A 57,055-nucleotide genomic window follows, 5' to 3' on the forward strand; every position below is an offset into this window, starting at 1 on the left:
GGCAGTCCGCTGCTCGCCAGTTCGTCGTGCACGCGCGCCACGAAGCCAGGCGTGAGGAACTGGCGCACCGACACGTTGACGCTCACGTAGGGCGCGACGCCGGGCACCAGCCGGGCCCACGAGGCCGCCTCGTGCACGGCAGTGTGCAGCACCCACGCGCCCAGCTCGACGATCAGCCCGGATTCCTCGGCCAGCGGCACGAACACCGCCGGTGACACCATGCCGCGGGTCGGGTGCGGCCAGCGGAGCAGGGCCTCGAAGCCGACCGTACGGCCCGAGTCCATCTCGACGATCGGCTGGTAGTTCAGCCGGAACGCGTCGTCGGCCAGCGCCCGCGACAACTCCGTGCGCAGCTGCATCTCGTCGATGACCTGCGCGTGCAGGGCCGCGTCGTAGCGGCGCCACCGCGGTTCCCCGGCGCTGCGCGCGCTGTCCAGGGCGACGTCGGCCTGCCCGGCCAGTTCGTTGGCACTGGCGGCGTCGAGCGTCGTGGCCACCCCGGCCCGCAGCCGCGCGGTCACCAGGCTTTCCCCGACGGCAAAACCTTCCCCGGGTACGGCGATGATCCGCTCGGCCAGCGCATCGACTACGCCCACGTCACGGGCGTCGGGCAGCACGATCCCGAACTCGTCGGCGCCCAGCCGCGACACCTGGCCGCGGTCGCCGACCAGCTCGGTCAGGCGCGCGCCGAGCGCGATCAGCAGGCCGTCGCCGACGTCGTGGCCCATCGTGTCGTTGATCGCCCGGAAGTCGTCGACGTTGACCACAAGAACCGCTCCGAGCCGGTCCGGTCCGGCCTGGCCGGCCACCCGGGCCGCGTCGTCGGTGAACCGGGTCCGGTTGCCGAGGCCGGTCAGCGGGTCGAGATAGGCCCGGGCGAGCAGCTCGCTCTCCACGTAGAGCTGGCTCTCCTGCCGGTTGAGCTCGCGGTTGAGGCGGATCCGGTCGATCATCGTGGCCGCCTGCCCGGCCAGCACCGGCAGCGACTGCTGAAGTTCGACCAGGCTCGCCTCGTCCCCGGCGACCAGCAGCTCGCCGATCCGGGTGCTGCCCACCCCGAGCGGGCAGTGCAGGGCCAGGTCGAAGTCGTCCCCGCTGTCGGGAGCGACCCGCATCGGCGCGGGGAAGGGGCCGTCCTCGCTCAGCGTGAGCTCGACCCGGTGCCGGGTGCCGTCGGGCAGCAGCCGGCCCACCGCGTGCCGCAGCACCGAGGTCACGGCCTCGGCGTCGGCGCACAGCAGCAGCGACTCGCAGGCCTGCCGCAGCTCGCGCTCGCGGGCCAGGGTCTGGCGCAGGCTGGCCGCGACCGCGGCGGTGCGGGACAGCGCGAGCAGGATCATCACGGCCGACACCGAGGCGATCACGGCGCCGTCGAGGACCGGCCCGCGCAGCGCCTGGATCATCAGCGCGGCCGGGGCGAGCAGCGAGGCGACGGTGAGCACGCCCCGGCGCAGCGACACCTGGGTGCGCGAGAGCAGGTGCGGCTCGGTCAGCTTGGCCATCGACGGGTGCAGCACGGCCAGGCCACCGGCCAGATAGAACACCAGCCAGCCCAGGTCGGTCGGGCCGCCCAGCGAGAAGCCGCTGTTGAGCCGGTCCAGGCCGTACATCGTGTCCGAGGTCAGCATGGCGATGACCGAGACGACCAGCAGCCAGCCGCTGACCGTGCGGGCCGCGCCCAGGCCGAGCCGGGCCAGCACGGCCAGGATGAGCACGTCGGTGATCGGGTAGGCGACCGACACCAGCTTGGTCATCGCGGGCAGGTCGGGATGGCGCAGGAACGGCTGGATCAGGAACGTCCAGGCCAGGAACCCGGCCCCGATGGTCAGGATGATCGCGTCGAGGGTGCTGGCCCGGTCCAGGATCGGCGCGCCCGAGCGGGTCAGCGCGATGAACCCGCCGAGCAGCAGGGGCAGGTAGAGGCCGAGGAAGACCGCGTCGGCGGCGGAGGGGAACTTGCCGCCGTTGGCGAAGGCCATCATCGAGGCGGTCGCGAAGGCCACGTACGCGCCGGTGAACAGCACCCACGGCAGCCGGCGGCGGGGACGGTTGCGCACCGTGCCGACGATCATGACGGTGATCGTCGAGACGATGACCGGGCCGTAGACGATCAGGCCGAGTTGCGGAGCCAGCGCGTACGCGACGAACAGCAGAACCGCCCAGGCGGCGTAGAGACGTACCGTCCGCGGCCGTACGCCTGGCCGGGGCCGGCCACCCAGGAGCCGCGAGGCCTGCTCGACCGCCTCGAACCCGGCAAGGTCGGGCCCGGGCAGCGTGTCGTGCACGGTGTGGTGCCTGTTTACCGTCAACTCGCGCGCCCCCTGTTCCCCCTTCGGCGCGCCGGACCGGTGGCTTAGGCCTCGCCCATCACCAGGCCCTCGATCGTGTGCTTCTGGGTGATCGGGGTGAGCTCGTCGACGACCGGGCAGTGCAGGTGATCGCGAACCGCCTGGGGGAGGGCCGCCCAGTACGGGCGGGTCACGGCCATCGCGTGCTTGTCGCCGTTGGTGGCGTCGGGGGCGTCGACTCCCAGCACGAGCACCGGGCGGGACTTCTCGGAGTGGTTGGCCGTGCCGCGGTGGATGGTCAGGGCCGAGCGGGCCGAGATGTCGCCGCGCTGCGGATATTTGCGGACGGCCAGCTCGTCGTAGCGGGCGTAGTGGGACTTGGGCGGGAACATGTCGTGGCCGAAGTCGGGGTGGTCGTCGAACTGGGTGCCCGGGGCGATCTCGAACGGGCCCATGTCGTCGGTGGTGTCGACACCGGTCAGGTTGAAGGCCAGCGAGTTGAGGCGGCGCTCGGCGCGGGTCGCCGCGGGCATCGGGAAGTCGCGGTGCCACGGCTGGTTGACCGCGCCGGCGAACGGGATGTCGAAGCCGAGCTCGACGATCTCGTAGTCCGGCCCGAGCACCTCGGTGCAGACGGCGGTGACCCACGGGTGGGTCACCAGATCGACGAACCCGCGCAGCTGCGACGGGTGGATCTCGACGTACCAGCGTTTGGGGCCGCGCCCGACGGCGCCGCCGGGACGGGCGATGGCCTCGGCGAACGCGGTCTCGATGTCCTCGCGCATGGCGTCGGCCCAGGCGGTGCTGAACGCCCCGCGCCGGGCGATGATGCCGTCGGTATAGATCGCGTCGCGCATCGATGTCGTCATGCCGTTCATATTGCAACGTGGCATGCCACGTTGCAAGTGGTCGTTAGGATGGCTCCCGTGGCTGCGAATCTGAGGCAGGTCGCCGCGCGGGCCGGGGTGTCGGTGCGCACGGTGTCCAACGTCGTGTCCGGCTTCCCGCTGGTCGCGCCGGCGACCCGCGAACGGGTGCAGCGGGTGATCGACGAGCTGCAGTACAAGCCGAACGCGGCCGCCCGGCACCTGCGCGGCGGGCGGTCCGGGCTGGTCGCGCTGGTGCTGCCGGAGATCGCGTCGCCCTACTTCGGCGAGCTGGCCGGGCATCTGGCCGACGGTGCCGAGGCGTACACGTGGACGTTGCTCGTGCAGCAGACCGGCGGGGACGCCACGCGGGAGCGGGAACTGCTTGATGGCGTACGCGGGCAGGCCGTCGACGGTCTCATCGTGAGCCCGTGGGCGCTCTCGCCGGCCGAGCTGACCCGCCGCCCCGACAGCGCCCCGCTGGTGCTGCTGGGCGAGCAGGACGCGGACGGCCTCCTCGATCACGTCGCGATCGACAACGTGGCCGCGGCCGCCGCCATGACCCGGCACCTGATCACGAGCGGGCGCACCCGGATCGCCGCGATCGGGCTCCAGCCGCATCTCGCGAACGGCACCGCGGCGCGGCGTGCGGAGGGGTACCGGCAGGCGTTGCGGGCGGGCGGGATCGCGTACGGGAAAGAACTCGAAGTTGACGTGGAAAGCTTGCACCGCGCGGACGGGGCGGCCGCGATGCGCCGGCTGCTCGACGCCGGAACCGAGGTCGACGCGGTGTTCTGCTTCAGTGATCAGCTCGCGCTGGGGGCGATGCACGTCGCGCTCGAGCGGGGGCTGAGCGTGCCCGGCGACCTGGCCGTGGCCGGATTCGACGACATCGAGGACGGGCGCTACGCGAATCCGGCCCTGACCACTGTCTCACCCGACAAGGCCGCCCTGGCCGAGGCTGCCCTGGCCTGCCTGGCCTCCCATAGTCGCGAGCCCCGCCCGGGCCGGCGGATCGTCGTACCGCACCACCTGGAGATCCGGCGCAGCGCATAGGCCCGGACGGCCGGTTCCCGGACGTGCATAGATGCATCTAGTTTGATGGATATCACGATCCACTCCACATCAGAGGAGAGCACAACGTGGTGTCTCGTATATCCAGAGCTTTATCCGTCATCGGGGTAACTGTCCTGTTAGGAACGCTGGCGGCCGCACCGGCGCAAGCCTCCGGCAACTCCGTCAAGGACCTGCCCCGGGCGGTCACCCTGGCCGGGGTGATGCGACACCTGGTCGCCTTCCAGGCGATCGCCAAGCTGAACGGCGACACCCGCGCCTCGGGCACGCCCGGCTTCACCCGCAGCGCCGACTACGTGTCGGCCCTCATGCGGGCGGCCGGCTACCAGGTGAAGCGGCAGCCGTTCCCGTTCAACTTCTGTGAGGACACCGCCTCGGCGTTCACCCAGAACACCCCGACCCCGACCACGTACGCCGATCAGGTCGACTACGACGTGCTCGACTGCTCGGGCAACGGCACCGCCACCGGCACCGTGGTCCCGGTCGACCTGCAGCTCACCACGCCGAACACCAGCACCTCGGGCTGCGAGGCGGCCGACTTCACCGGCGTCGCCGGCAACATCGCCCTGATCCAGCGCGGCACCTGCCCGTTCGGCCAGAAGGCCGCGAACGCCGAGGCCGCGGGGGCGATCGGCGCCATCATCATGAACCAGGGCAACACCACCGGCGCCGACCGGCAGGACCTCTACTTCGGCACGCTCGGCGACCCGGTCGGGATCCCGGTCATCGGCATCTCGTATCCGCAGGGCGTCGCCTTCGCCGGCACCGCGGGCCTGACCGTCACCGTCTCGGCCACGACGGTGGCCGAGGTGCGCCAGACCGAGAACGTCATCGCCGAATCCAAGTGGGGCAACCCGAACAACATCGTCATGTCGGGCGCCCACCTCGACTCGGTGCCGGCCGGTCCGGGCATCAACGACAACGGCACCGGCAGCGCCGGCATCCTCGAGACCGCGCTGCAGGCCCGCAACCTCAAGTCCAAGAACAAGCTGCGGTTCGCGTGGTGGGGCGCCGAGGAGGCCAGCCTGGTCGGCTCGACCTTCTATGTGAACAACCTGCCCGCGGCCGAGCAGGCGAAGATCGCGCTGTACCTGAACTTCGACATGATCGGCTCGCCCAACTACACGTTCGGCGTGTACGACGGCGACGACTCGGACGCCACCGGCGCCGGTCCCGGCCCGGCCGGCTCGGCGCAGATCGAGGCGGTGTTCCAGAACTTCTTCGCCGCCCGCAAGCAGGCCACGGCGGCGGCCGACTTCACCGGCCGTTCCGACTACGGGCCGTTCATCGCGACCGGCATCCCGGCTGGTGGCCTGTTCACCGGGGCCGAGGTCGAGAAGACCGAGGCCGACGTGGCCAAGTGGGGCGGCGTGGCCGGTGCCGCCTACGACCCGTGCTACCACGAGGCGTGCGACAGCTTCACACCCGAGCGGGACGGCGCCGACGCCGCGCTCTACGCCCAGCTGCGCAAGAAGTACAAGCTGGTCGGCAACATCAACACGTTCGCGCTGGACACCAACGCCGACGCGGTCGCGACCGCGGTGGCCACGTTCGCCCGGGACACCTCGTCGCTCCCGCCGCGCACCACGACGGCGGCGGTTGCCCGTACGGCCGACGGCGGTGACCACCTGACCCGATAGCGCGTCAGGGGCCGGTCGGCGGATCCTTGTGATGCCGGCCGACCGGCTTCGCGCTCGCGCGCAACGCCACGTACAGACCGAAGAGCCCGCCGAGGCCGCTCATGATGCCGCCGAGCGCCTCGGCCCGGGCCGGGCTCCCGATGATCAGCGCCGTCAGCAGCACGCCGAACACGAAGACGACCATGCCGATCACCATGCGGCCCTTGTGCTCGATGCCGCGCGAGGCGGGCCGCGGGGCCAGCTCGGGCAGGGCGATCGAGGCCCAGCCGCGCGGCGCCACGTCCTTGCGGATCACGTGCCCGGGCAGCCACATCACCACGCCGGTGAGGAACCACCCGACCACGTAACCGGCCAGCACGACAAGCCACCAGATGCCGAAGTGCGGACGAAGAAGCGTTTCCAGTACGCCGAGCAGCGCCGCCACGATCAGCAGCAACGCGACACCGGCCCCGACCAGGTGCGGCCGCGAGCCGAACCAGCGCAGCCAGAACCTACTGATAGCCACGGATGCTCCAGAAGATGCTGTAGAGAGGCGTGTCCCGGGTCGGCACGAACAGCTGCCCGTCGCTCTGCTCGGCGATCGCGCGCAGCTCCCGCTCCCACTGCGAGCCGCCACCCGCGCCCTCCGGACCGGCATCGGCCTGGTAACCGGCGCAGGTGGTGGTGTTCTGCTCGCCCGAGTCGAAGGCGATCGTGTAGATGCGTACGGCACGCTCGGCTGCCGACAGCTTGGCCCGGAACTTCTGGTAGTCGCCGTAGTTGGCCCCGCAGTTGTTCTGCCCGTCCGAGAACAGCACGATCGACGTGCTCTCCGGCTTCAACCCGGCCCGGACCAGCTGGTGCGCGCGTTCGAGGGCGTCGTACATGGCCGTGTTGCCCTGGGCCCGCAGTTCCGTACGGGCGTACGCCTGAATGGCCTTCAGCGCCGGTGCGGTGCTCTCGTCGGCCGGCAGCACGAACTGGCGGGGCGGCTCGGCCCGGCTGTTGAACGGCACGAAGTCGACCCGCTCGCCCGGCAGGAAGCTGAAGTACGTCGTCGGGTCGTCCGGATTGCTGCCGGTCAGCCCGATCAGCGCCTGCCGCAGCAACGGCATGTTGGTGTCCATCGAGCCCGACACGTCGAGCACGAACACCATCCGGGACGGCGGCCGCACCTGCTCGCGGTAGCGGTCGACCAGCTTGCGCAGCACCTCGGGATCGGTCGGATAGCGCAGCTGAGGCACCGGCACCGCGGCCGGATCCGGGGCCACGGCCGGGTTGCCGGGCCGGCGGGCGGTCGCGTCGCGGATCTTCTCCTGGGTGGCCGGGGCGAACAGCCAGCGCCACAGCCGGTCGAACGTGTCCTGCTCGCGGGCGGTGGCGCCGCGCAGCAGGGTGAGCCGATATTCGGCGACGATCGTGCCCTCGCCCGGGTAGATCGCGGTGAGCCGGCACGCCTCGGGCAGCGTGGCCGACATCCGCCGCACCTCGGACTCGTAGATGACCAGCCCGTCCACGCCCTCGGGGCTGGCCTTGCGCCCGCACTCGGCGCGGCCCGTGCCGACCTGGCGCACGTACGCGTCGGAGAGCACCCGCGAGGTGTCGGCGGCCAGGTGGTGGCCGGTGAAGAAGCGGCTCAGGTACGGCTGCATGCGCGGGATGTCGTCCGCGGTCACTGGCAAGCCGGTGCCGGCGGCCGCGGTCGCCACCGCGGTCAGCCCGGCCAGGCCCGAGTTGGAGTGGTCGGGACGGGTCATCCCGTAGCGGAAACGGCCCTGGGCGATCGCCCCGACGATCGCGTTCCAGCTCGCCGAACGGCCGCTGCTCCAGCCGAGCTGATCGGCCAGCGCCGCCCGCACGCCGAACACGACGGGGGAGCGCATCAGCGGTGGAGACTGCCGCAGCAGCGCCTTCCGGCTGTCCGGCCACATGCCGAAGAACTGGTCGGCGCCGAACCAGACGGCGTCGTACCGCTGGGCCGCTTCCGGGTCGGCCAGCTCCTGGGCACCCTCTACTGAGCCCGTACGGGAAAGCTCGATCTTGATCTTCAAAGCCTGCTCGGCCTCGCGCAGGATGCCGCTCATGTCCTCGAGCTCGCTGCCGGCCAGGATGCGCAGCACCGGCGGGTCCTCGCTCGGACCCGATTCGCAGGCGGCCACCGGCACGACGATCATGGCGGCCAGCAGCAGGCTCAGGGCCCTACGCGCACGTCGCACCGGCCCGGTCCTTTCCGTAGACGCCCGCGACGACGGTGTCGAGGAACGAGTTCCACAGTGCCTGTGGTGGCACGGGTACCGGTGGCCCGGGCAGGTCGACGGCGGCGCCCCGGTCGGCGTTCTCGTCGGCGAACACCGCGGCGTCACCGGCCGGCCGGAACCCGTGCCGGGCGGCCAGCCGGCGCAGCTCCGGATCGCCGGTCAGTACCGTCGCCACCTCGGTGCCCCGGGGTTTCAGGGCGGCGATCGCGTGGGTGCTCGAGACGCTGCGCAGCGGATAGAGCATGATCCGCTCGAGCGTCACCTTGGTGCCGTCGACGGCGGTGACGCGGCTGACCAGGCCGGCCGGATCCTGGCGGACGGCGTCGAGGAACTGGGCCTCGTAGACCACCTGCAGCGGCAACTGGTAGCCCTCGGCCGAGAAGTACTGGTCGAACGGTTCCTCGCTGGTCAGGCCGGTGCTGCCCTGGGCGCGGAACAGGCTCTCCATCCGATCGGTGACCGCGCCCGGGTCGGGCGACGCGATCGGCCGGTCGCCGTTGGCCGCATAGCTGGTCAGGGCGAGCAGCAGTTCGGCCGAGTTGGACGTGTCGAGCCGGGTGCTGAGCAGCACGGCCCGCTGGAAGGTGGGGTAGGGCGGGGCGAGCCGGAGATCGCCCCACCGCTTGCCCGCCGTGAACACGTCGTCGAGGTAGCGCTCGACGTCGAACGTGCGCAGGTCGGGCGACACCACCCCGGCCGGCAGCGCGCGGGCCACGTCGCGGTAGGTCGCGACGACCAGCGGCGACGAGAAGACCGGGATCGGAGCGGCCACGACTCCCTGCTTGGCCAGCACGCCCGCGGCCGCCGGTTCGCTTCCGGGGAACGCGAAGTCGTAGGCCGCCAGGTCGCTGTCGCAGGCCATGGTGCGCGACCCGGCCGACTCCACGGTGACGTCGAGGCCGTGCCGGGCGAACGCGGCCCGGACGTCGGGGTCGGCGAAGAAGGAGAGTTTCTCGGAGCCGACCAGTCCGTGAACTTTGAACAGATCACAGGTCAACAGATAGGGAATCTGGATGGCGCAGGCCCTCGCGCGGTGACCGGAGGAGGCCGACCATCCACCGAGGACTATCAGAAGCGCTAGGAAACTGCCGAGGATCGCCCTGCTGAGCTGGGATTTCATACCCACCCGACCATTGACGGACGTCTGCCCGTCCAGGGTAGAACCTCAGCGCACGTGCACCCGCGCGTCCTCCTCGAGGTGGTAGCGCCACCGCATCAGCTCGGCCTCCGGATGCCCGGCCAGCTCGAGCACATCCTCGGCCGGCAACCGGCCCAGCAAGGCGTGCTCGGGGTCCTGGAACGGCCGGCTCGCCTCGTCGAGCCGGCGCCACACCGCCTGGTTCGCCTTCGGCGCGCACAGCAGCACCCGTGTCGCCGTATAGTCGCCGCTGTCGCGCAGGGCGTCGGCCAGGGCGAGCAGGCGCATCTGCTCGTTGTCGACCCGGAATGGGCAGCCGCCGTCCGGGTGGGCGACCGTCGCCGGGGCCAGCACCTCGAAGTAGCGCGGCGCGGGCTGGGCCGGGTCGTGGCGGCGGGTCTGGAAGCAGGCCGCCGGGTCGCCGCCGAACGGGGCCGCCGTCCGGCACGCCGAACGCCGCGGGTTGGCCGCGGACTGGTGGTACTGGCACTCGTCGAAACCCTCCTCGACGAGCTTGACGCAGACCAGCAGGGCGACCGGCTCCAGATCGTCGGCGAACCCCCGCAGCAGCACGTCGACCCCGGTCAGGCCGTCACGCAGCCGGTTCTCGGGATCGCGCCAGAACAGCTGCGGCGCCTCGGCCCGCAGCACCGGCATCCCCTGCGCCTCGAAGATCGCCGCCACCCCGTCCGGCGTGAGCGGGCCGAACAGGTTGATCGCGAACGCCGGCATCGAGGTCACGCGGCGGGTGGCGGGCTGGAACCCGCGCGCCTTGAGGTCCTCGTGGGCCCGCCGGGCCGATTCGATGATCGGGGCCTCCGGCGTCGGCCACGACGGGCCGCCGGCCGCGCTGGTCAGCGCGGCCTGCATCCGGGCGGCCCAGCGCGGTGACGGGCGCTCGCCGACCACCGGCGACGTCGACCACGGCATCGTCTGCTCGACGTCGATCGCGGGATCCGGGCTGTCGTACCGGTCGACCCGGATCATCTCGGACCGCAGCGGCCAGCCGGCCAGCATCTCCAGCTGCACGTCGGTCCACGGGTTGACGGTGGCCTGGCCGCGCGGGTCACCGACCACGAAGGACAGCATCACCGGCTCCTCGACCGGCAGATCCTCGACCACCGAGCGCAGCTCGTCGAGGCTCGCCTGGGCCCAGATCCAGTGATCGATCGCGTGCGGCACGGTCATCACGTCCGGCTCGGTGGCGTCCACGACCACCCGCAGCATCGGTCCCACGGCCAGATCGACCGGCTCGCCGCCGTGCGAGAACTGCCCGAGCCAGCGCCACCGCGCGGCCCGATCACCCAGCACCCGGCCGAGCCGGCGGTGATGGATGGTGTGGCGGGCGTCCCGGTCGAGGCGCCACGAGTCGGCGCGGGCGGCGGCGAAGACCTCGGCCCGGGCCGGGATCGGGGCCGGCGTGACCCGGAACCCGTCGTGGATCCAGACCCGGATCCGCGGCGCCAGGAACGCGACCCGGCGGCAGGTGACCGCCTCCATCCCGGCCGGCAGGATCAGGTGCAGATCGCGCTCCTCGACCTGCACCAGCCCGATGCCGAGGGCCGCGTCGACCAGCTCCCGCGAGGCCCCCCAGGGCACCGCCAGCGCGATCGTCGCGTCGTCCTGGAAGGCCTGGAGCCAGGGCGGGATCCCGTACTCGGCGCCGATCGGGGGCGCACCCATCCCGGCCCGCCAGGCGATCGCCGCCATCGGCTGCACCGGCGCCTCGGCCAGCTGGTCCTCGATCGCCGCGGCCAGTTCGCCCGGGGTCGAGCCGTGCCGGGCCATCCCGGCCAGATCGATGTAGCCGTCGTCGAAGTAGGCGCCACCGGTCGGGCTGAGCGCGCACGTCTCGGTGGAATGGACCAGGAACCACGTGCCCTCGCGGTCGAAGGCGTCGGCCATCGCCACCGGCCCGCCGATCTGCTTCACGACCTTGGCGTAGGGCACGGCTCGCACGTACGGGCCTGGCCGCACCCCGCGGGCGGTGCGCAGCATCAGCGCCACCTGCCACATCAGCGGCACCTGGGCCTGGGCCTGCGCATGCCGGCAGCGCTCGTGGCCCACCCCACCGGCGGGCAGGTCGGCCAGCCGGTGCTCCACGACCTGGGCCCACGAGGCGACATCGGCCTCCGGCGGTTCGATCCTTCCCCCGTACGGGTTCTCGACCGCACAGTCCACCGACTGGAACTCGAACGACGTGAGCAGGTCGTCGCCCCGCGGCACCGGGGAGAGCCCGATCCGGTGGTAGAGCTGCGCGGTGAGATCCACGCTGAGCCGCATCGCCCGCCACGCCGCGACGTCCTCGAGGCTCGATCCGGCCATGATCCGGCCGTTGCCGTCCTCGGTGCGGGCCCGCCAGAACGGGTCGTCGGTCACCAGGGGTTGCCGCAACATCGCGCCATCCTTCAGTTCAGGAATTCGCTGAAACACGTGTGCAGCACGGCGTGCACCTTGCGGTCGTGCTCGGCGTAGATCTCGGGCATCGAGTACGCCTGGTCCTTGCCGTACGCGTAGCCGTCGGTGTCGAGCAGCGCGACCGTCTCGCCGTCGCGCACCACGTGCCAGAACCGCTGGACCCAGGCCAACGGATCGTCCTCGTCCGCCATCGTCGCGATCCGTTCGGCGGCGGGCGCGAAGTCCAGCACGCCGCCGCGTACCTGGGCCACGCCGTCGGTGAGGTCGGACAGCTCGGCGCGCACCTGCAGACGTGCGCGGTCGTTGGCGGTCAACGCGACCAGGGCCGCCGCGACCCGGTACATGAGCGTGCCCGGCGTGGCGGCCGGGGTCTTCCGGGGCGACGTCAGCCCGGCCGCCTTCTCGACGAACGTGACCATGTGCATCGGGTCCGGGGCGTCGAAGGCGGGCGTGATCGGCAGCCCGGCCCAGCCGCCGGTGTGCAGGTGCCCGCTCATCTCGAGCGAGGCCACCACGTCGGAGCCGCGCAGCAGCGTCAGGCAGTCGCCCGCGCCGGGTGGGCGGACCGCCTCCACGACGGTCAGGCCCGGGTGTCGCCGGGCCAGGGTCGCGGCGATCCACCAGAGCTGCGCCTCGCCGATACGCGGCGCCGGTTCGACCAGGAGCATCGCGTCACGGTAAGTCCGCCTAACGGGCCGGTGCGACGGAAATGCGAATTTTGGTCGCCTTGCAACCGAGATCGTCAACCCTGGTTCCCGTCATGTTGCTTCTGCACCGCGCCGAGCGGACCGACCGGCTGGCCGACGCGCTGGCCGAGGTCGTGCGCGTGCCGCTGGACGACCCGTTCGCGGCCGAGATCGTCAGCGTGCCGTCCCAGGGCGTCGAGCGCTGGCTGGCGCAGCGCCTGTCGCACCGGCTCGGCGTGGGCCGTTCCCCGTCCGGGGACGGGGTCTGCGCCAACGTGCTCTTCCCGTCGCTGCCCGGGCTGCTGGAACAGGCCGGGCTGCCGGGCGCCGATTCCTGGCGCCCCGACCGGCTGGTGTGGCCGCTGCTCGACGTCATCGACGCGAGCCTGGGGGAGTCGTGGTGCCGGCCTCTGGCGGCTTATCTGGGCGCTGTCGAGGGCGACCCGATCCGGCTCGGGCGGCGCTATGCGGTGGCCCGGCACCTCGCCGAGCTGTTCGACTCGTACGGGCGGCATCGGCCCTACATGGTCTCCGCCGGCTTTCCCGAGGATCTTCGCTGGCAGGCCGAGTTGTGGGACCGGCTCGTGGCGGTCATGCCGGTGCCGAGCCCGGCCGCGCGACTGGCCGAGGTGTGTGCGGCTCTCCGCGACAACCCGGGCATCTCGTCGCTGCCCGCACGATTGTCCGTCTTCGGCCTCACCCGGTTGCCCGCCGCGCATGCCGCTCTGCTCGACGCGCTGGCGGCCGGGCGCGAGGTCCATCTGTGGCTGCCGCATCCGTCGCCGGTGCTCTGGGAAAATCTGCTCCCGTACGCCTCCAGGCCGGGCTCGCTTTCCTCTCGCCCGCCCCGTTCGGCCGTCCCGTTGTCTCGCTCGGCCGATCCGACTCGCGAGCTGACGGCGAACCCGCTGCTGGCCTCGCTCGGCCGGGATGCGCGCGAGTTGCAGCTGATCCTGCCCGCCGCGCGCGATCACTATCACGGCGGCACCGTATGGCCGGACACGCTGCTGGGCCGGCTGCAGCGTTCGCTGGCCGCCGATGCTCCGCTGGAGTCGCCCGGACCGGCCGACTCCAGCGTGCAGGTGCATTCCTGTCACGGCCCGGACCGGCAGGTCGAGGTGCTCCGCGAGGTGATCCTGGGGCTGCTCCGCGACGACCCGGCCCTGGAACCGCGCGACATCCTGGTCATGTGCCCCGACATCGAGACGTTCGCGCCGCTCATCTCGGCCTCGTTCGGGCTCGGGGCCGACGCCGCCCACCCGGCCCACAAGCTCCGCGTACGGCTCGCCGACCGGGCCCTGCGGCAGCTCAACCCGCTGTTCGGGGTGGTCGCCCACCTGCTCGACCTGGCCGACGCGCGGGTCACCGCGGCCCAGGTGCTCGACCTGGCGGCGACCGCGCCGGTGCGGCGGCGGTTCCGGTTCGACGACGACGATCTCGACCGGCTGCGCGAACTGGTCGTCGAGTCGGGCGTGCGCTGGGGCTTCGATCCCGAGCACAGGGCCCGGTTCCAGGTGACCGCCCGCTCGAACACGTGGGCCGCCGGGCTCGACCGGATCCTGCTCGGGGCGGCGATGAGCGAGGAGGAGCCGCACTGGCTCGGCACCGCGCTGCCGCTGGACGACATGGACTCCGGCGACGTCGACCTGGCCGGGCGGCTGGCCGAGCTGGTAGACCGGCTCGACGCAGTGCTGTCGGGCTTCTCCTCTCGTGACGGGCACTCTCTGCCCGCTTGGCTGGACGCCATCGGGGAAGCGGTCGACGGCCTCACCGCCGTACCGGAATCCGAGGCCTGGCAACGCACCCAGCTCGACTCGGAGCTCGCCGAACTGGCCGCGGCCGGCTCCACGGCCGTGCTCCGGCTGGCCGACATGCGGTCGCTGCTGGCCGGGCGGTTGCAGGGCCGGCCGACCCGGGCCAACTTCCGCACCGGCGACCTGACGATGTGCACGATGGTGCCGATGCGCTCGGTGCCGCACCGGGTGATCTGCGTGCTCGGCCTCGACGACGGCGTGTTCCCGCGCGGTGCCGGACTCGACGGGGACGACGTGCTCGGCCGCGATCCGTGTGTGGGCGAACGGGATCCGCGCGGCGAGGACCGGCAACTGCTGCTGGACGCGGTGATGGCCGCGACCGGCACGCTGGTGCTGTTGTATTCGGGCGCGGACGAGCGGACGAACGCGCCTCGGCCGCCGGCCGTGCCGCTGGACGAGTTGCTCGACGCGCTCGGGCGGCCGGTCCGCGATCAGGTGCTCGTCCGGCATCCGTTGCAGCCGTTCGACGCGCGCAACTTCACCGGCGAACCGTTCAGTTTCGACCCGACCTCGCTGGCCGGGGCGGTGGCCGCGGCCGGGGAACGGTTGCCCGAGCCGCCGTTCCTGACCGACCCGTTGCCGCCGCTGCCCGGCGACATCGTGGAACTGGCCGACCTGCAGGCGTTCCTGGCCCATCCGGTCAAGGCTTTCCTGCGCCGCCGCCTCGGGGTCGGGCTGTTCGGCGACGACGGCGACCCGGCCGACGGGCTGCCGGTGGAGCTCGACCACCTGGAGAAGTGGTCGGTGGGGGACCGGCTGCTGCGCGCGTTGCTCGAGGGCACCGACCTCAACCGGTGCGTCCAGGCCGAATGGCGGCGGGGCACGGTGCCGCCGGGACCGCTCGGGTCGCGGCTGCTGGACGCGATCGCGGGCGAGGTGCAGCCGGTGGCGGTGGCGGCCCGCACCCACGTGGACGGGACACCGGAGGCGGTGGACGTGACAGTGGAACTGCCGGGCGGGCGCCTGCTGGTCGGCACGGTGGGCGATGTCTACGGGGACACGATCGCGGCGGTCTCCTATTCGAAGGTGGCGCCCAAGCACCGGTTGCGGGCGTGGCTGAACCTGCTCGCTCTGAGCGCGGGCCGGCCGGAGGCCGAGTGGCGGTCGGTGGCGATCGGGCGGGGCTTCAAGGGGCGGCCGTCGAAGTCGACGTTCGGGCCGATCCCGGCGCCGGCCGCGCTATCGCTTCTGCGGGAGCTGGTCGAGCTGGCCGACGAAGGGCTGCGCGAGCCGTTGCCGATGGCGGCCCGGACCTCGCACGCCTACGCGAAGTGCCGGCTGAACGGCGGTGCGCCCGAGGCGGCGTACGGGAAAGCTCGCAATGAATGGGCCCGATACCCGAGCGGTGGTGAGCACGACGAGGCCGAGCACCGGCTGGTGTGGGGTGCGGACGCGCCGTTCGAGCGTTTGCTGAGCGATCCCGCGCGTTTCGACACGCTGGCGATGCGGGTGTGGGAGCCGTTGTGCCGGGCCGAGAGCACGGAGCAGCTGTGATCGCCTTCGACGTCCGGGGGCCGCTGCCGACCGGCACGACGGTGCTGGAAGCCAGTGCGGGCACCGGGAAGACGTTCACCATCGCGGCGCTGGCGGCCCGGTATGTGGCCGAGGGGCGTGCCACGTTGCGCGATCTGCTGCTCGTGACGTTCGGGCGGGCGGCCACGGCGGAGCTACGGCAGCGCGTACGGGAAAGGCTGGTCAGCGCGGAACTAGGACTGGCCGGTGCTGGTTCCCGGGATTCCGTGGTGGAACTGCTGGCCGGTGCTGGTTCCCGGGACTCCGTGGTGGAACTGCTGGCCGGTGCTGGTTCCCGGGACTCCGTGGTGGAACTGCTGGCCGACGCGCCGCCGGAGGAAGTGGAGCGGCGTCGCCGGCGGTTGGCCGTCGCGGTGGCCGACTTCGATGCCGCCACCATCGCGACCACACACCAGTTCTGCCACCAGGCCCTGGCGAGCCTGGGCATCGCGGCCGACACCGACCCCGACGGGGTGTTCGTCGACGACCTCGAAGACCTGATCACCGAGGTGGTCGACGACCTGTACGTGCGCAAGTACGCCAGCCCGGACGCACCCGCGCCCGACTTCACCCGCGAGGTGGCGCTGGACATCGCCCGGCAGGCGGTGACCGACAGCCAGGCCCGGCTGGAACCCGCCGACAGCACCCGGTACCGCTTCGCCACGGCCGTCCGGCACGAGGTCGACCGGCGCAAGCGTGAGCGACGGTTGTTCGGTTTCGACGACATGCTCACCGGGCTCGACCGTGCGCTGAACGATCCGGTGCGCGGTCCGGCCGCCTGTCGCCGGCTGCGTGAGCGCTACTCGGTGGTGCTGGTCGACGAGTTCCAGGACACCGACCCGGTGCAGTGGAACATCGTGCGCACGGCCTTTCACGGGCACACCACGCTGGTGCTGATCGGCGACCCGAAACAGGCCATCTACGCGTTCCGCGGCGCCGACGTGATCAGTTACCTGTCCGCGTCGGGTTCGGCGGTCTTCCAGTCCACGTTGGGCACCAACTGGCGCAGCGACCAGGGCGTGCTCTCCGCGTTCGAGACGGTGTTCGGCACGTCCGCGTTGGGCGACGGGCGGATCACCGTACGGCCGGTGGCCGCGGCCCACACCGGTGCGCGGCTGGCCGGTCCGCCGTTCCGGTTGCGGGTGCTGCCGCGGACCGGGTTCTCACTCAACAAGTGGGGCCTGGTGTCGGCGGCCGACGCGCGCGCCGCGATAACCGCCGATCTGGCGTCCTCGGTCACGGCTCTGCTGGCCGGCGGCAGCGTTGCTCCCGGAGACGTGGCGGTGCTCGTGCGTACGCACCGGCAGAGTGCGCAGGTGCAGCAGGCGTTGTCGGCAGCCGGGGTGCCCGCCGTGCAGACCGGCACCAGCAGTGTGTTCGGCACCGAGGCCGCGCTCGACTGGCTGGCCCTGCTCGAAGGCCTCGAACAGCCGCACCGCGGCACCCGGGTCGCCGCGGCCGCGCTGACCGGCATCGTCGGCTGGCCCGCGGACCGGCTGGCCACCGCGACCGAGGCTGAACTGGACGAGCTGGGCACGACCCTGCGGCACTGGGCCCGCCTGGTGGTGAACCGGGGCGTGGCGGCGCTGCTCGAAGCGGTCACCGCGACCGGGATGCCGGCCCGGCTGCTGGCCCGCCGCTCGGGCGAACGGCACCTGACCGACCTGCGGCACGTGGGGATGGCGTTGCACGCGGCGGCCGTCGAGGGCGGGCTCGGCCTGACCGCGACGACCGAATGGCTGCGCCGGCGCATCGACGACGCCCCGCACGACGCCGGCGTGGAACGCAGCCGCCGCCTCGAATCCGACGCCGACGCGGTGCAGATCGTCACCGTGCACGCCAGCAAGGGCCTGGAGTATCCGGTGGTGTTCCTGCCGTTCGGGTGGGACCGGCACGTTGCGACCCCCGACCTGCTGCGCCTGCACGACGACACCGGGGCGCGGGTGCTGGACGTGGGCGGGCCGGGTGCGCCGGGGTTCAACGCGGCGGCCCAGCGGCATCGGGCCGAGGAGGACGGCGAGGATCTGCGGCTGATGTATGTGGCGCTGACCCGGGCGGCCAGCCAGGTGGTCGCGTGGTGGGCGCCGACGGCCAACACCCGGGCGTCGGCGCTGCACCGGTTCCTGTTCGGGCGGCCCGCCGAGGCCGAGAACCCGTCGGCCGAGTACGACGTACCGTCGGACGCTGTTGCCCTTTCCCAGTTGCAGGCGCTGCCGTCATTCGCCGTCGAGGTCGTGTCGCCGGCGCCGGCGGTGGCCTGGTCGCCGCCGCTGGGGGAGCGGCCCGTGCTGAGCGCGGCGTCCTTCACACGGTGGCTCGATCTGGGATGGCGGCGGACGTCGTACTCGCGGCTGACCGCCGGCCTGCACGACGAACCGGGGGTGGCGAGCGAGACGCCACTTTTTGACGAGTCCCCCACGGCTGCCTTCTCCTCGGCCGAGGGTGGCCTGCCGTCGCCGATGGCCGGACTGCCGACCGGGGCCGCGTTCGGCACGCTGGTCCACTCGGTGCTGGAGGCCTGTGACTTCGCCGCTCCGGACCTGGCGGCCGAGCTCGCGGCGTGCATCCCCGCCTCGGCGCCGGCCGAGCTGGCGTCCGCGTTGGTGCCCGCTCTGCAGACGTCGCTGGGCCCGCTGGCCGACGGTCGCCGACTGGCCGATTTCGTCCGGGCGGATCGGCTCGACGAACTCGATTTCGAACTCCCCCTGCACGGCGGCGACCGGGCCGCGCCCACCTCGGAATCCGCGCCCGCTTCGGGTTCCCCGTTCGGTTCGGGTTCCGCGTTCGCTTCGGATTCCGCGACCTTGAGTGCTGTCGGTGACTGTCTGGCGCGGCATCTGGATCCGGCCGATCCGATGACCCCGTACGCCGATCAGTTGCGCTCACCCGGGCTCGGCGCGCAGCCGTTGCGCGGCTACCTCACCGGCAGCATCGACCTCGTGCTGCGGCTGCCCGGCCCGCGCTACGTGGTCGCCGACTACAAGTCCAACTGGCTGGGCGACTTCGACGGCCCGCTCACCTCGCACCACTACCGGCCCGAGGCGCTGAACCAGGCCATGATCGCCGCCAACTATCCGCTGCAGGCACTGCTCTACAGCGTGGCTCTGCACCGCTACCTGCGCTGGCGCCAGCCCGGATACGACCCCGCACAGCACCTGGGCGGCGTCCTCTACCTGTTCCTGCGCGGCATGTGCGGCCCGTCCACCCCGTCCACCGGGGTCTTCAGCTGGAGCCCGCCCGCCGCCCTGATCGAGGACCTGTCCGACCTGCTCGACGGATCCCTCCGATGACCGCTTCCCGACCGTCCATGTCGCTCACCATCGCTCACCATCGCTCACCTCGCTCACCTCGCTCGCCTGACGGAGGCCGCCCGTGACCGTTCTGATCGAACGCGCACTGCACGCCACCGGACTGCTCGCCGACTTCAACGACGCCGGCGTGCTGACCCTGGCCGACGTGCACATCGCGCGCCGGGTGGCGTTGCTCGGCGGCGAGCCGGACGAAACTGTCCACCTGGCCGTCGCGCTGACCGTTCGCGCACTTCGGCTGGGCTCGGTGTGCATCGACCTGTCCGGCGCCCGGCACAGCACCGCCGCCGACGAGGGCGTCGATGTCACCACCCTGCCCTGGCCCGCGGTCGAGGCGTGGCGGGAGGCCTGCACCCGCAGTCCGGTGGTCGCCGCCGCTGGGGAGTCCGGGCGGCCGCTGCGGCTGGTCAACGGTCTGCTCTACCTCGACCGCTACTGGCGGGAGGAGGACCAGGTCCGCCGGCAGTTGCAGGACCGCGCGTCCGGAGTGTTCCCGGTCGATCCGGCGGCGTTGCGCGAACAGCTCGACCGCCTCTTCGAACCCGGCTCCGAGAAGCAGCGCCTGGCCGCCGCGGTGTGCGCGTTTCGCCGGGTCACCGTGCTCGCCGGCGGTCCGGGTACCGGCAAAACGACCACTATCGCGCGCATGTTGGCTGTCCTCTGCGCGCAATCCGGCCCGCCGCCGCGGATCGCGCTCGCCGCCCCCACCGGCAAAGCAGCCGCGCGACTGGAAGAGGCGGTCCGTTCGGTCACCGGGCTCGGCCTGCCCGACCTGCACGCCTCGACTCTGCACCGTCTGCTCGGCCGTCGCCCCGGCACGCGCACCCGGTTCAAACATCACAAGGCACACCGTCTCCCGTACGACGTCGTGGTCGTCGACGAGACGTCGATGGTGTCGCTGACCATGATGGCCCGCCTGATCGAGGCCGTACGCCCGGACGCGCGCCTGGTCCTGGTCGGCGATCCCGACCAGCTCGCCTCGGTCGAGGCGGGCGCCGTCCTGGGTGACATCGTGGCCGCCGCCGGATGTCCCGAACCCGCCCTCGCGTCGGCATTGCAGGCGGTCGGCGAGCCGGAGACCGTCGTCAACGGTGTGGTCACGCTGGACCGGATCTGGCGGTTCGGCGGGGACATCGCCCGTCTGGCCGCCGCCATCCGGGCCGGTGACGACGAAACGGTGGTCGCCATCCTGCGTACGGGAAGCAAAGATGTTCAGTTCGTCGAATCGGCTGCCGGCGACTGTCCCGACCTGCGCGCCGACGTGTTGAATGCGCTCGAACACGTGGCTTCGCTGGCCGCGTCCGGTGAGGCCGAGGCCGCACTGCGCGCGCTGGACGCGCACCGGCTGCTCTGCGCGCACCGCCACGGGCCGTACGGGGTGACCCGTTGGACGACCGAGATCGAACGCTGGCTACCGGCCGACCGGCTGACCGACCAGTCCGTCGGGCGGCCGCTGCTGATCACCGCCAACGACTACGACAACAACCTGTACAACGGCGACACCGGCGTGGTCGTGCAGACCGCCGACGGGCCGCGGGCGGCCTTCGCGCGCGGCGGTGACACCGTGCTGATCCCGCCGTCGCGCCTGTCCGAGGCCCAGGCTCTGTACGCGATGACCGTCCACCGGAGCCAGGGCAGCCAGTTCGACCGGGTGTCGCTGGTGCTGCCGCCGGCCACCTCGCCGCTGCTGACGCGGGAGTTGCTCTACACGGCCGTGACACGGGCCCGGTCCGCGCTGCGCATCGTCGGCTCGGAGGAGGCGGTGCGTGCCGCTGTCACCCGGCCGATCGCCCGGGCCAGTGGTCTGCGGGAGTCGCTGGCCACCCGCTCCTCCTAGCCCGATCCGCTTCGCTCGGGCGTTCGGGAGTGCGCGCCGGGGTTTGTCGGCGCGCTTGCGTTCGGGAGTGCCCGCCGGGGTTCGTCAGCGTTCGTCAGCGCGCGCTCAGCCGGGTCAGCAGGCGCAGGAACGCGTCCCGGTCCTCCGGTGCGAATCCGCTCAGCAACTCGTTCTCACCCGCGCGGATCTCGTCCTGGATCGCCCGCTGCTTGCGCCGCCCGGCGTCGGTGAGCCCGAGCAGTCGCACCCGGCGGTCGGCCGGGTCGGGTTCGCGTTCGATGAGGCCGCGCCGCTGCAACTCGTCGAGCACCGGGATCAGGCGCGTCTTGTCCGCCCCGATCCCGGCCGCCAGCGCCGCCTGCGTGCGCATCGGCCCCTCACAGAGCGCGGTCAGCACCGCATAGGCCCACATGGCCACGTCGTGGCGCTCGAGGATCGGCTGTTCCAGGGCGAGCAGCCGTCGCCCGAGCCGAAACACCATCGCCCCGAGATCCTCGCGCCCGTCCGCAGCCTCATCCACGACGTCTACTCCTACCACCTCCGTCCGCCCGGCCCGGTCTTGGCGCCGCCGTCAGACGCTTGACTATTGGTAAGCGCATGTAGATGATAAGCGCATGCCTACTAATGACACCGATCTGCGGGACCTCGACCGGGCCGCCGTGCTCGAGACCGTGAAACTGGTCAGCGGCATCACCGAGGCCGACCTGCTCCGGCCGACCCCGTGCGCCGGCTGGGATCTGGCCGCCCTGCTCGACCACATGACCGACCAGCACCACTCGTTCGCCGCCGCCGCGCGGGGGAGCGGCCCAGGCCTTGACTCCGACCCGGCCGCACTCGTGCCGGCCGTCTCGTCCGTTGTGCCGGCCGCGGAGATCGTCCGGCGTTACGCGGCGGCGGCCGACGAGGTGCTCGCCGCCTTCGCTGCCGTCGAGTCGTTGGACCGTCCGTTCCGGCTGGCCGAGTTCAACCGGGCCGTCCCCGGCCGGGTCGCCGTCGGATTCCACCTGGTCGACTACGTCGTCCACGGTTGGGACGTCGCCCACTCGCTCGGCCTCCCCTTCGAACCGGACGCCGAGACCCTGGCCCGGACACTGCCGATCGCCCGAGCCGTGCCCGACGGCCCCGAACGCCTCGACGCCAACGCCGCCTTCGCCCCTGCCCTTCCGATTCCCGCCGGCGCCGACGCGTGGCACGAGATCCTCCGGCTGCTGGGCCGCGACCCCGCCCGCCCGGCGGCGGCGTGACATCGCCGTACGGACGTCCGGTGCGCCGCTCGCATGACCGCGACAGGACTCGTCGGCGTCACACTCGCGGTCCTTAGGCCGTCGACTGAGTAGCGGGTGCCTGTCAACGGGGGTGGGCACCCACACTCATCCTGGAAGCGACGTCCGTTTGTCCATCCCGGGCCGGCCGGTCTCCGGGTCGCGGCCCATAAGCGCGAACGGACTGCTCGTGGCGTCGGCGGTTCCGGTGTCCGGGGCGCGGCATGCTCGCCGTCAGGGCCACCATCAGCACGGTGATGAGCGACCCGGTCAGCCAGGCGACACCCTCCCGCGGCGCGTCGTCCGTCCGCGGCAACCCGGTCGAAGTCAGCCGCAGCTGCCACTCGCGCTGACCGGCGTTCACGTTCGCCACCCCGATCGGGGAATCGCCCTCGGCGTGAGCCGGATACCCCTCGCCCATGGGAGTTCGTGCGCTGCCCCGCGTGCTGCCCGGGGAAACGACGGTGATGTCGCCCAGATCCACGCTCACGGTGCCGTCGCTGACCGAGGCGGCGGTATCCACCAGGTCGCTCATCCGCAGCTCGGTCACCACCCAGCCGCGGAAGCTGTCGCCGTCCGAAGGCGGGGCCCAGACGGGCGCGGAAAGAACCACCGACATCTCTTCGGGGAGGCTCCGGTCCCATCGAGGCAGGTAAGGGGCGCTGGCGGCGACCTCATCAGTCGTCCGGGACAACTCGAACGACTCGGCTACGCCCGGTTCGGCGGCGAAGTCGAGGAAGCCCCCGGTCGCAGCGCCCCACATGGGCTCGCCCGCCACCGGCAACAGGTGCGAACTGAGCCCGTCGGCCGGACGCAGGGTTGTGCCCCATTGCTTCTGCACCTGCGGTATCTGCGCCGAGTCGGCCGCGACCACGAACGAGATCGCACTCCCCGCGGGCAGCCGATCCTCGTTGATCGTCATCGTGAACGTCCCGAAGTTCGAGGCGGTCAGCCGATCCTGGGCGCCGGCCGTGACGGCGACATCGGTGAGGGTGTCGTCATATCGGGTGAGTTCCGCGTTGAGCGCCTGCTTCGTCAGCTGGGTCTGTTGGTCCAGCGACTGAGCCACCCGCACCTCGTTGCCGCGCCGCTGTTCGGCCACGGCCAGGCCGGTACCGGCGAATCCCAGCATCATGACCGCGACGAGCACCAGCGCCCGCCGCCGGGCCACGACCCGGTCGGCCCGCTCGTCCGACTGCTGCTCGAGGGGCCGTCGCGCCCGCGTCAACCAGCTCCGCGGCGCCAGGCTGCTCTCGGTTCCGGCAGCGGGGGCGGTCCGGCAGTTGTGCACGATGTCCTCGGCCTGTTCGCAGGCCAGGGCCACGGCTGCGCGGCTCGAGTTCGGATCGTCGGCGACGACATGGCCCGGCCGCACACCGGTCGCGGCCGCCCGGCTCAGGTTCAGATCGTCATCGTGCCCGCGTCCGAACGGCACAGCGAGCGGAGGAGGCGGGGCGAAGCCTGAGCCGGACGCCGGCGGCCAGTCCGACAGGGCGCCGAGGTCGATGCGGGCCGTCGGCGGCGCGCTCTTCCGGCGGGCGGCCTGCTTGAGGTGCTCGCGGCGCCGCTCGAGCTCGCCCCCGGCCAGCCGGGCGTCGACGATGGTCCCGGCGAGTTCGAGATTGCGGCACAGCATGGCGGCGGGGCCGGCGTCCCCGCCCGTTTCGCGGTCATCGAACTGGCTCACGGTGTCTCCTCCCCGGGCATCGGTGTGGTGTCGCACGTGGGACGCGGCGCGTCGCCCGCTTCGGGCCCGGGCCGGTCGAGCGCCCGTTGTCGCTCGAGTTCGCGTTGCAGCCGCAAACGAGCGAGCTGCAGGTTCTTCCGTACGGCGGCCTCGGTCTTCCCGACCGCAGCGGCGATGTCCGCGATCGGCACCTGGTCGAAGTAACCGGCCATCACGGCTCGTTGCGCCGGCGGCAACGTCTGCAGGATCTCGGTTATCCATTGGCGTTGCACGCATTCGGTGACCGCCGCACCGTCGTTGCGGTCGGCGAACGGATCGGCCGGTCCCGCCTGGTTCAGCTGATCGGCGTGCCGGGCCGCGGTCTTGCGCCGGCGGCCGATCGCGCGGACAACCATGGTCTTCGCGTACGCCTCCCGCCGGTCGATGCTGTACCAGTGGCGGTACAGGTAGTCCATCGAGTCGGCGGCCGCCTCCTCGGCGTCGGAGACGTTGCCCCAGACGAACGCGCCGTACTTGACCAGCTCGGGATAGACCCGGTCGAAGAACGGATCGAACTCTGCATCGGACGGCAGCCGCTCAGCCGGATCGGCGAGCGTGACCACGGGCGAACCACCGGAATTCCCGGGCTCCGCCGAGGGGTGTTCCATGGGTACCTGCTTCCGCTGGTCATCGTCGACTCCGGTCGTCACTCAGTAGAGGTCCGCAAATCGTCGGCGCGTGAGGTATTCGCCGGAATTATCGATACACCTGGCGTTATGTGTCGGATGCCCGACGGTTGTAGGGCGCAGTAAGCCGGCCGTCAGCGGTAGGCCAGGACGATCACGATGGCCAGAAGTGCCGCGGCCCCCGCGGCGATAGCCGTGACCGGCACAGATGTGGTGAGGACGAAGACACCACCGACGCCCGCTAGGGTCGCATTGATCACGGTGGCCACGCTGCCGGCGGACCATGACGAGCGGTCGTGCCGAGGTCGGGTCAGGGATCGTCGTGGTTGACCGGGCCGGCTGCCGCTCATGGTTCGCCTCTCGCAGTAGGGGCGCACCTGTGTGGCCGCCTCACCCAGAAGAGGCTGTGGCCGGCCCGGTTCGTGAACTCGCCGCCCCACTCATATCGCCGGAAACCTCAAGCGATGGGGCGGCCCAGCGAGCGACTGCGCCCGCGGAACTCGGCCAGCACGACATCGTCCTGCCGGGTCACGGTGACGTCGTAGAGCCCGGATCGACCACGCCGGGCCCGCTCGACGGCGTGCGCGCGCAGGACATCCCCGGCACGCCCCGATTCCAGAAACGTGATGTCGAATCCGGCCGCGACAGTCACTTCCCCGTACGTGTTGCACGCGACCGCAAACGCAGAATCGGCGAGCGAGGCGAGCAACCCGCCGTGCAACAGCGCATAGCCGTTGACCATGTCCTCCCGCACCGTCATGGTCAGCACCGCCCACCCCGGCCCGACATCCATCAGCGCGATGCCGAGGCCCCGGCTGGCCGCATCCCGCCCGAGCATGATCTCGGCGGAACGGCGCGCGACATCGTCGGAAGACATCCAGGGAACCTAACATCGGGCGACGTCAGCCACCGACAGCGGCCTTGAGCCCGTCGACGAACTGGGCCGCGGCCTGCTCGCCGGCCCCGGCCTGCACCTGAATGATCAGACCGATCACCGCGAGCACAAGTGGCCCGACATAGGCGACCTGCTGCCGCAGGCTACGGATCCGATAAAGCTCGTTGATGCGCCGCCAGCTTCCGCCCGCGCTCCGCACGGTGTCGAGGTCGGTGAACACTCCGACGACGACCAGGAAGAGGAAGATCTGCAGCGTCGTGAACAGCCAGAGTCGATCGGAGCCGCCGCCGAGCCAGCGGTCGAGGAGTTCCCCGGCCAGCGCGGCGACCGACCAGACCCCGGCCAGGAACGCCGCCTTGGTGGCGCCGGTGCGGGTCGGCAGATATCGGTAGACGGCGCCGAACACGGCGGCGAGCCCGACCCAGTGCGCGAACTGGAGCACCACGCCGACGACGAAGTACAGCATGCCGCTGGCGTAGAGCCGGTCGGAGATCGACTGTGCGATGGTCCAGGTGGAGTAGGCCAGGAGCGGCAGAGCGACGAGGCTGCCGAGGACGGCGGACGTACGAGCCTTGGTGAACCACCCGTCGGCCGGTTCCTGTTCCAGGAACGTCCGTCCGAGGTCGGTCTGGTCCGGTTCGCGTGGCTCGGGACGTTGCTCGCCCTCGCTCACCTTCGCGTCCAGCGTCGACCATCGCCATCGTCGGTGTTCCTGCGCGATCGAACGGCGCAGCAGGAGCGCCGGATCGGCATAGGTCAGAGGCTTCACGCCCGCGCCCGCGTCCGCACCCTCGCCTGATCGTCGCCGGCCGCGAAGATGCCGGTCGTGCAGATCCAGGAAGACGAAGCGGGCGGCGATGAACGCGAGAATCCAGGCCGAGAGCGGCAGGCCGATCCACGAGACGTCCGGGAGATCGGCGACCGCTGCGAACAGCAGAGCGAGCATGATCAGATCACTCCGGCCGGGTGGCACCAATACCGTTCCCGGCTCGGCCGTCTTCTGCTTTCCCCGCCGGGCCAGCTCCTGCACGAGGCAGATCGCGACCAGCACCGGTACGGCGCTGAGGAGTACCCACCCGACGCTGAAGCCGACCGACCCGGTCTCCAGGTGGGGCTGCTGCGGCTGGAGGGAGTGGCCGATCAGGACGCCGATCGCGACCGCGAACGCCACCTCGAAGACCGCGAGCACGTTGGCGCCGGGCCTCTGCTCGGCGAGCCGGCCGGTGTTCCCGGTGGGTGGTGCGGTCGGCACGAGGAGAGCGTGGACTCCGTCCCGGAGCAGTCCGCCGGCTGCCCAGACACCGACCGTCAGGGCGACCAGCAGAAGGCCCTCGACCGGGCCGAGCCGCAGAACCAGAGTGGCCACGGTCAGCAGAGCCAGCGCCAGCAGAGCGCCGGCCACATCGCGCCGGATCGACTCACGCGGAGCCGGAGGCCGGGCCCGGACAACGATGAGTGCGCCGGCGATCACGCACCAGGCCAGTGCCATCCGGACTTCGGGGGCGCCCAGGAGCTGCTGGTTCGCCCAGTCGGTGTACGGACGGACCGAGAGGCTGACCGCCGCCGCGGCCGCCGCGAGGCCGAGAGCAGTGGCGCGTCGGCTCCACATCAGGGTGAAGGCGAGTGTGATCACCAGAAGCAGATCCCACCCGGCCATGATGACCGCGGGCCAGTTCACCTCCAGAGCGCCGGCGGCGACCGGGATGGCGTCGTTGGAGGCTGGTCGTGACGGGAAGAGGGTCGCGGCGGCGACCGTCCGAGTCAGCGGCAGCCGTGCGGTGATCGGCGGCGGCACGTCCTCGTAGTGCCAGACGAAGGTCATGGTCCCGTTCGCGTCGTCATGGCCGATGGTGGTGGGCTGCGGCTCGGCTTCGAGAACGGTGCCTCGCGGTCGCACGTTGTCGGCGACGGTCAGCCGGATCTCGCCCTTGGTCCCCGCCGCGCATCCCCACCTCGGCGTGGGATGCCGGCAGAGGTCGATGTCGAGAGTCAGGGAGCGCCAGTCCATCGTCGCCGCGAAGGCCGAGGAGTTCGCGAAGGAGTCACGCTCGGTTCGGGCGACCAGGTCGGACTTCGCCGGCCGGGCATGCCCGAGATCAGCTTCCGAGATCTCCACCGGCGTAGCGGCCCATCGGCTCGACAGCTTCGCCGTGGCCGGGTCGGCCGTGTAGGTGAAGAGTGGCAACTGTGGTGGGGGATTGCCCGCCTTGTCGGCGTCGAGGCTCGGGCGGATTCCTCCGTTGGCGAAGACGCATCGTTCGATCGCCGGGGGCGCGACGTTCTTGATGCCGGTCATGGAGGCGTCGGCCTGAGCCGAGATGGTGGCGAGGCCCCGCTCCTCGCCGACGGTGACGGTCGCGTTCACCGTCGTTTCCGGAGTTCCCGAGCAGACGGGCGGAGCGCCGGACGGCGGCGGACCAGCGGGGCCTGTGGCCAGCATGCTCAGGACGCCGAGCACGATGCCCGCCACGCCTCCGGTCGCTATCCTCGTCGCCCGTCTCACGAGGCGAACGTAGGCAACTTAGCGTATCCAGCCCATTACACGAACGGATGGGGCAGTTGAACCGGATGGCCTCGCGTTCCGGCTCATGCTAACTTGAACGTGTTCAGTTGAACGCGTTCAAGAAGCGAGGGCGTCATGGATCGGCTGAGTGGGACCGGCTGGGTCGGGCTGCACATTGTCGTCGCGATGTGCGTGCTGGTGTTCGTGCCGCTCGGGCTGGGCGCGCTCGGTCAGGGTGCGCGTCTTGCGCGATGGTGGCCGTTGATGTCCGTGCCGGCGGTCGTTTCGCTCATCGTGCCGCGCGGGTGGGTGGCCGGGCTGTTGTGCGTTCCCTACCTGATCGGCTGTCTCGCCGTGCCGGTCGTGCTGCGCCGCGACAAGCTGCTGGCCTTCGCGGCGGCCTGCCTGCCGGTGGCCGCGGCCGGGCTGCTGGCCGAGCGGGCCGGGTATGCGTTGCTCGGCTTCCCGCCGGGCGTGCTCGGTCTGACCGCGGCGCACTTCCACGTGGCCGGGTTCGGCGCGATGCTGCTGCTCGCACTGCAGACCGACGCCAACCGCTACCTCGCGCCGGCCGGTGTCGCGATCGTCGGTCTCGGCTTCCTGGTCGGCGGCGAGACCGGCGACCTGATCGAACTCCTCGGCGCCGGGGTGCTCAGCGCCGGACTGTGGCTGGCGATCGCCTCGCGCACCGGCCGGGCGGCCCGTCTGCTGCTCGGCCTCAGTCTGCTGACCATGGGTCTGGCCCTGCTCTACGCGAGCGGCCAGGTCGTGGACATCCCGCACCTGAACCTGACCTGGATGGTGCTCACCCACGGCGTTCTCAACGCCGCGGCCGTCCTGACCGCGCTGCTCGTCGCGTGGTCCGGGCACTTCCGCGAACACACCTGGAAGCACCGGGTCGGCACCGGCCGGGAACGCTTCGAGGCGGCCTCGCAGGCCCTGCTCACGTGGGAGATGCACCGCCGCGCTCACGCCTGGGTCGCGCCCGGCACGCCGCCCGCCTTCGTCGGTCAGCACATGCGGTCGGACCTGGGCTTCGGCCGCCTGCGAGTGGCCGAACCATGCGAAGTGAGCGAGATCGTGCAGGAGCCCGACCGCACGGTCATGCACTATCGCGCACTGCCCGGACACACTTTCGAGGGCGACGAAACCTTCACCGTGTTCATCACGGACAACATCGTGCAGTTTCAGGTGACCGTGCGGTCAAAGCCGGTCCTGATGATCGCCCGCTTGGCCGGCCCGCTCGTCGCCGTCGCGCAATGGCTGTTCATCGCCCTTTGCGCGCGGGCGCTCGCCCGTTTCACCCCGGACGAGCCACCCCGGCCGCGAGCCCGGCGCCCGCATCCGCCCGCGGACGCCCCCGCACAATGACAACGGGCCGCTCCGCGCTAGACGGCCGCTCCGCGACGAACGGCCGGCCGCGACGAACGGCCGGCCGCGACGAACGGCCGGCCGCGACGAACGGCCGGCCGCGACGAACGGCCGGCCGCGACGAACGGCCGGCCGCGACGAACGGCCGCTCCGCGCTATACGGCCGCTCCGCCGCCATACGGCTGGCCGTGACGAACGGCCGCTCCGCGCCATACGGCTGCCCTGCGCCAAACGGCCGGCCGTGACGACGGCTGTTGGCGCGTGTTTGGTGGAGGTTCGCGCGCTCGGCGGCTATGCGACTGAGTCGACCAGTTCGGGCTTGGTGGCGGGTGCGCCGCGGAACGGTGCCGTCAACGTTGGCCGGATGTGTCGGCGGTTGCGGATCAGGGCGGCCACCGCGATCACGAAGTAGACCGCGCTGAGGGCGTACCGCGCCTCCTGGCCGGGGAACACGAACTGCAACGCGAACAATCCGAGCAGCGTGAACGCCAGCCACCGCGGAAAGCGCAGCGCCAGCAACGCCGCCACCCCGAGCAGCGTCTGGGTCGCGGTGAGCAGGAACTCCTCGACCTGCCGGCCGTCGAGCACCAGCGACGTTCCGCCGCCACCCAGGGCGTACGCGATGGGAAGGCTCCCCACCAGCAACGTCCACTGGTTCACCTTGCTCGAAATGAGCGTTCCGATGGCGTCGGCGCCGCGCCCGTGCAGCGCGAACAGGATCGCCACGATGAACTCCGGCGCCTCCGAGGCCAGCGGTGCCAGCCACTGCACCAGCAGGAACTCGTCGAACCCGAAGCTGCGGCCGGTCGCGATGAGCGAATCGGCGAACGGTTCGGCCGACGCCAGGATGACCGCGGCGGCGAAAACGAACAATCCGATCACCATCGTGCGGCGTGCGCGCATCGGAAGCGCACCCAGACGCGCCGCCGGACCGACCAGTTCGGGCTCCTCGGCCTCGGCCCGCGACACCCGCCACAGGTAGAAGACGAAGAACCCGAGCAGCGCGAACCCGAGCATCATGCTGATCTGCCCGGTCAGCGGCACCACGAACGCCACCACCGACGCGATCGCCAGGAAGCCGAGCTCGACCCGGTGGCCGGTTTCGAGCACAAGTTCCTTCACCGTACGACCTGAGCGCCGCGACGCCACCACGAGCGCGATGAGCACCACGACCGACCAGCCCAGTCCCAGCAGCAGGCGGTTCGACCCTGTCATGTTCGCCGCCGCGTAGGCCACGTACGTCGGATCGCTGCCCGCGGTGTAGGCGAAGTAGAGGTCGACGGCGTATTCGGGGAGCACCGCGATCACGGCCAGGATGGCGATCGCCAGCGGTCCGGAGATGTCCACACGCGCAGCTTCGGCCGCCCAGGCGAGCAGGAAAGAGGCCGCCACCACGGCCATGCCGAACAGCAACAGCCCGATCAGCGGGGACGGGTGGGTGTCCGTGACGCGCAGAATCAGCGCCGGTGCGGTCAGCACCGCGCACAGGCCGAGAGGTTTGAGCAGCAAGGCGGGCTCCGGTCGGATCGTTGGCCGGAAGCTGGGAAGCTTCGGCCAGGACGGGTCACTGGCCGAAGGTCTCGTCCACCCCTGCGGGTGCCGGCGCCGGAGCGGTTGCTCAGTATGTCGACGGCCGGACTTGAAGGACTACTCCCCCTCGAACTGGTCCGAGCGTAGCCGACGTTTTGTCATCTGCGCAACTATCGAATCCGGGACGTTGCGTAAGCTCGGGATGTGGCCGCTGAGACATCGGTAGAAGCGGAGCCGACCCGCCCGCAGCTGCATGCCGCCGCGGCCACGTTCGCGCTGCTCGGAAGCCCGTCGCGGCTGCACCTGGTCTGGCTGATGACGAACGAGCCGGCCGACGTCAGCACGCTGGCCGCCCGCGCCGGCCTGAGCGTCCCGACCACGAGCCAGCACCTGAGCAAGCTGCGCCTGGCCGGCATGATCACCGCCCGCCGCGAGGGCCGCCAGCTGTTCTACAGCGTCGACGACCCGCACGTACGCACCTTGGTCGAACAGATCTTCGGCCACATCGCCCCCGACGGAACGCTGGCCCCCGACCCGCCCTCCGGCTGAGGCAGCGGCGCGGCTGAGGCATCGCGGCCGGTCGGCCGGCTGAAGCGTCGTGGCCGGTCGGCGCGGCTGAGGCGGCGCGGTCGTCGGCCGGCTGAGGCGGCGCGGCTACCATTCGACGGGCGGCCGGGCGGAGAGCTGCCGGGCGGCCGACGGAAGGGAAGCGATGACGGCGCTGCGATGGTACGGCGGGATTGCCGTGGTGGTGTTCGGCATCGTGCCCACCGTGATGGTCGCGATGCTGGTCAGCGGGGGTCACACGCCGAGCTCGGTGGGCTATCTGCTGCTCGGCGGGATTCCCTTGGTGGGGGCGGCGCTGGTGTTCGCCGTACGGGGAATGTTTGATCCCGACCCGGAGACGGCCGCGCGCCGGCTGCACCTGAGCATGGCCCTGGTGGCCGGCGCCGACCTGCTGTTGCTGGGTGGCAACGCGCTTCTCCGGATGGGCTCGAGCTGACCTGAGTGCGCCCCAGCAAGTGCCCGCCGTGGGGTGGGCTGAAGCTGATTCGAGCACGCTCCAACGCGTATCGGCGCGGGATGGGCGCAAGCTGATTCGAGCGCACCCCCGAACGCGGCGGCACCGGATCCGGTCAGGCTGACTTGATCGCCCTCCGGACGTGCCGCCGCGCCGGATGGGTCAGGCTGATTTGAGCGCGCCCCACACGTGCCAGCGGTCGATCGTCAGGCGGACGCTCACGCGGGGGCTTTCCCGATTGGGGTACGGGTTTCCGGTGTAAGCGGTCGACAGACTGTCGATGTCGGTCAGGCCGGAGTCGTCGGTGATCTCGTCGACGACGGCCTGCAGGCTCACGTGGGTGTACCAGTCGTCGCGTGCGAGCACGGTCAGCGCGACGCGCGGGTCGGTGCGCAGGTGCTTGAGCCGGGCGCGGGTCGCGTCGAGGTTGAGCAGGATCCGGCCGTCGTCCTCGATGAGGTACCAGGTGGCGACGGAGACGGGACGCCCGTCGGCGGCGACGGTGGCCATGACGGCCGGGTTGGGCAGGCGGAGCATGGTCGCGACCTGCTCCGGCAGGGTTCCGGTTGACATGATCGAACTCTACGGTGACACGCACGGTGGAACATTCCGGGTGCCGTCGGTTCGATGTCTGTTTTGTCCGGTCGCGTCCGTCCTCGACCGTGTCCGCGTAGTGGTGGCGAACAACGATTTGCGGCGGCGCAACGGCAAGAACGCCGAGCGGAGCGGCAGCGGCAAGTTCGTCACCGTGTGTCCGGACGGCGAGCAGGAGCTGGCTGCGCTGCTCGGCGACCTGGAGCCGCGGCTGGCCGGCCGCGCGGGGGCGTACATTCGCATCGGTGCCGGGCCGCTCCATGTTCGTTACGGCGGTTTCCGGCCGATGTGGACGGACGTTGCAGGGTGCGGGGTCTACGGTTTCCGGGCCAGGCCGCCGAACTGGTAGACATCGGTCTCGGCGGCCGGGTCGCCCGGCTCGGGACGCCACCTGGTGCAGGTCACCACGCCCGGCTCGAGCAGGTCGAGGCCGTCGAACCAGTGCAGCATCTGATCCTTGCGGCGCAACGTGATCGGGGGAGTGGCGGTCGCGTTCCACTGCCGGGCCGCGGCCGCCGACTCCTCGGGCCGGATCTCGAGCGTCGGATGCGCGATCGCCAGATAACTGCCGGACGGCACCGAGGCCATCAGACCCGAGACGATTTCGTACGCCTCCAGGTCGTCCGAGATGAAGTTGAGCACCCCGAGCAGCAGTACGGCGACGGGTTGCTCGAAGTTGAGCGTTTCGCGCGCCTGCCCGACGATGGCGGCCGTGTCGCGCGCGTCGGCGGCGATGTAGTCGGTGGCCCCTTCGGCGCTGCTGTGCAGCAGGACCCGGGCGTGGGCCAGCACCAGCGGATCGTTGTCGGCGTAGACGATCCGGGACTCCGGCGCGATGCTCTGCGCGACCTCGTGCGTGTTGTGCGCCGTGGGCAGGCCGGAGCCGATGTCGAGGAACTGGCGGATGCCGGCGTCGGACACGAGGTGGCGTACGGCTCGCTGGAGAAAGCCCCGATCGGCGCGGGCGGAGGCGACGATGTCGGGCAGGAAGCGCTGCACCTGATCCCCGACCGCCCGATCGGCGGCGAAGTTGTCCTTGCCGCCCAGCCAGTAGTTCCAGATCCGGGCGGTGTGCGGCACATCGGAGTTCACACCGTCATCCTCAATGGACGACTGCCGCGGCCGCAACCGCCCGGACTGAAGTGGTTCAGCGGGCGAGGGCGAGGCCCTGCTTGTCCTTGAAGCTGCCGACCGCGATCATGATGAAGTCGATCAGCGTCCAGACGCCGAACCCGCCGAGGGTGACCAGCATGAGGATGCCGGTGCCGACCTTGCCGGTGTAGAACCGGTGCACGCCGAGCACGCCGACGAAGAAGCAGAGCAGCAGCGCGACGATCCAGGACTTCTGGCCGGTCGCAGCGGTGGTAGCGGTCATATCGATTCCGTTTCTAGATCACTGTGAAAATGCCGCCGCACCATAACCAACACGGGACCCCGACGACAACACCCGATCGTTGCCTTTCCATGAACACTTCAGAGACCTCCGTCAACGCTCCCGTCTCAGGCGCTCGATCTCCTCGCGGTTGACCTCGGCGGCGGCGGCCAGGATTCGCGCGCCGACGGCGATCTCGTCGTCGGTCAGCGTGGACAGGTAGGTGTTCCAGCGGTCGGCTACGCGGCCGTAGATGTGGCCGACGTCGGCGATCACCTTCTGCTCGTCGGCCACCACCAGGACGCGGCGGCGGTCCTGCTCGTCGCGGCGCCGGGTGACGTAACCGGCCTTTTCCAGGCGGTCGATGAGGCTGGTCACCGCGCCGCCCTGGGTGATGCCGATGCGCTCGGCGAGGTCGCCGGGGGAGGCCGGGCCCTCGCTCATCAGCAGGCCGACGGTCTGCAGGTCGGTGCTGTTGAGCCCGACCGACCGGGCGACGGCGTCCTGGAACAACACGACCCGGGCCATGAACGAGCGCATGGCCTCGTCCAGCTGCGTACGGGAATCGGGGGTTGACGCATCCTGCGACACCGGAGCACACTTTCTCTAAAAGCGAGAGACTCTAAAACCGAGAGTTACTGTACGGGGGAGAGACCGTGGAAACGACAGCTCAGCGTACCTACGGAGGACTGCCGGCCGTGGTCGGCGCGGCAGCCTTCACGCTCACCTGGTTCGTGCTCGGGTTCGTCAGCGACGGCTACCGGATGTGGGACATCACCGTCGACTCCTACTCGTCGATCGCCCAGCCGATCAGCGGGCTCGGACTCGGCTCGACGGCGCCGGTGATGAACGCGGCCTTCGTGATCGGCGGCATCCTGGTCAGCGCCGGCGTCTGGACCGCGATGAGCCGATGGCCGGGAGCCGATCGAAGGCCGGTGATGTGGGCCCGTTGGCTGGTGAGCGCGTCCGGTGCCGGGATGGCGATGTGCGGAATCTTCACCCTGGAGTCGATCCTGTTGCACACCTTGGGTTTCCTGCTCGCGGCCGTGCTTCCGGGAATTGGCTTCATCGTGGCGGCCCGGGCCCTGCGCGGCACCGTGCACCGGCGGTTGGCGGGCTGGCTGTGGTTCGCCGGTCCGGCCACGCTCGCCGGGGTGGCCGGTTACATGGCCACCTTCAACGCCGTCGACGCGGGAAACAACGTGGGGGTGGCCGGCCTGATCGAGCGGGTCCTGCTCGTGGTTCTGATGGGCTCGATCGCCGCGATCGGGCTGACCGGCGGGGGGTCCGATAGATGAGCGTCCTGCATCCGGGCGACGACGGCTTCGACGCCGAGTTGGCGACCGACAATCAATCCCTCACGCACCGGCCGAGCACGGTCGTCAGCGCCCACAGCGCCGCCGACGTGGCGAGCGCCGTAGCCCTGGCGAAGTCGCGGGGCGAGTCGGTCGGCGTCCAGGCGACCGGACACGGCATGTCGGTCGCGAGCGACGGCGTCCTCGTCGTCACCCGGCACCTCAACCGCGTCGAGGTCGACATTTCGGCGCGGCGCGCCCGCATCTGCGCCGGGGCCCGAGGGGGTGACGTGCTCGCGGCGACGGTTCCGCACGGCTTGGCGCCGTTGCACGGGTCCAGCCCGACGGTCGGCACGACGGGGTTCACGCTCGGCGGCGGGGTGGGGCCGCTCGGCCGGATGCACGGGTACGGCGCCGACCACGTCCGGCGCCTGCGCATGGTCAGCGGTGACGGAGTGCTGCGCGAGGTCGGGCCGGAGGACGAGCTGTTCTCCGTCGTACGCGGGAGCAAGGGCCTTCTTGGCATTGTCACTGACCTGGAGGTCGAGCTCTTTCCGATCGCGGACTTCCTCGGCGGTGGTCTCGTCTTCGACGGTGCGGCGGCCGCTGAGGTGATGACCCGGTATGTGGGCTGGACATCCGGCAACCCGCGGGAGACGTCCACCTCGCTGCTGCTGGCGACGTTCCCCGATGTCGACGGCGTTCCGCCGGCACTGCGCGGCCGATCGGTGGCCCATCTGCGGTTCGCGCATTTCGGGGACACGGCCGAGGGGGCTCGACTGCTCGGACATATGCGGTCCGTGGCGCCGATCCTCATGGACACGGTGCGGATGATGCCGTACGCGGACATCGCCCAGGTGCACAACGATCCGACCGGCCCGTATCGGGTGTTCGAGTCGGGGTTCTTCGTCGGCTCGATGGGGTCGGCCGGTGTCGAGGCACTCGTCGGGGCCGCCCACGAGCACGCGATGGTGGTCGAACTGCGCCACCACGGTGGTGCCTATGGCGATCGGCCGGCCCGGCCCAATGTGGTCCGTGGGCGGGATGCGGAGTTCACGGTCTACCTCGGATCGGTGCCCGAGCTCGGCTCGGCGCCGCGCGATCGCGCCACACACTCCGGCGTCCGCTCGGCCTTCGGCGACGGCGATCGTGGCACCGTCCTCAATTTCCTGGGCGTCGGCGCCGATCCGGCCTGGGTCCGCGACGCGTTCGAGCCCGACGCCTGTCAGCGCCTGGTGCGGCTGAAGCAGGTGGTCGACCCGGAGAACATCTTCCGCGTCAACCACACACCCCAAGGCCTGTTTCATGACTGAGGCGGGGCTGCGGAGGGGCTCAGATCCCGCCTCACTCCCACCCCAGTCATGAAGCAGGCTTTGGGGGCTCGAACTGGCCGACGGCACACCGCCGGTGCAGGTGACCGTCATGACGACCTGCTCGTTGCCGTGCCGGCACGACACCGAAGGGGACGGGCCGGCGGCTTGGTTGCAGTCCAGAAGAGGATCTGTGCGGTGCTGTCGGCCGGGCAGGTCGCTCGTACGGAGCCCGCGTTCGGGGACAGCGTGCGGCGCCGGCGGTGGCGGAGGTGCCGTCGGGGTGGCGATCGCGGTCGGCGGCCCGCCGGTGGTCGTCGGAGCCGTGCTCGGCCGTGGCGCCCGGCATGGACCGTCGCGATACAGCGGACGTGGGGGCGTGCGGCCGTGGTGCCGCGACGGTCCGTCCGGTGGCGGCGGGCGTGACCGGTCCGGAGGGCCGCGTCGAGGGCGCCGGTGCGGCCGGAGTGGGGCTGCCGGTGGGTGCCGTCGCTACCGCTGCGCCGTCGCCGGCCGGACGCAGGTGCCACGTGGTCGCCGCCACCTCCGCCATCAAGGCCACGATCCCGTCGCGGGCTGTCTACCGTGCTCACGAGACAATTGCATCTCTGCAGGACGCCGCCCTGGTCGGCCGGGCCACCCACGAGCCGGCCGAGTGCCGGTCACAGGCCGCAGCCGATGGCGGGTGGACCACGGCACGACCAGGCGGGCCGATCGGCTGATCCGTCCGGCCGATCAGGGCGGGCCGTCCGGCCGACCCCGGTCGGCTGAGAATGTGATCACGGGTGGTGGCGCCACGCGAAGACGATCACCGGGGCCCACACTCTGATCATGGACACCGGAACCACTGTCGAGGATCTCGTGGACGAGTTCGTGGCCACGATGCACCGCCACGGAATGCGGGTCGAACGCGCCGCCGTCGAGGAGGAGGTCCGCGAGCGCCTGGCCGACATCGCCGAGCGGCTGCGGGTGAGTGTGGACGTCGCGTTGCACGGCTATGTGCGCCGCGACTGGGGGCGGACGATGGCCCTCGCGGTGGTGGAGCAGATCCGTGACGACCGTCTGCTCGAGCTGACCTGAACCGATTCAGTCTCCCGCCGCAGGAGAAGTGGGTCCAGCCAGGGCCGGAGAGTGGTCACCGGAGTGCCCGTCGAACAGGCTGCAGCCGGGGCACCACGTGTACGGGTTGATCTCGGAGGCGCTCAGCGTCCACTGAACCCACCACATGGTCGCCTCGACCTGCTGGCCGAGCGCCGCATGGGAACCCTCGTGACCGCGTTCGAGCTCGCACCCCAGCTCCGACTGCACGCTGGGCGCCTCGGTCGGGAGCCCGTCGAAGAAGGCCATCTGAGCCGCGTCGAGCGTGACGCGGGCCGGGCAACGCAGGAGGTCCGCACGTTCCATCGACATGGATCCATGCTTTCCCCGTACGCGGGCAGCTGAACCGTATCAGTTGTCGGTGCGCCCGGCCCCGAAGCCGGGACGGTCGGGCGCCCACTGCGGCTGCACCAGCACGGCGGTCCGGGGCCAGCCGCGCTGCTCGATGAGATGGCGCTGGATCAGGCGGCACGTGCTGCTCTCACCGGCCACGTAGGCGGTGCCGGGCCGGGCGGGCAACTCCAGATCCTGGACGGCCCGCAGCAGCACCGCCGACGCGACGGCCGGGGCGCTGCCGCGATGCACCCACGGGAACGGATCGAACGCGCCGAATCCGGGCACGTCGTCGGCTGCGGTCGGGGACTCGAATACGCCGTACGCGGGAAGGCTCTTGCTCATCGCGGCGCGCATCGCGAGCAGAGGCACGGCGCCCGTCTCGTCGCCGATGAAGAGGTGGAACGGCGCGGCATCAGCGAGCGTGATCTTGCTGCGGGGTGGTTCGACGGTGACCCGATCGCCGACCTGGACGCCGAGGGCCCACGTGCAGCCGGGGCCGCCGGTGTCGTGCACGGCCACCCGCAAGGTCATCGAGGCCACGCCGGGGTCGTGCCGCCACAGCGAGTAGACGCGGCGCTCGGGACAGTGCACCACCACATGAGCGCCGGGACGGCAGCGGAGGCGGCGCAGTTCCGGGCCGACCAGTTCGATCTGACGCATGTGCGGGGTCACGTCGGAGACCGCGCGGACCTTGGTCGTCAGCGGTGCGCGCCGGGCAAAGCTCACCGCCCGAGGCTAACCCGCTGAGCCGGCGAACGCGGGACCGGAGCGGGTGGCGCCGGGGGCGGAGCGGGTGGCGCCGGGGGCGGAGCGGGTGGCGCCGGGGCCGGAGCCGGCTCCGCAGAAACGGAAATGGTGCGCATCCAGCGGCTCAGCGGCCGCTCGACCCAGCGGTGGATCAGCCAGGCCACGCCCAGCATCACCACGGTCGTCGCGGCGATCGTGACCCAGACCGGAACCGTGCTGTGCTCGTACGCGGCCCGGATGGCAGTGTGCCCGAGCCGCGAATGCAGCAGGTAGAGCGGATAGGTCAGCACACCCGCGACCCCCAGCCACCGCCACTGGATGCGATCGGTCCAGCCGAGCGCGACCACCAGCAGCACCGCGAACGACACCGTCACGATCAGATGCCCGGGCCACGCCGGCACCGGGAAGCCGGAGTTGACCTCGTTCATCCGGTCGTCGACCCGGGCCAGGCACACCAGCCAGGCGAAGCCGGCGATGCCGAACAGCAGTCGTGACGGCCCGAAGCGGTGGATCAGGTGCAGGGCGATCCCGCCGATGAAGTACGGCGCGTAGTCGCTGATCGTCAGCACGTTCAGGGCCGGGACGTGCAGCGACGGCACGAGCACGGCGACCGTCATCCACACCGCGCACAGCAGCACGGCCCGGCGGTAGGTCAGGCCGCGGGCCACCACCAGCGCCATGATCAGGTAGAACTTCAGCTCGACCAGCAGCGTCCAGTAGACGCCGTCGATCGGGTCGTGCCCGAGCGGTTGCTGCAGCATGGTCAGGTTGACCGCGAGGTCGAGCAGGGAGGGGCGGTCGTCGCCGGTGTGCGGGTACGCCATGGCGACCACCCCGGTGAGTACGACCGCGGCCCAGTAGGCGGGGAAGAGCCGGCTCACCCGAGAGACGAAGAACTGCCCGAGCGTGCGGCCCCACGCGCTCATGCCGATCACGAAGCCGCTGATCAGAAAGAACAACTCGACGCCGAGGAAGCCGTAGACGGTGAAATGCACCGTGCTGGGCAGGAAGTACTCGGGCAGCCGGGTGCCGTCGATCCGCCACGCCACGGTGTAGTGGAACGCGAGGACGGCGAGGGCAGCCAGCAGCCGGAGGCCGTCGATCACGGCCAGCCGGGGGCGGGTCATATCCGGCTGAGTTTCAGCGCGTACGCGGCGAACTGCCCCTGATTTCCGAAGATGACCCGCACCGAACCGCCGGACAGCACGTTGAGCTCGAATTCGCGCGCGCTGCCGGCATCGGTGCAGACGATCGTTTCCTGCCGGTCGACGGTGCCGTTGATCATGATGGTGAGCGGCAGCGGCGCCGGCCCGGAACAGCCCACCCGCAGCCGATAGCGGCCCGCGTCGGCCGCCATCCCGACGTCCTGGGGAAACTCGCCCATGATGTCGCTGTGGGTGAACCCCGGGACCAGAGCGGCGGCGATCTCGGCCTTGTCCGCGCGGCCCCGCCACAGATCGGTGCTCGGGGAGGCCGACGCCACCACCTCCATGGTGTACGGCGTGGCGTCGCGCTGGGCGACGATGTAGGAACCACCGGCCACCATCACGACAGCGGCCAGCGTGGCGGCCTGCACGGTGACCCGGCGGTGCACGGTGCGGCGGGCGGCCTCGGTGCCGGGCGGCTGGACCTGGGGCAGGGTGCGGCGCCGCAGGTCGTCGAAGAGCGGGGTCAGCGGGTCAGACACGACGGGCCTCCGGGTGGTTCAGCTGCACGGCCAGGGCGGTACGACCGCGGTGCAGCCAGGACTTGACGGTGCCGACGGCGACGTTCTCCCGCTCGGCGATCTCGGCGATGCTCATGTCGCCCAGGTAGTGCAGGACCACCGCCCGGCGCTGGTTCGGCGGCAGCGTGGCCAGCGCCTCGACCAGTTCGATGCGCAGCGTGTCCGGGCCCTCGACGTGCGGCTCGTGCGGGCGTTGCCGACGCAGGAACGTCAGCGCGGTGCGGGACCGCCGCCAGCGGCTGACCGCCAGGTTCCACGCGACCCGCCGCACCCAGGCCACCGGGTCGTCATAGCGGGACACCTTCGACCAGCGGCGCAACGCCCGGCAGAACGCCTCCTGGACGACGTCCTGAGCCTCCTGACGGTCGCCGAAATAGGCGTACAACTGCACGGTCAGGTCGCCGTACTGGGCGGCGTAGACCGCGTCGAAGTCGGCCGGCATCTCTGGCGGCGCCCCTCTCGGAGGACCCTCCGTGGCGGTGGTGGTCATGGCGACTACACGCGGCACCGGCGATCAAGGTTGCACCCTATTTTGCCCGTCCGCCGCCGGATGCTTCCCGAACACCGCGTATTCACCGTCATCGAACTTCAGTACGGTGAGAGCGCTCTCGTCCGAGACCGTCCCGGCGGGGTGGTGGGCATTCACCACTCCGCCGGGACCTCGGACCTCAGGCCAGTGACACCCGCGCGATCGCCTTCTCCTCCAGGCTGCCCAGCCACAACGTGTCCCCGTGCCGGCGCACCCCGGTCGCCATCACGTAACGCCCGGCCGGCCCGTGCAGAGCCCGCAACACGTTCCCGTCCCCGTCGACCTCGGCCGCGATCACATAGGGCAACGGCTGCGGCTGCCAGCGCGTCGGCAGCACCGCGGCGATCCGGCGCACCACCGGATGCGGCAACAGCTTCTCGGCCAGCTCCACCCGCGGGCTGGCCAGCGCGATCCAGTACGTGCCGTCCCCGGCCGACGACATGTTGTCGGGATACGCCGGCAGATCACCCATTTCCCGTACGCCACCAGACGGCAGAGACAACCGCACGAGCCGGTGCGACACGGTTTCGCACAGGAGCAGAGCGTCTTCCTCCGGCGTGAGCGCCACGCCGTTGGGGAAGTAGAAGCCCTCGGCCACCACGTCGACGTCACCCGACGACGGGTCGTAGACCAGCACCCGCCCGTTGGGCCGGTGCTCGAGCAGATCGCGCCGCCAGTGCGACACCGGGAACCGGTTCGAGCTGTCGCTGAAGTAGATCGTGCCGTCTCGCGCCACGGCCGCGTTGTTGCACAACATGATCCGCTTGCCGCCGACCCGGTGCGCCAGGTCGGTGATCGCGCCGTCGCCGGTCACCCGCAGCAGCCCGCGGTAGGCGTCGCACACGATGAGGCTGCCGTCGCGCGGATCGATCTCGATGCCCAGCGGCCGCCCGCCGGTGTTCACGACCAGATCCGGTACGGCGCCCGGGTGCGCGTCCGGCGGCCAGCGCCACAGGTTGCCGTCCTCGGTCCCGGAATAGATGTGGCCGTCCGGCCCGACCACCACGTCCTCCGGCCCGTGCCCGTACGGAAGGTCAAGCAGTTCGACCTCGTCGAGGCGGGTGTCGTTGGCGGTCCACACCCCGTCGAGCGGCGGGGGAGTGGTCGCGGGCAGCTTCACCGGCCGGATGAGCCACGGCGCGGGCGGACGGGGAACCGGCATCCACTCATTGTGACCCCTGCGTGGCGCGTTCGGAGGGTTCACCCGGGCGCTGTACGTCGGGGGCGGCCGTCACCCGTTCGGCTGTGCTAATTTTGCCGCGTTGCAGGTTTGATTTCCTTTTGGACGTTTCCCTTGACGCCTGACGGGTTCTTCGCCCCCGTTCAGGCGTTTTGTGTTTCGGCCAGTTCGGTCCCGGGCGATCACGGCCGCGACGAGGAGGAACGCAGGGTGCGTCTCCTCATCAGTCAGAAGGAGCAGTTCATGGTTACCGGCACCGTCAAGTGGTTCAACGGCGACAAGGGCTTCGGTTTCATCACGCAGGACGGTGGTGGCGCCGACGTGTTCGCGCACTTCTCGGCCATCGCCAGCTCCGGCTACCGCACCCTCGAGGAGAACCAGCGGGTCGAGTTCGACGTCGAGCAGGGCCAGAAGGGTCTCCAGGCGGCGAACATCCGCCCGCTCTGACCCTTGGAGCGGCGGCCGGCCGCCCCACGGTTGCAGATCCGCGGATTCCGCGTGATCTCCCCGGGGCGGCCGGCCGTCTTTTTCAGTCGAGCTGACTCAGGCCCGGCAGCGTGGGCAAGTCGATCTTGGTCGCCCCTTCGGGCGCCGTGATCGCCGCGCCGGCGGTCATCTCGATCCGCGCGGCCACCCGGCCGGTCGCACCCTCGACGAACTGCAGCACGTTGATCTCGGCCGCGGTCAGCTTCCCGTTGTCGATCCACAGGTCGAGCACCACCGGCTTGTCGGCCGGCGCCTTCTTGAACTGCTCGGCCAGCGACGGTTCGACCGCCGTGGCGAAGCGCTTGGCTTCCCCGTACGCCTTCGTGGTCGACGACGTCACCACGAGGTGCTTGTCGTCCGCCTTGTCCCGCACGACCTCGGCCCCTTCGAGCAGGTTGGTCGCGCTGGTGGTGAACTCCTCGAGCACCTTGGCCTGATCCGGGCTCGCCGACGGCGTACCGGCGGCGTCCTGGAAGGCCTTGGTGTCGATCGAGACCCACTGGCCGGAGAAGAACGCGTCGTAGTCCTCGCCCCCGCCGGTCAGCTCCTTGACCTCGGCCGGCGTCGCCCCGAACTTGGCCGCCAGCTCGGCCACCGGCGCCTTCACATAGACCGTGCCACCGACGAACCGCATCTCGGTGCCGGTGACGCCGTCGACGGTCACGCCGAGGCTCGACGAGCCCCCTTTGTCGTAGGCCACCGACATCGACGAGTTGAACAGCTGCTTCACCGTGGCCGCGTCGGCGTCCGCACCCGCGGCGGCGACCAGGTCGTCCGGGTTGCCGGTGAGCTTGAGCGTGAACCCACCCGACTTGGCGTCGGCGAGCTGCTGGGCGGCGTTGCGCAACTCGAGCTTGGGCTCGAGCGCCTGGAACTGCTGAGCGGCACAGCCGCCGGCCAGTGCGACCACAGCCACACCGGCAAGAAGAGCACGCATCTGTTTCCCCCGTTTGAAAGTAGAGCCCGCTCAGGGTAGGGCCGGCGATCAACCGGGGCTCCCGGTTTTCCGTCCGGCTTCTCCGCCGCGACCGGCCGGAACTCCATCGGATCAAGGACTCCAAGGACCCGGCCGGGCAGCGGCCGAGTAACTTCGCCGTCAGGTGCCTAGCCTCCCGGGGGGCCCGCCATGATGTTCGCGGATGACTTGGACCATGCTCCGACCGTCGACCACCGCCCACGAGTGGCGCGCAGGCTGGCCGATCGTGGTGACGTGGGTGAGGCGGCCATCGTCTGGCTCGACCTCGCGGGCGACCGCACCGCCGCTCCGCGGGCACGACGGCGGGCCGCGTCGGCCCTGATCGGTCTGGGGGCGGCGGAGGACGCGACGTCCGCGCTGCTCGATCTCGCCGGTGACCCCGGAGTCGCGGCCGGAGACCGGCGGAAGTCGGCGGTGGCGCTGGCCCGGGCGGGTGTGCACGATCGGGCGAAATCGTGTCTGGCCGGCCTGGCGTCCGACCCGGCAACGCCGCCGGCCGAGCGGAGGAAGGCGGCCGTGGCGCTCGTCGGCCTCGGGCGACCGGACGAGGCCACGGAGATTCTGCTCGACCTGGCCGGAGACGGGTCGGTGCCTGCCGACGAGCGGCGAAGAGCCGCGCTCGAGCTCGTGAAGCTGGGGCGCGGAGATGCCGCGGTCAGATTCCTCCGGGCGATCGCCTCACGTGCCCGTTACTTCGCCCCTGATCGGGTCCGCGCGGCGGCTGACCTCGCGCAGGTCGGTCACGCGGGAACCGCCCGCCGAATCCTTCTGGGAATGGCCCAGGACTCCAAGCTCGATTTCTTCGGCCGGGCGCAGGCGGCTACCTCCTACGCGCGCTTCGCCGATCATCAGAAGGCGGCCGGACTGTTGGCGAGCGTCTTCAGCGATCCGGCGATGCCGTGGAACTACGGCTGGCCGGACAACGTGGCCGCGCTCATCGAACTGGGTTACGCCGATGTCGTGCCGCGTCTGATCGCTTCCCCGACCGGCGGCGATGCCCCCTTCGAACACGACTTGTACGTCGCACGGTATCTGCTCCGGTGCGGGCGCTTCGAGGATGCCGTCGCGAAACTCTCCGCGCTCGCCGAGGAGAGCGCGGACTACGCCACCCGAGCTCGTGCCGCCCTGACGTTGCTCCGACTCGGCCGAACAGTCCCGGCCAGAGACCTTCTCACGAAGCTCGCGGCTGACAGCGACTTCGAGTCGCGCTGGCTGTGGGAGGTCGCGTCGGCTTTTCGCCGACTGGGCGAAGCCGATGCCGCGGTCGCGGCACTTGTCCGGCTGGCGAACTACAAACACGCCGAACCTCACCAACGTGTCGAGGCCATCCTGGCCCTCAAGGCGATGGGCCGTTTCGCGGGCGCGATGAAGGCGGCCCGGAAATGGGCGAAACGGGACGAGGAGATTTCGTATCAACTGATGAATGCCGCTCTGGCCATCGCACGCCTCGGCGCCGTCGCGGAGGCCGGGAAAATCTTGCTCGAGGGAATCGCCAAGGCGAGCTACCGCGATACCCGGTCCGTCGAAATGTTGGATCGGCTGGGCTTCCGGGACGCCGCGGCGGCAATCCTGCTGGCCTGGGCCCGAGACGCTTCCGCGAGCACCTATCAACGGTGCGACGCCGCGAAAGGCCTGGCCGGATGCGGCGGGCGTGAAGAGGCGACCGCGATTCTCGTGGAGTTGGTTCGCGCCAGTCCCCGCGACGCGTACCTCGGAGACGGTCTTCGGTGCGCGTCAGTACTGGTCGTCATCGGGCGGCCGAAGGTCGCCGAGCGGGAACTGCGCGGTCTCGTGCTTCGTTCCGGGGCGGAGTTTCTCTGGCCGCTCAAAGCGCTGCGGAATGTTCCGCACCGAACGACGGCTACCGGCCTCGCCGGGATCGCCCGCGACACCGCGTTGCGAAGAGATCTCCGCCTGCACGCCGCGCTCGCCGTCCGGCAGTGGGGAGACGTGCGCCAGGCACATGCGACGCTGGCCGAACTCCTGGCCGAGCCGGCCACAGAGGCCTGGATCCGGGTCCGCGCCGCGATGGTGCTCGGCGAGGCGAAGCAGTCCCGGAAGGCGGCGATCGACGCGCTGCAGGTGGTGATCGCGGACGCCCGGGTCACCGAGCCGGTCCGGGAAAGCGCCATGGAGGCGCTACAACAAATGACACCGGAAGACTGAGGCGGGCGGAGTGGAGAATGGCGGTCAAATACTACGTCTACATATCCGACACCAAAGTAGAGATGATCTATTCGCAGATCCCCGTCCCGCTGCGCAAGAAGCTCTCGGTCGAGCTCAAGGTCGACCTCAAAGTGGTCGGCACGACATTGAAGCCGTCAACTCCCCCCGAGACCAGATATTCCAAGGTCGACATGGTGCGTCGTTTCCTCGAGGACAGCGGCGACGTCGGCACGGTCAGTAGTCCCGGTCCGTATGTGGCCGGGCAGACGATGATGCGGTGGGGAACGATCCGCGAGGGACGCCTCGTGTATTTCGGTGGAACCATGTCGTCTGTGGTGGTCGGGCTGGCCGGGGCGCGACGGCACGTCATCGGGGCGCCGGGTGCGGCCTCCACGCCGGAGACGATTCCCCTGAGTTCCTCCTCGGTGGATCTGATCGAGGCGTTGGGTGCGGCCGACCCCAACATCGTCGGGTTGCCCATGGACATGGCGGCCGAGGTCACCGGCTCGCTGGATGAATTCGTGGCGTATTCCGTCCTGCATGCGAGCCGCGGGATGCGTGGACCTCGGCAGACGCTGGAATTTCTGGCCAAGCGGGTGGGCGAGGCCCGCATCGATGCTCAGCGGGTCCTGCTGGCGAGCCCCATCTACGTGTCTCAGGTCGACTGAGCCGCTGCCGCCGTAGCCACGAAGGGGCGGTTCCGCCCCACCGTTCATCCGTTCGGCGTACCCGGTACTGGCGTGTCCGGGCCGCTGTCCGTCAGATTCGGCCGACGGCTTGGGGTGACGGGGACCGGGGTCCCGGAAGGAGGCGGCGATGGTGACCGATGGTTCCGCGATTGCCCGGCGCATCGAGGAGGCGTTGGAGGGGAGACGTTCGCACCGGCACGACGTGGAGGCCATGTGCGTGCGGCTGGCGACCCTGGAGGCCGGGCTCGGTCAGATCGTTCAGGACGTGCGCGGGCTGGCCGACGTTCCGGGCGATTCGGCGCTGGGTCAGCAGGTGCGTTCGGGCGTACGGGATTTTCTCGCCGGACGGTGGGGCGAGCAACTCACGGCCGGCCTGCAGAACGAGATGCGGACGGTGCTTGACGCCGCGCGCGTCGTCCAGAAACGCATCGATCGCGACGTGATCAACCTCGGTGTCGTCGGCATGATGAAGGCGGGCAAGAGCACGCTCCTGCGGTCGATCACCGGGCTGGACAAGAACGTCATCCCGTCCGAGGAACTCGGCGCCACGACCGCCGCGCTGAGCCGCATCGTCAACGACCGGGCGGCCAAGGCCCGGCTGATCCTGCACACCTGGAACTCCTTCCGAGCCGAATACCTGGCCCCGCTGCACGAGGCGGCCGGGCTGAGCGCGGCGCCCTGGTCGATCGAGGAGTTCGCGTCCTACGCGTACCCGCGGCCGGGTGACCTCACCGACGACAAGCAGGTCGAGCGCCAGTTCCTGACCAAGCTCCGCGAGGCCCAGGAGTCCCTGCCGAGCTACCGCGCCGACCTCGGCCGGAACACCAAGGACGTCGCCTTCGACGAACTCCGTCCCTACGTCGCCTACCCGGGACCGGGTGACCCGCCCGACCACCGGCCGTATCACGCGGTGCGCGAGGTGTACGTCCACGCGACGCTCCCGGACGTGCCGGACGCGAAGATCGGCCTCGTCGACCTGCCGGGATCGGGCGAGGCCGGACTCAAGGTCGACACGCAGTTCCTGAACCGCCTGCACAACGACGTCGACCTCATCCTGATGGTCAAGGCCCCGGACGGCGGGTCGGCCGACATGACCGCCGCCGACTGGGCCATCGTCGAGCTGGCCAAGAACGCGCGGTGCGGGGTGCCGATGGAGTTCTTCTTCGTCACCGTCCTGAACCAGAAGTTCCGGGCCGACGACCCGTCGTACGCCGAGAAGAAGAAGCGGTTCGACTTCGCCCGGGACAAGGTCGCCTCGGCGCTGACCCCGACCGGCGTACGCGTCATCGAGGCCAACCTGGCCGAACCGGAGGAGGCCCGCCGCGACGTCCTCATGCGCGTCCTGACCCATCTGGTCACGCACCTGCACGCCATGGACCAGGCGGCGATGGGTTCGGTCGTGACCGCGGTCCGGGACGTGTCGGTCAAGGTGCTCGACTACCTCGGGGCGCTGCTGGAGGTGTCCGCGGGCTGGCGCGGCAACGTCGGCGACCAGGACATCCAGCTCCGCGTCGCCGCCGAGTCGCTGGCGATGACGCTGGGTCAGGAACTGCGCGCCCTGGCCCGCAGCTACCACGCGGAGGCACAGGCCAGCGATCCGGACACGCAGATGATGTCGGCCGTCGACGACGCCGATCGGGCCGTCCGGGACTGGCTGCCGGGCTACCTGAAGTCCGACGAGCTCGCCAAGGAGATGGGGCACGGCTATCTCAGCGGCGTGGAGACGTCCTACCGGGAAGTACGGATGAGGGTCGGGGATGCGTACGGGGAAATCCGTCCGTCGATCAGCGCGTCGACCGCCCGGCTGTACCGCGACATCGCCACCGTCCTGCAGAAGCGCCTCACCGCCAGCCTCGTCCCGGATCCGGATCAGCCCGACGCGCTCCGCCGGCTCGAGCAGACCGCGCGCGGGCAGGAGGCGACGATCATCGCGAATGCCCTGGTCGAGCTGATGCAGCTGGACGAGGGCTACGGAAACGCCGTCCTGCGGGTCGGCCGGCCGATCATCCGCCGCCTGCAGCGGGACGAGCCGCTGGCCCCGCTGCCGGGCGAGGCGTCGGCCGCGTCGAGCCGCGAGCAACGGCTGCGCGAGATGCTGGGCCAGGCCGCCCCCGACACCGCGGCGCCGGCCAAGCCGACGGTCAGCATCCCGCAGACCCTCGCCGAGCTGCAGGAAGCGCTGGACCACGACGTCGACACCTGCCTCAACGCCCTGCGGACCGCGCTCACGGCCGAGGCGAAGGGGCTCTCGCTGGTGCTCGCCTGTGCGGTCGAGCTGTTCGCCGACCGGGTCGAACGCACCAACACCGTGGCCTGGAACTACGAGAGGCTCTGCCGCCTGCATCGGGTCGAGGTGTGGCCGGACGTCTTCGGCGGCACAGCCGGACGGACCCACGAGGCGCTCATCCGGCTGGAGTCCTCCGCCACCGCCCTCCGCGACACGCTGGGAGGCGTGCGATGACCGACATCGCGATCCCCAAGGTCGCCGTCACCATGCTCGGCCTGAGCGCCTCCGGCAAGACGAGCTTCACGATGAGCATGTTCGGCGCCATGTCCCGGGGCGTCGAGCACTACTTCCTCTGGTCCGAAGAGGACGGTAAGCAACTGCTCGCGAGCTGGGCCAAGCTGCTCGACACGGGCAAGTTCCCGCAGCCGACCGACATGACCGGCTTCAAGTACTACGACTTCGTCCTCAACCGGGGGATGGGCCAGGGCGACGTCCTGCAGATCAACTGGCTCGACTACCGCGGCGGCGCGATCATCGACCCGAGCCGGGCGTCCCAGGATGTTCCCGTACTCGAGAAGCAGCTTCTCCTGTCGGACAGCGTCTACATCGTGCTGGATGGGGAGACGCTCGGAAAGTGGGTCGCGTCGCAGGTCGACGGGACCGAGAACGGGCTGGCCCCGGTCATGGACAAGCTCGGCGTCGGGCACATCTCGCAGATGCTGATGCCCGCCGTCGCCAAGCGGAGACGGGAACTGGGCAAGCCACCCCCGTCCGTCGTCGTCCTGGTGACCAAGGAGGACCGGCTGGCCGAGGTGGTGGAGGCGCCGGCCGACCTGGCCATGGGTCTCGTCGAGCGCCACCTGCCGGAGCTGCTCCCGATCGCGTTCAGTCCGGGCGTACAGACCCTGGTCACCTCGACGACCCTGAAGGCGGTCGGGCACGGCCGGTTGGAACGGTGTTTCGTGGTGCCGTTCGTCTTCACCTTCCTGGAGTTCCTGCGCAACGAGATCACCGTCGAGGAGGGCTTCCTCGACGCCAACGACGAACGCCACGCGGCCAACGCCGAGCAGCTCGCGATCCTCTCGCGCCGGTTCGGCCGGATCGTCCGGTCCGGCCGGATCCGGGAGCTCTCGGCCGAGCAGCGGCGCATCGTCGGGGAGGCCCAGCGCCGTCGGAACAAGCTGGTGACCCTGCGCCAGGAGGCCGAACGGCTGGAGACGGAGCTGCGCGGGGCCCGGATCTTCGACGGCGGACAACCCCGGCGGAACCGGTGACCGCGCCGGCGTGGTGGCCGGTCGTGTGGGGACGGACGCGGACCGTGGACACCTGGTGGCGGGCCCGGCCGTCCGGGCCGCCGTTCGGCGACTGGGTCACCGAGCTGGTCAGCGCGGCCTTCGCGGGCGGGGCTGACCTGGGCACCCCGCGCTTCCTGCTCGCCCGCACCCACGACCACTGGGCGACCGGGGTCGCCTGTGCGGCCGCCGAACTGGATGCCTCGATGTCGGTCGACGACCGCGGACGGGACCTGTTCGCGTTCGTCGGGTGGATCAGCGCGGCCGACGGCGACCCGGTCGTCCTGCCGGGCCTCGCGGACTGGGTGGCGCACCGTACGAACTGGGCCGGAGCCACCTACACGACGTGGTGCCGGCCGGACTGGGAGATGCACTACGCCGACGCCGCGATCGTGCAGCCGTCGGTCCCCGAAGACCCGCCGTGGTCCACGGGGATCCACCCGGGATCGGCCGGCTCGGCTCCGCTGATCACCGACCCGGCCCGTGTCGCCCTGCACCCGGAGGCGGACGCGGCCCGGCTCTGGACCGCCGGAGTGGCCTCGACCGAACCCTTCGTGCTGGTCACGGGATGGCCGCGGGCCGATGCGCTGGACGTCGACCGGCTGACGCACGCGACCGTACGGGGGCTGTCCGAACCGGCCGTGATCGTCCGCCGGGGCACGCCGAGTGTGATCGTCAGCCGGCCCGCACCCGCTCCCGAGCCCGGCGACGACATCCACCCGGACCCGTCCGTCGCGGTCGATCCGGGCCGCCGCCGCGGGTTCCGGGAACTGTGGACCGACGTCGTGATGCCGCCCGCGACGCAGGCCGAGCTGCGCGCGCTGCGCGATGACGTCGACCGGTGCCTGAAGGAGAATGCGGAGCTCCGCGCACGGGTCGACGAGCTGACGGCCCGTCTGTCGGATCGCCAACGGGGCACGGAGGGCGGCGATGCCGCGCACGGATGAGCGGCCTGCGCCGCCGGTCACCGTCGGCATGGTCGGCCCGCCCGGCGCCGGGCGGACGACGCTCCTGCTGGCCGCGCTCGGCGCCGGCGCACCGGCCGGGCGAAGCGTGCGGCTGATCGCGGCCCGGGCCACGCAACGCCGCGAGCTGGCCGGGATGTGGCGCCTGCTGACCGAGCGCGAGATGTTCCCGGCGCACTCGCTGTTCGACGGCGAGCTCGCGCTGCGGATCGACGTGTGCGGAGTACCCACGCCGCTGGTCGTCCACGACCTCGACGCCGGCGGTCCGGCCGCGACGGACACCGTCGTCGTCGTGCTCGACGGCGGCGTGCTCGGATCGTGGGTCGCCGAGACCGGCGGGGTCCGGGGCGATCCCCGGACCGCGGACACCGCGAAGGTCCAGAGCCGGCTGGGTGCCGGGCTGGTCTCGGGCACGTTGCTCACCGTGGCCCGGGCCCGGCGGGAGGCGGGCCTCGCGGCGCCGTCGATCGCCGTGGTGATGACGAAGGCGGACGCGTACGGGCGGGCCGTCGGCGACGACTCGGGCGGCCCGCCGCTCGACCACCTGCGCCGGGTCGTCCCGGCCTGCTTCGACGCGAGCATGCTGACGATGATCTCGGCCGCCGCGATCCGGGAGTCGCCCGACGGCGCCGTGCAGCCGCGCGGAGTCCTGGCGCCGTTCGCGTTCGCCGCGCTCGTACGTCTGGCCGGCGAGCGCCTCGCCGCGCGCTCGGACGTCAACGCCGCCCTGGCCGGAAGTCTCCGCCCGGCCCGGCGCAAGGACGCGGCGGTGGCCCGGCAGCAGGCGTTGGTGGACATCCGCGGGCGCGCCGACCGTCTCGTGGCCGAGGTCGCGCGCGGCGTCGTGGTGCGCGGAGACGACGAGGTGGCGTGGTCGGACGTCGCCGGTCAGACGGGGCGCTGATCGCCTTGCCCTTTGCCCGACGGGAAGCTGGGGAGACATGCCGGTCGAACTGAGATATCGCGACGCCCACGGCACACCGGGTGCCGGCGTCTTCGAGTACGGCGCCGAGTTCGGTGTCATAGGCGGCCTTCGCATGCGACGGATGCGAGCGCCGGACGGTGTCGAGTACACCCAGCGGTACCTGTCGGCCGACGAGGTCACGACCGGGCCGCTGACCCGGCTGGAGAACGAGATCCGGGCCACCGCGCGGCTGTGGCAGGTGTTCGGCGGCGCCACATATCCCGCCCACCTGCCCCGGCTGATCGGCTTCGACCTCGGGTCGGACGAGCCGTACGTGCTGTTCGACGGCTACTCCGGTCGCCCGCTGGCCGACCTGCGGGGCCGGCTCGGCGTGGCCGAGGCGCAACGGGTGTGGTCCGGGCTGGTCTCGGCCCTGGTCCACACGACGACGGCCGGGATCGTGCACGGTGACGTCGGCCTGCCGAGCGTCTGGTGGGACGGTGCGACCGCCCAGCTCGTCTTCTTCGACAACGCCTGGACGACCCTGGACGGTACGCCCGCCGCCGAGTCCGACCTGGGGGCGGTCAGAAAGGTCCTGACGCAGACCACCGACCGGGCGTTGTTGCCCCGGCAGCTGCGCCGGGCCGTGCACGGCACCGTCCGGCGCCCGGCCGTGTCCCGCCTGGCCCGGAAGACCCGCGTGGTGGTCACGCCCCGCCCGCCGGACACCGCGCTGGAAGCGGGACGGCGACGTTTCGACGCGCTCGCCGCCGAGAAGAACGGACGTCCGGGCAGCCGCCCCCGCCGTACGCGAAAAATCGTTGTGGTCCTCGCCCTCGTCCTGGTGCCGGTCGTGATCGCCGGCCTCGTGATCGCAGGTCTGTCGTGACGCGCCGCCGCTCGGATCGGCCCCGGATCGTCTGCCCCCGCTGCTGGGACAGCTTCGTGTGGGAGTACGACGACTCGCGCGTGTGGATGCATCCCGACGACGGGGGCGCGCTGACCGAGGTCGACCTCACCGACCGCGGGGCGGCCAAGCGGGCCGACTACCTCCGGCGCGGCTACCGGCCCTGCCCGAACCCGTCGGACGACATGGCCGCCCACTTCATCCCGGCCAACTACGGCAACGCGGGCCAGGCGCTCTCGATCGGGCTGGTCGGCCCGTCCGAGTCCGGCAAGAGCCACCTGCTGGCCGCCATGATCAGAGAGGCCCTGGCCGAAGGGCTGGTGCCGTACGGGCTCGAGGTGGCCCGGCTCGACCTGCGGCGCCACGCCGAGTTCGAGCGGCAGCAGATCGCCCGGCTCGTCGCGGGCCGGGCCATCGAGGCCACCTCGCGCGGCGTGACCGACTACGCCGACATGCTGGTGGTGCGCCGCATCCGCGACGGGGTGACCCGCACGCTGACCTTCTTCGACGTCGCGGGCGAAGACCTGCGCGCCAACGACCACCGGAACCAGATCACGGCGCGGTTCCTCATCGGACAGCCCGCCCTGATCTTCGTGCACGCCGCGGGGGCGGGCCGCGAGGTCCAGCGCGACAACAACGAGACGGCGCTCGCCCTGGGCCGGCTCGAAGCCGTGCCGACCTGCCGCCGGCTCCCGGCGACGATCGCGCTGACCATGGCCGACCGGCTGCGCTTCACCTCCCCGGTCGACCGCTGGATCGCCCGGCCGTCCGACCGGGTCGACGCCGCCGAACGTCGCGCCGAGAGCCGCGACCTGTACGCCTACCTGTACGCCGAACGCGCCGAGGGTGCCCTGGCCCCGTTCACCTTCTTCGACCGGTGCACCCTGCACGCGGTCTCGGCGACCGGCAGCGACGCGGTCGTCACCAGCAGCGGAGAGCGGGCATTCGTGCACGGCTACCGTCCGATGCGCGTCCTGGAGCCGCTGGTGTCACTGCTCTGCATGGCCGGCGTCATCGAGGGCCGCGAGGCGTCGAAGGTCGGCCGATGAGCGCCGCGGCCCCGCACCTGCACCAGATCGCGTTCGGGGTGAGCCCGGGCCGCGGTCTCGGCCCGCTGGCGGCGTCGCTGCCGGTGGACGACTCCGGGTGGATCGCCCGCCTCGAACTCCACATCCGGCTCAAAGGCTTCCTCGACCAGCCGATGCCGGCCACGGCCCTGTCCCACATCGATCTCGGCGGCGGCCGCAGCGCGGTGGTGCGGCGCTGGAACACCCCCGGGGCCAGCGGCCGCAACCGGTCCCACGCCCTGGTCGGCCCGTCCGACGTGCTGCGGCCGGCGCGGACGATCGGTCTGCACAACTGGCGGTGGCCGTCCGACGTGACACCCGGCGAGCGGTTGCCGACCGTGTCCGCGGACGAGGTGCTGGCGGCGGCCGACCAGGGCGTGGCCGGCCTGCGCGACGCCGCCCGCGACGTGCCGGACGACGTCGCGTCGGCCTGGCTCGCGCGGCTGCTGGACGACCCGGAGACTCCCGCCTGCGTGGTCGGCTGCGCCGACGACCTGCGCCTGCCGTTGCTGTGGCTGACCCACGCCGCGTCCGCCGCCTACCTCCGGCACCACGGGTACGACCGGCCGTGGACGTTCTCGACCTACGAGACCGAGGCGAGCGGCGCCGTTCCCGGCACGCCGGACGTCGTGTTCGCTCCCGGCCGCCTCGACGACATCACCGCGGGTAACCGGATCACCGTCGACCTCGACGCCCCGCCCACGGCGTCGGCCAAGTCCATCGGGTTGGCCGGACAGTTGCTGGCGAACGCCCGCTCGGGCCGGACGGTGATCCCGGCAATGCTGCCCGGCCCGCCGCCCCGCCGTCTCGCGCCGCCCCCGTCGGCGCCGTCTCCGGCTTCGGTTCGCCGCACCCCCGCCGCCCGCCCGGGCATCATGCGGCGGGTGGGGGGCATGGCGGCGATCCTGGTCGCGCTGGCCGTCGGTGGAGTCGCCGGCCGTCTGACAGCGTCCGCTGCACCACCACCAGTTGCGACGACGTCCAGTCCGCGCCCACCGCTGGACGTCAGCGTTTCCGCGAATACGCGAGACAGCGCCCGGAACCTTTACCTGTGGCGGACGAACGATGCGAAGACTCTGTCCGTCCTCACCACGTGCAAGTGGAACAAGGAGACATCGGTTTGGCTATGCCACATCGATCCCGCCCCGACGGGCACGGTCGTGGCCGGCTTCGCGAACCGGGAGGCGGTGAAGAAGCGAGACGGTAAGTCCATCCCCATCGCCGAGGTCACGTGCGTCATGGCATTCTCCGGAAGCGGGTGCCCAGCGAAGAAATGATCAGGGGCTCAGCCGCCGGCGAGGAACACCTGACGCTGAGCCTCGGTGCCGGCCGCCCCCGGCATTTCCTGCGGCGAGTCGGTGTCGACCGACTCCACGACGTCATCGGGCCGGATGCGCGGAGGCAACGTGCCGAACCGGGCCACACGCTCCTGGGCGATGTCGGAGTCAGCGAGGTTCTCGTCCATGTGACCATGCTCGCACCCCGAGGCGACCCTAGAAAGAGCTGGGAGGATCCCGTCGTGTACTGGGACCAGCGCATTCGTGGTCTGCCGATTCCGGCCGGCTGACCCGGCTCGCGGCGGCCCGGCCGAGCCGCGCGTCGTCGGCAGCGACATCTGGACCGTGCCCGGCCAGTACCGGTGGCGCACGATCGCCGGCACGTTCGCCGAGTTCGCGGCGGCACTCGGGCTCACGACCGCTGATACGGGCCGCTGCTCCGGACGATGAACCAGATCAGACCGCCGAGCAGCAGCCATCCGTCGAGCCACAAGATGGTCGGGTCTCCCAGCCAGGCGCTGACCGCGATGATCCCGAAAAAGACGAGCGTGAATCCGAGGCATCCCATCGCCCCAGCGTCGACGCGCGATGTTGACCGCGGTATCAGGCGATCCGAGCCACCCGGCAACGAATAGTACGAGCCGATCCGGCAACGGGAGAGCTGCCGGCAAGCTAGAGGTCGGACGGATACAACCTGACGTCCTGGTGCGGCACGTAGATCTGCACCCAGGCGGCGTCCGCCTCGGCCGGCGGCGGATCCGCGAAGTCCAGGAGAATCAAAGACCCGTCCAGGTCCAGGACGCCGGCACCATCAGGAGTCAGCCTCAAGCGCCCGCGCAAGATCACGCAATGGCCACCCGTCAAGATCGCCGGTCCGGGACCGTCGGCGGGCTTCGCGCTCAGGCCCCAACTGATCTTCATGTCGATCGTCCACTCGACGTGATACGGCCCGGGGACAGTATCCGGCGCGCCGCACCACGGCACCGCTGTCCGGCCCACCGGTGTATGGACCTGGGCTATCGGAAATGGACTCCAGCCGAACCGGCGCATCTTCTCAACCTCGACCAGCACTCCTGGATCATGCCCGTTGCCGATCGACCGTGTTCGGCTTCGCCGCCCCGAAGAGCTGTCTGGCCGGGTCAGCGCTTTGTCATGGATGCTCGGGCGGTGTACTTGCCGTTGGCCGGTTTGTAGTCGAGCAGCATGGTGGTCGGGCCGGTCGGCCAGAGGACGATGGTGCCCACGGCGGTGCACGGGCCGTCGGTGATGCGTTCGGTCAGGGCGATCTTCTCGGTGGTTCGTTCGGTCACGGTCACCGTTCCCGAGCAGCCCAGGCGTGGGTAGCGGATGGTGCCGCGGTCGGCGTCCAGGGCGAACGTCAGGTGTACGGGTTCGGCGCTGCCGAAGCTCTGCTGCAGCTCCCCGACCCATTCGGCGGCCGCGGGTGCCGGCGCTGACGATGACGGTGGCGGCGGCGGCGATGCGACGGTCGAGCGGCGCTCCGTGAGGAAGGGAAAGGCCGCACCGCCTAGCAGGGCGACTATGACAGCTGCCGCCAAGATCCAGCGGCGACGGCGTCTGCGCGGGACGGCATACCGCGAAGTCACCCCGTCGACGGCGGCTTTCAGGACGGGCTGCTCCCGCAGCACGGTGGTGCCCGGCACGGCCGCTCCGGGCTGCAGCAGACGGTCGAGGATGTCGCGTGCGGCGGGGCGGCGGGCCGGGTCCTTGTCCAGGGCCTCGGCCACCAGGTCGCGCAGGGGGCCGTGCAGACCGTCGAGGTTGGGTTCCGCCGAGACGATGCGGGCGGCCGTGGCCATCGGCGTACCGCCGTCGAACGGCTCGTGGCCCGTACCGGCCAGGGTGACGACGGCGCCCCACGAGAAGATGTCGGCCGACGGCTCGACGTCGTTGCCCAGCCGGGCGTCGAAACGTTCCGGAGCCATGTAGCCGATCGTGCCGACCAGCTGGTCCTCGGCGGTTAGCCGGCCGGCCGACTGCAGGGCGTGCGCGATGCCGAAGTCGATCACCTTGGGGCTGCCGGGTGGCAGCAGGACGTTGCGCGGCTTGAGGTCGCGGTGCACCACCCCGGCCCCGTGGATGGCGGTCAGCGCCGTGGCCACGCCGATCGCCAGCGCGTGCAGGTTCGACGCGGTCAAC

At 71.1% G+C, this 57,055-nt stretch carries 53 protein-coding genes (2 of these 53 running past the window's edge); 24 read left to right on the plus strand and 29 right to left on the minus strand.

Features of this window, described 5'->3' with window-relative positions; all coding sequences use genetic code 11:
- On the minus strand, positions 1 to 2,285 hold the 5' portion of the coding sequence (locus KOI35_RS49015; protein WP_215791168.1) for a putative bifunctional diguanylate cyclase/phosphodiesterase. 427 nt of this gene lie to the left of the window's left edge; only the first 2,285 of its 2,712 coding nucleotides appear in the window; it begins with the start codon at positions 2,283 to 2,285; its stop codon lies beyond the left edge, outside the window.
- 68 nt (positions 2,286 to 2,353) lie between these two features.
- Complete coding sequence (locus KOI35_RS26090) at positions 2,354 to 3,157, minus strand: phytanoyl-CoA dioxygenase family protein (protein ID WP_246613797.1); 804 nt, start codon at positions 3,155 to 3,157, stop codon at positions 2,354 to 2,356.
- Between the two features lie 48 nt (positions 3,158 to 3,205).
- On the opposite strand from KOI35_RS26090, the gene KOI35_RS26095 reads away from it, so the two are divergent.
- Together KOI35_RS26095 and KOI35_RS26100 are read left to right on the plus strand one after the other, a co-directional pair.
- On the plus strand, positions 3,206 to 4,210 hold the full coding sequence (locus KOI35_RS26095) for a LacI family DNA-binding transcriptional regulator (RefSeq protein ID WP_246613798.1): 1,005 nt from the start codon (positions 3,206 to 3,208) through the stop codon (positions 4,208 to 4,210).
- Between the two features lie 221 nt (positions 4,211 to 4,431).
- Positions 4,432 to 5,868: a M28 family peptidase gene (locus KOI35_RS26100; protein WP_246613838.1), complete on the plus strand. Its 1,437-nt coding sequence runs from the start codon at positions 4,432 to 4,434 to the stop codon at positions 5,866 to 5,868.
- Between the two features lie 4 nt (positions 5,869 to 5,872).
- Here KOI35_RS26100 and KOI35_RS26105 read toward each other — a convergent pair whose 3' ends face one another.
- From KOI35_RS26105 to KOI35_RS26125, 5 genes are all read right to left on the minus strand, one after another.
- Positions 5,873 to 6,373, minus strand: a complete 501-nt coding sequence (locus tag KOI35_RS26105) for a hypothetical protein (protein ID WP_215791180.1) — start codon at positions 6,371 to 6,373, stop codon at positions 5,873 to 5,875.
- A complete protein-coding gene (locus tag KOI35_RS26110) occupies positions 6,360 to 8,063 on the minus strand; it encodes a vWA domain-containing protein (protein WP_215791182.1) in 1,704 nt (567 codons plus the stop codon). Before KOI35_RS26110 ends, KOI35_RS26105 begins: the two co-directional genes overlap by 14 nt.
- Complete coding sequence (locus KOI35_RS26115) at positions 8,047 to 9,102, minus strand: hypothetical protein (protein ID WP_215791184.1); 1,056 nt, start codon at positions 9,100 to 9,102, stop codon at positions 8,047 to 8,049. Before KOI35_RS26115 ends, KOI35_RS26110 begins: the two co-directional genes overlap by 17 nt.
- 168 nt (positions 9,103 to 9,270) lie before the next feature.
- Entirely contained in the window at positions 9,271 to 11,640 is a 2,370-nt protein-coding gene (locus KOI35_RS26120) for a hypothetical protein (protein WP_215791186.1), read from the minus strand.
- A gap of 11 nt (positions 11,641 to 11,651) precedes the next feature.
- Positions 11,652 to 12,329 (minus strand): TY-Chap2 family putative peptide chaperone, encoded by a 678-nt coding sequence (locus tag KOI35_RS26125; RefSeq protein WP_215791188.1) that lies wholly within the window; start codon positions 12,327 to 12,329, stop codon positions 11,652 to 11,654.
- A 92-nt stretch (positions 12,330 to 12,421) separates the two neighbouring features.
- Between KOI35_RS26125 and recC the strand changes: the two genes are divergently transcribed.
- From recC to recD, 3 genes are all read left to right on the plus strand, one after another.
- Positions 12,422 to 15,655: an exodeoxyribonuclease V subunit gamma gene (recC, locus tag KOI35_RS26130; RefSeq protein ID WP_215791190.1), complete on the plus strand. Its 3,234-nt coding sequence runs from the start codon at positions 12,422 to 12,424 to the stop codon at positions 15,653 to 15,655.
- Entirely contained in the window at positions 15,652 to 18,963 is a 3,312-nt protein-coding gene (locus KOI35_RS26135; RefSeq protein ID WP_308121155.1) for a UvrD-helicase domain-containing protein, read from the plus strand. Before recC ends, KOI35_RS26135 begins: the two co-directional genes overlap by 4 nt.
- An 82-nt stretch (positions 18,964 to 19,045) precedes the next feature.
- Positions 19,046 to 20,818, plus strand: coding sequence for an exodeoxyribonuclease V subunit alpha (gene recD, locus KOI35_RS26140; RefSeq protein WP_215791192.1), 1,773 nt, complete (start codon positions 19,046 to 19,048; stop codon positions 20,816 to 20,818).
- A 94-nt stretch (positions 20,819 to 20,912) separates the two neighbouring features.
- Here recD and KOI35_RS26145 read toward each other — a convergent pair whose 3' ends face one another.
- Entirely contained in the window at positions 20,913 to 21,338 is a 426-nt protein-coding gene (locus tag KOI35_RS26145; RefSeq protein WP_308121156.1) for a MarR family winged helix-turn-helix transcriptional regulator, read from the minus strand.
- A gap of 94 nt (positions 21,339 to 21,432) precedes the next feature.
- Here KOI35_RS26145 and KOI35_RS26150 point away from each other — a divergent pair, with 94 nt between their 5' ends.
- Complete coding sequence (locus KOI35_RS26150) at positions 21,433 to 22,062, plus strand: TIGR03086 family metal-binding protein (RefSeq protein ID WP_215791193.1); 630 nt, start codon at positions 21,433 to 21,435, stop codon at positions 22,060 to 22,062.
- A gap of 103 nt (positions 22,063 to 22,165) precedes the next feature.
- On the opposite strand, the gene KOI35_RS47665 is transcribed toward KOI35_RS26150, so the two are convergent.
- The 5 genes from KOI35_RS47665 to KOI35_RS26170 form a co-directional block, all read right to left on the minus strand.
- Positions 22,166 to 23,767 (minus strand): CHASE domain-containing protein, encoded by a 1,602-nt coding sequence (locus KOI35_RS47665; protein WP_215791195.1) that lies wholly within the window; start codon positions 23,765 to 23,767, stop codon positions 22,166 to 22,168.
- On the minus strand, positions 23,764 to 24,414 hold the full coding sequence (locus KOI35_RS26160; protein ID WP_215791197.1) for an RNA polymerase sigma factor: 651 nt from the start codon (positions 24,412 to 24,414) through the stop codon (positions 23,764 to 23,766). The genes KOI35_RS47665 and KOI35_RS26160 overlap by 4 nt, the downstream gene beginning before the upstream one ends.
- A 152-nt stretch (positions 24,415 to 24,566) precedes the next feature.
- The gene (locus KOI35_RS48475; protein ID WP_281420230.1) at positions 24,567 to 24,692 is read right to left on the minus strand and encodes a hypothetical protein; all 126 of its coding nucleotides are present in this window, start codon (positions 24,690 to 24,692) and stop codon (positions 24,567 to 24,569) included.
- Between the two features lie 197 nt (positions 24,693 to 24,889).
- Positions 24,890 to 25,309, minus strand: coding sequence for a hydroxyphenylacetyl-CoA thioesterase PaaI (gene paaI, locus KOI35_RS26165; RefSeq protein WP_215791198.1), 420 nt, complete (start codon positions 25,307 to 25,309; stop codon positions 24,890 to 24,892).
- Between the two features lie 25 nt (positions 25,310 to 25,334).
- Positions 25,335 to 27,797, minus strand: coding sequence for a DUF6185 family protein (locus KOI35_RS26170; RefSeq protein ID WP_215791200.1), 2,463 nt, complete (start codon positions 27,795 to 27,797; stop codon positions 25,335 to 25,337).
- Between the two features lie 168 nt (positions 27,798 to 27,965).
- On the opposite strand from KOI35_RS26170, the gene KOI35_RS26175 reads away from it, so the two are divergent.
- Positions 27,966 to 29,201 carry a YndJ family transporter gene (locus KOI35_RS26175; protein ID WP_215791202.1) on the plus strand — a complete coding sequence of 412 codons (1,236 nt, stop codon included), beginning with the start codon at positions 27,966 to 27,968 and terminating at the stop codon, positions 29,199 to 29,201.
- Between the two features lie 291 nt (positions 29,202 to 29,492).
- Here the strand turns inward: KOI35_RS26175 and KOI35_RS26180 are convergent, their stop codons facing one another.
- Positions 29,493 to 30,710 (minus strand): calcium:cation antiporter family protein, encoded by a 1,218-nt coding sequence (locus KOI35_RS26180; RefSeq protein ID WP_215791204.1) that lies wholly within the window; start codon positions 30,708 to 30,710, stop codon positions 29,493 to 29,495.
- Positions 30,711 to 30,935: 225 nt separating this feature from the next.
- Here KOI35_RS26180 and KOI35_RS26185 point away from each other — a divergent pair, with 225 nt between their 5' ends.
- On the plus strand, positions 30,936 to 31,280 hold the full coding sequence (locus KOI35_RS26185; protein ID WP_215791206.1) for an ArsR/SmtB family transcription factor: 345 nt from the start codon (positions 30,936 to 30,938) through the stop codon (positions 31,278 to 31,280).
- A 163-nt stretch (positions 31,281 to 31,443) separates the two neighbouring features.
- Complete coding sequence (locus KOI35_RS26190) at positions 31,444 to 31,734, plus strand: hypothetical protein (protein ID WP_215791208.1); 291 nt, start codon at positions 31,444 to 31,446, stop codon at positions 31,732 to 31,734.
- A gap of 180 nt (positions 31,735 to 31,914) precedes the next feature.
- On the opposite strand, the gene KOI35_RS26195 is transcribed toward KOI35_RS26190, so the two are convergent.
- Positions 31,915 to 32,325 carry a TIGR03618 family F420-dependent PPOX class oxidoreductase gene (locus tag KOI35_RS26195; protein WP_215791210.1) on the minus strand — a complete coding sequence of 137 codons (411 nt, stop codon included), beginning with the start codon at positions 32,323 to 32,325 and terminating at the stop codon, positions 31,915 to 31,917.
- Here KOI35_RS26195 and KOI35_RS26200 point away from each other — a divergent pair.
- A complete protein-coding gene (locus KOI35_RS26200; RefSeq protein ID WP_215791212.1) occupies positions 32,324 to 32,695 on the plus strand; it encodes a class III lanthionine synthetase LanKC N-terminal domain-containing protein in 372 nt (123 codons plus the stop codon). The two genes, KOI35_RS26195 and KOI35_RS26200, sit on opposite strands and share 2 nt — an antisense overlap.
- Here KOI35_RS26200 and KOI35_RS26205 read toward each other — a convergent pair.
- From KOI35_RS26205 to KOI35_RS26215, 3 genes are all read right to left on the minus strand, one after another.
- Positions 32,662 to 33,474 carry an SAM-dependent methyltransferase gene (locus tag KOI35_RS26205; RefSeq protein WP_215791213.1) on the minus strand — a complete coding sequence of 271 codons (813 nt, stop codon included), beginning with the start codon at positions 33,472 to 33,474 and terminating at the stop codon, positions 32,662 to 32,664. The two genes, KOI35_RS26200 and KOI35_RS26205, sit on opposite strands and share 34 nt — an antisense overlap.
- Before the next feature lie 19 nt (positions 33,475 to 33,493).
- Complete coding sequence (locus tag KOI35_RS26210) at positions 33,494 to 33,721, minus strand: TM2 domain-containing protein (protein WP_215791216.1); 228 nt, start codon at positions 33,719 to 33,721, stop codon at positions 33,494 to 33,496.
- Between the two features lie 111 nt (positions 33,722 to 33,832).
- On the minus strand, positions 33,833 to 34,309 hold the full coding sequence (locus KOI35_RS26215; protein ID WP_215791217.1) for a MarR family winged helix-turn-helix transcriptional regulator: 477 nt from the start codon (positions 34,307 to 34,309) through the stop codon (positions 33,833 to 33,835).
- Between the two features lie 65 nt (positions 34,310 to 34,374).
- Between KOI35_RS26215 and KOI35_RS26220 the strand changes: the two genes are divergently transcribed.
- The 4 genes from KOI35_RS26220 (at position 34,375) to KOI35_RS26235 (ending at position 37,403) form a co-directional block, all read left to right on the plus strand.
- Positions 34,375 to 35,016 carry a DUF998 domain-containing protein gene (locus tag KOI35_RS26220; protein WP_215791220.1) on the plus strand — a complete coding sequence of 214 codons (642 nt, stop codon included), beginning with the start codon at positions 34,375 to 34,377 and terminating at the stop codon, positions 35,014 to 35,016.
- Positions 35,013 to 36,326, plus strand: coding sequence for an FAD-binding oxidoreductase (locus KOI35_RS26225; RefSeq protein ID WP_215791221.1), 1,314 nt, complete (start codon positions 35,013 to 35,015; stop codon positions 36,324 to 36,326). Before KOI35_RS26220 ends, KOI35_RS26225 begins: the two co-directional genes overlap by 4 nt.
- A gap of 407 nt (positions 36,327 to 36,733) precedes the next feature.
- Positions 36,734 to 37,045 (plus strand): hypothetical protein, encoded by a 312-nt coding sequence (locus KOI35_RS26230; RefSeq protein WP_215791223.1) that lies wholly within the window; start codon positions 36,734 to 36,736, stop codon positions 37,043 to 37,045.
- Positions 37,046 to 37,154: 109 nt separating this feature from the next.
- The gene (locus KOI35_RS26235) at positions 37,155 to 37,403 is read left to right on the plus strand and encodes a hypothetical protein (RefSeq protein ID WP_215791225.1); all 249 of its coding nucleotides are present in this window, start codon (positions 37,155 to 37,157) and stop codon (positions 37,401 to 37,403) included.
- Positions 37,404 to 37,409: 6 nt separating this feature from the next.
- Here the strand turns inward: KOI35_RS26235 and KOI35_RS26240 are convergent, their stop codons facing one another.
- The 6 genes from KOI35_RS26240 to KOI35_RS26265 all read right to left on the minus strand — a co-directional run bounded on the left by KOI35_RS26240 (position 37,410) and on the right by KOI35_RS26265 (position 41,921).
- Positions 37,410 to 37,727, minus strand: coding sequence for a hypothetical protein (locus KOI35_RS26240; RefSeq protein ID WP_215791227.1), 318 nt, complete (start codon positions 37,725 to 37,727; stop codon positions 37,410 to 37,412).
- A 45-nt stretch (positions 37,728 to 37,772) separates the two neighbouring features.
- On the minus strand, positions 37,773 to 38,483 hold the full coding sequence (locus KOI35_RS26245; RefSeq protein ID WP_215791229.1) for a siderophore-interacting protein: 711 nt from the start codon (positions 38,481 to 38,483) through the stop codon (positions 37,773 to 37,775).
- On the minus strand, positions 38,480 to 39,631 hold the full coding sequence (locus KOI35_RS26250; RefSeq protein ID WP_215791231.1) for an acyltransferase family protein: 1,152 nt from the start codon (positions 39,629 to 39,631) through the stop codon (positions 38,480 to 38,482). Before KOI35_RS26250 ends, KOI35_RS26245 begins: the two co-directional genes overlap by 4 nt.
- Positions 39,628 to 40,191: a hypothetical protein gene (locus KOI35_RS26255; protein ID WP_215791233.1), complete on the minus strand. Its 564-nt coding sequence runs from the start codon at positions 40,189 to 40,191 to the stop codon at positions 39,628 to 39,630. The genes KOI35_RS26250 and KOI35_RS26255 overlap by 4 nt, the downstream gene beginning before the upstream one ends.
- Positions 40,184 to 40,672: an RNA polymerase sigma factor gene (locus KOI35_RS26260; RefSeq protein ID WP_246613799.1), complete on the minus strand. Its 489-nt coding sequence runs from the start codon at positions 40,670 to 40,672 to the stop codon at positions 40,184 to 40,186. The genes KOI35_RS26255 and KOI35_RS26260 overlap by 8 nt, the downstream gene beginning before the upstream one ends.
- 226 nt (positions 40,673 to 40,898) lie before the next feature.
- Positions 40,899 to 41,921: an SMP-30/gluconolactonase/LRE family protein gene (locus tag KOI35_RS26265; RefSeq protein ID WP_215791237.1), complete on the minus strand. Its 1,023-nt coding sequence runs from the start codon at positions 41,919 to 41,921 to the stop codon at positions 40,899 to 40,901.
- Between the two features lie 261 nt (positions 41,922 to 42,182).
- On the opposite strand from KOI35_RS26265, the gene KOI35_RS26270 reads away from it, so the two are divergent.
- Positions 42,183 to 42,386, plus strand: a complete 204-nt coding sequence (locus tag KOI35_RS26270; RefSeq protein ID WP_215791624.1) for a cold-shock protein — start codon at positions 42,183 to 42,185, stop codon at positions 42,384 to 42,386.
- Positions 42,387 to 42,468: 82 nt separating this feature from the next.
- On the opposite strand, the gene KOI35_RS26275 is transcribed toward KOI35_RS26270, so the two are convergent.
- A complete protein-coding gene (locus KOI35_RS26275; RefSeq protein ID WP_215791239.1) occupies positions 42,469 to 43,362 on the minus strand; it encodes a hypothetical protein in 894 nt (297 codons plus the stop codon).
- Between the two features lie 189 nt (positions 43,363 to 43,551).
- Between KOI35_RS26275 and KOI35_RS26280 the strand changes: the two genes are divergently transcribed.
- The 9 genes from KOI35_RS26280 (at position 43,552) to KOI35_RS26320 (ending at position 54,895) form a co-directional block, all read left to right on the plus strand.
- Entirely contained in the window at positions 43,552 to 45,567 is a 2,016-nt protein-coding gene (locus tag KOI35_RS26280; protein WP_215791241.1) for a hypothetical protein, read from the plus strand.
- A 17-nt stretch (positions 45,568 to 45,584) separates the two neighbouring features.
- Positions 45,585 to 46,235 carry a DUF7019 family protein gene (locus KOI35_RS26285; RefSeq protein ID WP_215791243.1) on the plus strand — a complete coding sequence of 217 codons (651 nt, stop codon included), beginning with the start codon at positions 45,585 to 45,587 and terminating at the stop codon, positions 46,233 to 46,235.
- 148 nt (positions 46,236 to 46,383) lie between these two features.
- Positions 46,384 to 48,717: a GTPase gene (locus tag KOI35_RS26290; RefSeq protein WP_215791251.1), complete on the plus strand. Its 2,334-nt coding sequence runs from the start codon at positions 46,384 to 46,386 to the stop codon at positions 48,715 to 48,717.
- Complete coding sequence (locus KOI35_RS26295) at positions 48,714 to 49,757, plus strand: hypothetical protein (RefSeq protein WP_215791252.1); 1,044 nt, start codon at positions 48,714 to 48,716, stop codon at positions 49,755 to 49,757. The genes KOI35_RS26290 and KOI35_RS26295 overlap by 4 nt, the downstream gene beginning before the upstream one ends.
- Before the next feature lie 44 nt (positions 49,758 to 49,801).
- The gene (locus KOI35_RS26300) at positions 49,802 to 50,722 is read left to right on the plus strand and encodes a hypothetical protein (RefSeq protein ID WP_215791254.1); all 921 of its coding nucleotides are present in this window, start codon (positions 49,802 to 49,804) and stop codon (positions 50,720 to 50,722) included.
- A complete protein-coding gene (locus KOI35_RS26305) occupies positions 50,706 to 51,644 on the plus strand; it encodes a hypothetical protein (protein WP_215791257.1) in 939 nt (312 codons plus the stop codon). Before KOI35_RS26300 ends, KOI35_RS26305 begins: the two co-directional genes overlap by 17 nt.
- Positions 51,645 to 51,681: 37 nt before the next feature.
- A complete protein-coding gene (locus KOI35_RS26310; protein WP_215791259.1) occupies positions 51,682 to 52,533 on the plus strand; it encodes a protein kinase family protein in 852 nt (283 codons plus the stop codon).
- Positions 52,530 to 53,600 carry a hypothetical protein gene (locus KOI35_RS26315; RefSeq protein WP_215791261.1) on the plus strand — a complete coding sequence of 357 codons (1,071 nt, stop codon included), beginning with the start codon at positions 52,530 to 52,532 and terminating at the stop codon, positions 53,598 to 53,600. Before KOI35_RS26310 ends, KOI35_RS26315 begins: the two co-directional genes overlap by 4 nt.
- The gene (locus KOI35_RS26320) at positions 53,597 to 54,895 is read left to right on the plus strand and encodes a hypothetical protein (protein WP_215791263.1); all 1,299 of its coding nucleotides are present in this window, start codon (positions 53,597 to 53,599) and stop codon (positions 54,893 to 54,895) included. Before KOI35_RS26315 ends, KOI35_RS26320 begins: the two co-directional genes overlap by 4 nt.
- Before the next feature lie 8 nt (positions 54,896 to 54,903).
- Here the strand turns inward: KOI35_RS26320 and KOI35_RS26325 are convergent, their stop codons facing one another.
- The 4 genes from KOI35_RS26325 to KOI35_RS26340 form a co-directional block, all read right to left on the minus strand.
- A complete protein-coding gene (locus KOI35_RS26325) occupies positions 54,904 to 55,083 on the minus strand; it encodes a hypothetical protein (RefSeq protein WP_215791265.1) in 180 nt (59 codons plus the stop codon).
- Positions 55,084 to 55,307: 224 nt separating this feature from the next.
- A complete protein-coding gene (locus KOI35_RS26330) occupies positions 55,308 to 55,463 on the minus strand; it encodes a hypothetical protein (RefSeq protein ID WP_215791267.1) in 156 nt (51 codons plus the stop codon).
- A gap of 104 nt (positions 55,464 to 55,567) precedes the next feature.
- Positions 55,568 to 55,966, minus strand: coding sequence for a hypothetical protein (locus KOI35_RS26335; RefSeq protein ID WP_215791268.1), 399 nt, complete (start codon positions 55,964 to 55,966; stop codon positions 55,568 to 55,570).
- Between the two features lie 68 nt (positions 55,967 to 56,034).
- A protein-coding gene (locus KOI35_RS26340; RefSeq protein WP_308121158.1) for a serine/threonine-protein kinase crosses the window boundary here: on the minus strand, positions 56,035 to 57,055 show its 3' portion. 347 nt of this gene lie beyond the right edge of the window; only the last 1,021 of its 1,368 coding nucleotides appear in the window; its start codon lies off the right edge, out of view; it ends in the stop codon at positions 56,035 to 56,037.

Origin of the sequence: Paractinoplanes bogorensis (genome assembly GCF_018829635.1) — a bacterium.
Lineage (GTDB): Bacteria > Actinomycetota > Actinomycetes > Mycobacteriales > Micromonosporaceae > Actinoplanes > Actinoplanes bogorensis.

Bases quoted from the DNA above. Each gene is read 5' to 3' on its own strand.
- KOI35_RS26090 (WP_246613797.1), bottom strand. From the start codon at position 3,157: ATGACGACATCGATGCGCGACGCGATCTATACCGACGGCATCATCGCC.
- paaI (WP_215791198.1), bottom strand. From the start codon at position 25,309: ATGTCTTCCGACGATGTCGCGCGCCGTTCCGCCGAGATCATGCTCGGG.
- KOI35_RS26195 (WP_215791210.1), bottom strand. From the start codon at position 32,325: ATGTCAACCGGAACCCTGCCGGAGCAGGTCGCGACCATGCTCCGCCTG.
- KOI35_RS26305 (WP_215791257.1), top strand. From the start codon at position 50,706: ATGCCGCGCACGGATGAGCGGCCTGCGCCGCCGGTCACCGTCGGCATG.
- KOI35_RS26100 (WP_246613838.1), top strand. From the start codon at position 4,432: ATGCGACACCTGGTCGCCTTCCAGGCGATCGCCAAGCTGAACGGCGAC.
- KOI35_RS26235 (WP_215791225.1), top strand. From the start codon at position 37,155: ATGGACACCGGAACCACTGTCGAGGATCTCGTGGACGAGTTCGTGGCC.
- KOI35_RS26275 (WP_215791239.1), bottom strand. From the start codon at position 43,362: ATGCGTGCTCTTCTTGCCGGTGTGGCTGTGGTCGCACTGGCCGGCGGC.
- KOI35_RS26265 (WP_215791237.1), bottom strand. From the start codon at position 41,921: ATGCCGGTTCCCCGTCCGCCCGCGCCGTGGCTCATCCGGCCGGTGAAG.
- KOI35_RS26240 (WP_215791227.1), bottom strand. From the start codon at position 37,727: ATGGAACGTGCGGACCTCCTGCGTTGCCCGGCCCGCGTCACGCTCGAC.
- KOI35_RS26210 (WP_215791216.1), bottom strand. From the start codon at position 33,721: ATGACCGCTACCACCGCTGCGACCGGCCAGAAGTCCTGGATCGTCGCG.
- KOI35_RS26190 (WP_215791208.1), top strand. From the start codon at position 31,444: ATGACGGCGCTGCGATGGTACGGCGGGATTGCCGTGGTGGTGTTCGGC.
- KOI35_RS26310 (WP_215791259.1), top strand. From the start codon at position 51,682: ATGCCGGTCGAACTGAGATATCGCGACGCCCACGGCACACCGGGTGCC.
- KOI35_RS26200 (WP_215791212.1), top strand. From the start codon at position 32,324: ATGATCGAACTCTACGGTGACACGCACGGTGGAACATTCCGGGTGCCG.
- KOI35_RS26125 (WP_215791188.1), bottom strand. From the start codon at position 12,329: ATGCTCCTGGTCGAACCGGCGCCGCGTATCGGCGAGGCGCAGCTCTGG.
- KOI35_RS26280 (WP_215791241.1), top strand. From the start codon at position 43,552: ATGATGTTCGCGGATGACTTGGACCATGCTCCGACCGTCGACCACCGC.
- KOI35_RS26150 (WP_215791193.1), top strand. From the start codon at position 21,433: ATGCCTACTAATGACACCGATCTGCGGGACCTCGACCGGGCCGCCGTG.
- KOI35_RS26250 (WP_215791231.1), bottom strand. From the start codon at position 39,631: ATGACCCGCCCCCGGCTGGCCGTGATCGACGGCCTCCGGCTGCTGGCT.
- KOI35_RS26160 (WP_215791197.1), bottom strand. From the start codon at position 24,414: ATGGAACACCCCTCGGCGGAGCCCGGGAATTCCGGTGGTTCGCCCGTG.
- recC (WP_215791190.1), top strand. From the start codon at position 12,422: ATGTTGCTTCTGCACCGCGCCGAGCGGACCGACCGGCTGGCCGACGCG.
- KOI35_RS26325 (WP_215791265.1), bottom strand. From the start codon at position 55,083: ATGGACGAGAACCTCGCTGACTCCGACATCGCCCAGGAGCGTGTGGCC.
- KOI35_RS26270 (WP_215791624.1), top strand. From the start codon at position 42,183: ATGGTTACCGGCACCGTCAAGTGGTTCAACGGCGACAAGGGCTTCGGT.
- KOI35_RS26175 (WP_215791202.1), top strand. From the start codon at position 27,966: ATGGATCGGCTGAGTGGGACCGGCTGGGTCGGGCTGCACATTGTCGTC.
- KOI35_RS26095 (WP_246613798.1), top strand. From the start codon at position 3,206: ATGGCTCCCGTGGCTGCGAATCTGAGGCAGGTCGCCGCGCGGGCCGGG.
- KOI35_RS26290 (WP_215791251.1), top strand. From the start codon at position 46,384: ATGGTGACCGATGGTTCCGCGATTGCCCGGCGCATCGAGGAGGCGTTG.
- KOI35_RS26295 (WP_215791252.1), top strand. From the start codon at position 48,714: ATGACCGACATCGCGATCCCCAAGGTCGCCGTCACCATGCTCGGCCTG.
- KOI35_RS26225 (WP_215791221.1), top strand. From the start codon at position 35,013: ATGAGCGTCCTGCATCCGGGCGACGACGGCTTCGACGCCGAGTTGGCG.
- KOI35_RS26120 (WP_215791186.1), bottom strand. From the start codon at position 11,640: ATGTTGCGGCAACCCCTGGTGACCGACGACCCGTTCTGGCGGGCCCGC.
- KOI35_RS26320 (WP_215791263.1), top strand. From the start codon at position 53,597: ATGAGCGCCGCGGCCCCGCACCTGCACCAGATCGCGTTCGGGGTGAGC.
- KOI35_RS26285 (WP_215791243.1), top strand. From the start codon at position 45,585: ATGGCGGTCAAATACTACGTCTACATATCCGACACCAAAGTAGAGATG.
- KOI35_RS26330 (WP_215791267.1), bottom strand. From the start codon at position 55,463: ATGGGATGCCTCGGATTCACGCTCGTCTTTTTCGGGATCATCGCGGTC.
- KOI35_RS26260 (WP_246613799.1), bottom strand. From the start codon at position 40,672: ATGCCGGCCGACTTCGACGCGGTCTACGCCGCCCAGTACGGCGACCTG.